Origin of the sequence: Bacillus sp. SN32 (genome assembly GCF_002837495.1) — a bacterium.
Taxonomy (GTDB): domain Bacteria; phylum Bacillota; class Bacilli; order Bacillales; family Bacillaceae; genus Bacillus; species Bacillus subtilis.
This window is the reverse complement of the sequence record NZ_PJCT01000005.1, coordinates 1-57,671: the sequence shown is the minus strand read 5'-3', so window position 1 is coordinate 57,671 and position 57,671 is coordinate 1. Positions and strand designations below refer to the sequence as shown.

45 protein-coding genes and 3 pseudogenes are annotated in these 57,671 nt (G+C 45.8%); 29 read left to right on the top strand and 19 right to left on the bottom strand.

Annotated features, from left to right (window positions below):
- Window positions 1-439: 439 nt before the first annotated feature.
- From CW370_RS21620 to CW370_RS17420, 4 genes and pseudogenes are all read left to right on the top strand, one after another.
- A pseudogene (locus CW370_RS21620) lies at window positions 440-520 on the top strand (DUF6773 family protein); the annotation flags it as partial.
- A gap of 148 nt (window positions 521-668) precedes the next feature.
- Window positions 669-2,648 carry an alpha-amylase gene (amyE, locus tag CW370_RS17430; protein ID WP_024572030.1) on the top strand — a complete coding sequence of 660 codons (1,980 nt, stop codon included), beginning with the start codon at window positions 669-671 and terminating at the stop codon, window positions 2,646-2,648.
- Window positions 2,649-2,824: 176 nt separating this feature from the next.
- The gene (locus CW370_RS17425; RefSeq protein ID WP_024572029.1) at window positions 2,825-3,790 is read left to right on the top strand and encodes an L-lactate dehydrogenase; all 966 of its coding nucleotides are present in this window, start codon (window positions 2,825-2,827) and stop codon (window positions 3,788-3,790) included.
- A 31-nt stretch (window positions 3,791-3,821) separates the two neighbouring features.
- On the top strand, window positions 3,822-5,447 hold the full coding sequence (locus CW370_RS17420; protein WP_003246465.1) for an L-lactate permease: 1,626 nt from the start codon (window positions 3,822-3,824) through the stop codon (window positions 5,445-5,447).
- A gap of 43 nt (window positions 5,448-5,490) precedes the next feature.
- Here the strand turns inward: CW370_RS17420 and bmr3 are convergent, their stop codons facing one another.
- Window positions 5,491-7,029, bottom strand: a complete 1,539-nt coding sequence (bmr3, locus tag CW370_RS17415; RefSeq protein WP_003234681.1) for a multidrug efflux MFS transporter Bmr3 — start codon at window positions 7,027-7,029, stop codon at window positions 5,491-5,493.
- Between the two features lie 112 nt (window positions 7,030-7,141).
- Between bmr3 and CW370_RS17410 the strand changes: the two genes are divergently transcribed.
- The 3 genes from CW370_RS17410 (at window position 7,142) to CW370_RS17400 (ending at window position 9,140) form a co-directional block, all read left to right on the top strand.
- Window positions 7,142-7,606, top strand: coding sequence for a MarR family transcriptional regulator (locus CW370_RS17410; RefSeq protein ID WP_003246360.1), 465 nt, complete (start codon window positions 7,142-7,144; stop codon window positions 7,604-7,606).
- Window positions 7,607-7,679: 73 nt separating this feature from the next.
- Window positions 7,680-8,309 (top strand): LysE family translocator, encoded by a 630-nt coding sequence (locus CW370_RS17405; protein WP_003246469.1) that lies wholly within the window; start codon window positions 7,680-7,682, stop codon window positions 8,307-8,309.
- Window positions 8,310-8,378: 69 nt separating this feature from the next.
- Window positions 8,379-9,140 (top strand): YqcI/YcgG family protein, encoded by a 762-nt coding sequence (locus tag CW370_RS17400; RefSeq protein ID WP_101169857.1) that lies wholly within the window; start codon window positions 8,379-8,381, stop codon window positions 9,138-9,140.
- A 4-nt stretch (window positions 9,141-9,144) separates the two neighbouring features.
- On the opposite strand, the gene CW370_RS17395 is transcribed toward CW370_RS17400, so the two are convergent.
- A complete protein-coding gene (locus CW370_RS17395; RefSeq protein ID WP_024572720.1) occupies window positions 9,145-10,485 on the bottom strand; it encodes an amino acid permease in 1,341 nt (446 codons plus the stop codon).
- Window positions 10,486-10,614: 129 nt separating this feature from the next.
- On the opposite strand from CW370_RS17395, the gene CW370_RS17390 reads away from it, so the two are divergent.
- Window positions 10,615-11,211: a DUF1989 domain-containing protein gene (locus CW370_RS17390; RefSeq protein WP_003246345.1), complete on the top strand. Its 597-nt coding sequence runs from the start codon at window positions 10,615-10,617 to the stop codon at window positions 11,209-11,211.
- 129 nt (window positions 11,212-11,340) lie between these two features.
- Window positions 11,341-12,159 (top strand): ammonia-dependent NAD(+) synthetase, encoded by an 819-nt coding sequence (gene nadE, locus CW370_RS17385; RefSeq protein ID WP_003246440.1) that lies wholly within the window; start codon window positions 11,341-11,343, stop codon window positions 12,157-12,159.
- Between the two features lie 49 nt (window positions 12,160-12,208).
- Here the strand turns inward: nadE and tmrB are convergent, their stop codons facing one another.
- On the bottom strand, window positions 12,209-12,802 hold the full coding sequence (gene tmrB / locus CW370_RS17380) for a tunicamycin resistance ATP-binding TmrB (protein WP_029317205.1): 594 nt from the start codon (window positions 12,800-12,802) through the stop codon (window positions 12,209-12,211).
- A gap of 277 nt (window positions 12,803-13,079) precedes the next feature.
- On the opposite strand from tmrB, the gene CW370_RS17375 reads away from it, so the two are divergent.
- On the top strand, window positions 13,080-13,640 hold the full coding sequence (locus CW370_RS17375; protein ID WP_019712415.1) for a shikimate kinase: 561 nt from the start codon (window positions 13,080-13,082) through the stop codon (window positions 13,638-13,640).
- A gap of 27 nt (window positions 13,641-13,667) precedes the next feature.
- Here CW370_RS17375 and CW370_RS17370 read toward each other — a convergent pair whose 3' ends face one another.
- On the bottom strand, window positions 13,668-14,429 hold the full coding sequence (locus tag CW370_RS17370) for a class I SAM-dependent methyltransferase (RefSeq protein WP_024572108.1): 762 nt from the start codon (window positions 14,427-14,429) through the stop codon (window positions 13,668-13,670).
- A 117-nt stretch (window positions 14,430-14,546) separates the two neighbouring features.
- Here CW370_RS17370 and CW370_RS17365 point away from each other — a divergent pair, with 117 nt between their 5' ends.
- The 7 genes from CW370_RS17365 to putR all read left to right on the top strand — a co-directional run bounded on the left by CW370_RS17365 (window position 14,547) and on the right by putR (window position 23,013).
- Complete coding sequence (locus tag CW370_RS17365) at window positions 14,547-15,521, top strand: LysR family transcriptional regulator (protein WP_024572107.1); 975 nt, start codon at window positions 14,547-14,549, stop codon at window positions 15,519-15,521.
- Between the two features lie 71 nt (window positions 15,522-15,592).
- On the top strand, window positions 15,593-16,549 hold the full coding sequence (cah, locus tag CW370_RS17360) for a cephalosporin C deacetylase (RefSeq protein WP_024572106.1): 957 nt from the start codon (window positions 15,593-15,595) through the stop codon (window positions 16,547-16,549).
- 83 nt (window positions 16,550-16,632) lie between these two features.
- Window positions 16,633-17,415, top strand: a complete 783-nt coding sequence (locus tag CW370_RS17355; RefSeq protein ID WP_101169856.1) for a nucleotidyltransferase domain-containing protein — start codon at window positions 16,633-16,635, stop codon at window positions 17,413-17,415.
- A 189-nt stretch (window positions 17,416-17,604) separates the two neighbouring features.
- Window positions 17,605-18,516 (top strand): proline dehydrogenase PutB, encoded by a 912-nt coding sequence (gene putB / locus CW370_RS17350; RefSeq protein WP_003246421.1) that lies wholly within the window; start codon window positions 17,605-17,607, stop codon window positions 18,514-18,516.
- 16 nt (window positions 18,517-18,532) lie between these two features.
- Entirely contained in the window at window positions 18,533-20,080 is a 1,548-nt protein-coding gene (pruA, locus tag CW370_RS17345; RefSeq protein WP_101169855.1) for an L-glutamate gamma-semialdehyde dehydrogenase, read from the top strand.
- Window positions 20,081-20,170: 90 nt separating this feature from the next.
- Complete coding sequence (putP, locus tag CW370_RS17340) at window positions 20,171-21,625, top strand: sodium/proline symporter PutP (RefSeq protein WP_072173908.1); 1,455 nt, start codon at window positions 20,171-20,173, stop codon at window positions 21,623-21,625.
- 152 nt (window positions 21,626-21,777) lie between these two features.
- Window positions 21,778-23,013, top strand: coding sequence for a proline utilization transcriptional regulator PutR (gene putR / locus CW370_RS17335; RefSeq protein ID WP_003234651.1), 1,236 nt, complete (start codon window positions 21,778-21,780; stop codon window positions 23,011-23,013).
- Between the two features lie 36 nt (window positions 23,014-23,049).
- On the opposite strand, the gene CW370_RS17330 is transcribed toward putR, so the two are convergent.
- The 3 genes from CW370_RS17330 to CW370_RS17320 all read right to left on the bottom strand — a co-directional run bounded on the left by CW370_RS17330 (window position 23,050) and on the right by CW370_RS17320 (window position 25,750).
- A complete protein-coding gene (locus CW370_RS17330; RefSeq protein ID WP_101169854.1) occupies window positions 23,050-23,907 on the bottom strand; it encodes a TIGR03943 family putative permease subunit in 858 nt (285 codons plus the stop codon).
- 4 nt (window positions 23,908-23,911) lie between these two features.
- Window positions 23,912-24,796, bottom strand: coding sequence for a permease (locus tag CW370_RS17325; protein WP_080262607.1), 885 nt, complete (start codon window positions 24,794-24,796; stop codon window positions 23,912-23,914).
- 99 nt (window positions 24,797-24,895) lie between these two features.
- Window positions 24,896-25,750: an alpha/beta fold hydrolase gene (locus CW370_RS17320; RefSeq protein WP_024572103.1), complete on the bottom strand. Its 855-nt coding sequence runs from the start codon at window positions 25,748-25,750 to the stop codon at window positions 24,896-24,898.
- A gap of 160 nt (window positions 25,751-25,910) precedes the next feature.
- Here CW370_RS17320 and ffoR point away from each other — a divergent pair, with 160 nt between their 5' ends.
- Window positions 25,911-26,921: a ferredoxin--NADP(+) reductase gene (gene ffoR / locus CW370_RS17315; protein ID WP_024572102.1), complete on the top strand. Its 1,011-nt coding sequence runs from the start codon at window positions 25,911-25,913 to the stop codon at window positions 26,919-26,921.
- Between the two features lie 31 nt (window positions 26,922-26,952).
- On the opposite strand, the gene cobA is transcribed toward ffoR, so the two are convergent.
- The 5 genes from cobA to nasB all read right to left on the bottom strand — a co-directional run bounded on the left by cobA (window position 26,953) and on the right by nasB (window position 35,809).
- On the bottom strand, window positions 26,953-28,404 hold the full coding sequence (cobA, locus tag CW370_RS17310) for a uroporphyrinogen-III C-methyltransferase (protein ID WP_101169853.1): 1,452 nt from the start codon (window positions 28,402-28,404) through the stop codon (window positions 26,953-26,955).
- 60 nt (window positions 28,405-28,464) lie between these two features.
- Window positions 28,465-28,785, bottom strand: a complete 321-nt coding sequence (gene nirD / locus CW370_RS17305) for a nitrite reductase small subunit NirD (RefSeq protein WP_014475751.1) — start codon at window positions 28,783-28,785, stop codon at window positions 28,465-28,467.
- Between the two features lie 31 nt (window positions 28,786-28,816).
- The gene (gene nasD, locus CW370_RS17300; RefSeq protein WP_029946275.1) at window positions 28,817-31,234 is read right to left on the bottom strand and encodes an NADPH-nitrite reductase; all 2,418 of its coding nucleotides are present in this window, start codon (window positions 31,232-31,234) and stop codon (window positions 28,817-28,819) included.
- A gap of 120 nt (window positions 31,235-31,354) precedes the next feature.
- Entirely contained in the window at window positions 31,355-33,487 is a 2,133-nt protein-coding gene (gene nasC / locus CW370_RS17295; RefSeq protein ID WP_024573544.1) for an assimilatory nitrate reductase catalytic subunit NasC, read from the bottom strand.
- Window positions 33,488-33,493: 6 nt separating this feature from the next.
- The gene (nasB, locus tag CW370_RS17290) at window positions 33,494-35,809 is read right to left on the bottom strand and encodes an assimilatory nitrate reductase electron transfer subunit NasB (RefSeq protein ID WP_101169852.1); all 2,316 of its coding nucleotides are present in this window, start codon (window positions 35,807-35,809) and stop codon (window positions 33,494-33,496) included.
- A gap of 178 nt (window positions 35,810-35,987) precedes the next feature.
- Here nasB and CW370_RS17285 point away from each other — a divergent pair, with 178 nt between their 5' ends.
- The 5 genes and pseudogenes from CW370_RS17285 to zinU all read left to right on the top strand — a co-directional run bounded on the left by CW370_RS17285 (window position 35,988) and on the right by zinU (window position 40,307).
- Window positions 35,988-37,193: an MFS transporter gene (locus CW370_RS17285; protein ID WP_024572172.1), complete on the top strand. Its 1,206-nt coding sequence runs from the start codon at window positions 35,988-35,990 to the stop codon at window positions 37,191-37,193.
- 116 nt (window positions 37,194-37,309) lie between these two features.
- Window positions 37,310-38,224, top strand: coding sequence for a GTP cyclohydrolase FolE2 (folE2, locus tag CW370_RS17280; protein ID WP_024572173.1), 915 nt, complete (start codon window positions 37,310-37,312; stop codon window positions 38,222-38,224).
- Window positions 38,221-38,805 carry a L,D-transpeptidase gene (locus CW370_RS17275; RefSeq protein WP_024572174.1) on the top strand — a complete coding sequence of 195 codons (585 nt, stop codon included), beginning with the start codon at window positions 38,221-38,223 and terminating at the stop codon, window positions 38,803-38,805. Before folE2 ends, CW370_RS17275 begins: the two co-directional genes overlap by 4 nt.
- Window positions 38,806-38,900: 95 nt before the next feature.
- A pseudogene (locus CW370_RS17270) lies at window positions 38,901-39,086 on the top strand (hypothetical protein).
- A gap of 27 nt (window positions 39,087-39,113) precedes the next feature.
- Window positions 39,114-40,307, top strand: a complete 1,194-nt coding sequence (zinU, locus tag CW370_RS17265; RefSeq protein ID WP_024572175.1) for a zinc metallochaperone ZinU — start codon at window positions 39,114-39,116, stop codon at window positions 40,305-40,307.
- Window positions 40,308-40,355: 48 nt separating this feature from the next.
- Here zinU and CW370_RS17260 read toward each other — a convergent pair whose 3' ends face one another.
- Window positions 40,356-41,036, bottom strand: a complete 681-nt coding sequence (locus tag CW370_RS17260) for an amino acid ABC transporter permease (protein ID WP_024572176.1) — start codon at window positions 41,034-41,036, stop codon at window positions 40,356-40,358.
- A 9-nt stretch (window positions 41,037-41,045) separates the two neighbouring features.
- Entirely contained in the window at window positions 41,046-41,909 is an 864-nt protein-coding gene (locus CW370_RS17255) for a transporter substrate-binding domain-containing protein (protein ID WP_024572177.1), read from the bottom strand.
- A gap of 160 nt (window positions 41,910-42,069) precedes the next feature.
- Here CW370_RS17255 and CW370_RS21345 point away from each other — a divergent pair.
- The 4 genes and pseudogenes from CW370_RS21345 to bglC all read left to right on the top strand — a co-directional run bounded on the left by CW370_RS21345 (window position 42,070) and on the right by bglC (window position 44,742).
- A pseudogene (locus CW370_RS21345) lies at window positions 42,070-42,267 on the top strand (hypothetical protein).
- A 19-nt stretch (window positions 42,268-42,286) separates the two neighbouring features.
- Window positions 42,287-42,742 (top strand): RDD family protein, encoded by a 456-nt coding sequence (locus CW370_RS17245; protein WP_024572178.1) that lies wholly within the window; start codon window positions 42,287-42,289, stop codon window positions 42,740-42,742.
- An 81-nt stretch (window positions 42,743-42,823) separates the two neighbouring features.
- Entirely contained in the window at window positions 42,824-43,156 is a 333-nt protein-coding gene (locus CW370_RS17240) for a YckD family protein (protein ID WP_015252849.1), read from the top strand.
- 152 nt (window positions 43,157-43,308) lie between these two features.
- Window positions 43,309-44,742, top strand: coding sequence for a 6-phospho-beta-glucosidase (bglC, locus tag CW370_RS17235; protein WP_024572179.1), 1,434 nt, complete (start codon window positions 43,309-43,311; stop codon window positions 44,740-44,742).
- Window positions 44,743-44,778: 36 nt separating this feature from the next.
- On the opposite strand, the gene nin is transcribed toward bglC, so the two are convergent.
- The 5 genes from nin to hxlA all read right to left on the bottom strand — a co-directional run bounded on the left by nin (window position 44,779) and on the right by hxlA (window position 48,848).
- Entirely contained in the window at window positions 44,779-45,177 is a 399-nt protein-coding gene (gene nin / locus CW370_RS17230) for a DNA-entry nuclease inhibitor (protein ID WP_015252845.1), read from the bottom strand.
- Between the two features lie 26 nt (window positions 45,178-45,203).
- The gene (nucA, locus tag CW370_RS17225; protein WP_024572180.1) at window positions 45,204-45,653 is read right to left on the bottom strand and encodes a DNA-entry nuclease; all 450 of its coding nucleotides are present in this window, start codon (window positions 45,651-45,653) and stop codon (window positions 45,204-45,206) included.
- Between the two features lie 167 nt (window positions 45,654-45,820).
- Entirely contained in the window at window positions 45,821-47,542 is a 1,722-nt protein-coding gene (gene tlpC / locus CW370_RS17220; protein ID WP_029946260.1) for a methyl-accepting chemotaxis protein TlpC, read from the bottom strand.
- 110 nt (window positions 47,543-47,652) lie between these two features.
- On the bottom strand, window positions 47,653-48,210 hold the full coding sequence (gene hxlB, locus CW370_RS17215; RefSeq protein ID WP_086343442.1) for a 6-phospho-3-hexuloisomerase: 558 nt from the start codon (window positions 48,208-48,210) through the stop codon (window positions 47,653-47,655).
- Between the two features lie 5 nt (window positions 48,211-48,215).
- On the bottom strand, window positions 48,216-48,848 hold the full coding sequence (gene hxlA / locus CW370_RS17210) for a 3-hexulose-6-phosphate synthase (protein ID WP_101169850.1): 633 nt from the start codon (window positions 48,846-48,848) through the stop codon (window positions 48,216-48,218).
- 231 nt (window positions 48,849-49,079) lie between these two features.
- On the opposite strand from hxlA, the gene hxlR reads away from it, so the two are divergent.
- Together hxlR and srfAA are read left to right on the top strand one after the other, a co-directional pair.
- On the top strand, window positions 49,080-49,442 hold the full coding sequence (gene hxlR, locus CW370_RS17205; RefSeq protein WP_003246265.1) for a transcriptional activator HxlR: 363 nt from the start codon (window positions 49,080-49,082) through the stop codon (window positions 49,440-49,442).
- A 575-nt stretch (window positions 49,443-50,017) separates the two neighbouring features.
- Window positions 50,018-57,671: surfactin non-ribosomal peptide synthetase SrfAA (gene srfAA, locus CW370_RS17200; protein WP_101169849.1), on the top strand; the 7,654-nt coding region annotated here is incomplete at its 3' end.

The window sequence follows — 57,671 nt, the reverse complement described above, 5'->3', positions numbered from 1 at the left end:
GCCAGCTCGCATGGTGGAATTTATGCTAAAGTCAGCGACATAAGTTTCATTCATTGAAAAAATTGAAGTCTGAACCTGGAGATTTTGTTTTTGTTGAACCTTTCTCGTCCAATGTTAAACATCTTTTTATGACTAAACGTAGGAAACTTGGATTTACCTTCATTCGTTTCTTTGAGAGAGTAACCTCTTCATTACAAAACCACTCCCTTACACTTGTTCAATAAAATTCCGCGAAAAATATAAATAGCTCACTAACACTGTTACAAAGTAAACCTGTTACATTGTGAACAATCACAGGAACATTTATATATCAAGGGTTCAACCTCCCCCTACTGAAATTTACAATGTCGCTGTGATGTCGCGGCCTCACCAGATTTTCGACTGCTAGCCTCTTCCCCTTCAGCTGTCCAACTACTCGTACAGCTGTACCTGCCACCCTAAGCGAGGGAAGCGTTCATAGTTTCGGGCAGCTTTTTTTATAGGAACATTGATTTGTATTCACTCTGCCAAGTTGTTTTGATAGAGTGATTGTGATAATTTAAAATGTAAGCGTTGACAAAATTCTCCAGTCTTCACATCGGTTTGAAAGGAGGAAGCGGAAGAATGAAGTAAGAGGGATTTTTGACTCCGAAGTAAGTCTTCAAAAAATCAAATAAGGAGTGTCAAGAATGTTTGCAAAACGATTCAAAACCTCTTTACTGCCGTTATTCGCTGGATTTTTATTGCTGTTTCATTTGGTTCTGGCAGGACCGGCGGCTGCGAGTGCTGAAACGGCGAACAAATCGAATGAGCTTACAGCACCGTCGATTAAAAGCGGAACCATTCTTCATGCATGGAATTGGTCGTTCAATACGTTAAAACACAATATGAAGGATATTCATGATGCAGGATATACAGCCATTCAGACATCTCCGATTAACCAAGTAAAGGAAGGGAATCAAGGAGATAAAAGCATGTCGAACTGGTACTGGCTGTATCAGCCGACATCGTATCAAATTGGCAACCGTTACTTAGGTACTGAACAAGAATTTAAAGAAATGTGTGCAGCCGCTGAAGAATATGGCATAAAGGTCATTGTTGACGCGGTCATCAATCATACCACCAGTGATTATGCCGCGATTTCCAATGAGGTTAAGAGTATTCCAAACTGGACACATGGAAACACACAAATTAAAAACTGGTCTGATCGATGGGATGTCACGCAGAATTCATTGCTCGGGCTGTATGACTGGAATACACAAAATACACAAGTACAGTCCTATCTGAAACGGTTCTTAGAAAGGGCATTGAATGACGGGGCAGACGGTTTTCGATTTGATGCCGCCAAACATATAGAGCTTCCGGATGATGGGAGTTACGGCAGTCAATTTTGGCCGAATATCACAAATACATCTGCAGAGTTCCAATACGGAGAAATCCTGCAGGACAGTGCCTCCAGAGATGCTGCATATGCGAATTATATGGATGTGACAGCGTCTAACTATGGGCATTCCATAAGGTCCGCTTTAAAGAATCGTAATCTGGGCGTGTCGAATATCTCCCACTATGCATCTGATGTGTCTGCGGACAAGCTAGTGACATGGGTAGAGTCGCATGATACGTATGCCAATGATGATGAAGAGTCGACATGGATGAGCGATGATGATATCCGTTTAGGCTGGGCGGTGATAGCTTCTCGTTCAGGCAGTACGCCTCTTTTCTTTTCCAGACCTGAGGGAGGCGGAAATGGTGTGAGATTCCCGGGGAAAAGCCAAATAGGCGATCGCGGGAGTGCTTTATTTGAAGATCAGGCTATCACTGCGGTCAATAGATTTCACAATGTGATGGCTGGACAGCCTGAGGAACTCTCGAACCCGAATGGAAACAACCAGATATTTATGAATCAGCGCGGCTCACATGGCGTTGTGCTGGCAAATGCAGGTTCATCCTCTGTTTCTATCAATACGCCAACAAAATTGCCTGATGGCAGGTATGACAATAAAGCTGGAGCGGGTTCATTTCAAGTGAACGATGGTAAACTGACAGGCACGATCAATGCCAGGTCTGTAGCTGTGCTTTATCCTGATGATATTGCAAAAGCGCCTCATGTTTTCCTTGAGAATTACAAAACAGGTGTAACACATTCTTTCAATGATCAACTGACGATTACCTTGCGTGCAGATGCGAATACAACAAAAGCCGTTTATCAAATCAATAATGGACCAGAGACGGCGTTTAAGGATGGAGATCAATTCACAATCGGAAAAGGAGATCCATTTGGCAAAACATACACCATCATGTTAAAAGGAACGAACAGTGATGGTGTAACGAGGACCGAGGAATACAGTTTTATTAAAAGAGATCCAGCTTCGGCCAAAACCATCGGCTATCAAAATCCGAATCATTGGAGCCAGGTAAATGCTTATATCTATAAACATGATGGGGGCCAGGCAATTGAATTGACCGGATCTTGGCCTGGAAAACCAATGACTAAAAATGCAGATGGAATTTACACGCTGACACTGCCTGCGGACACGGATACAACCAACGCCAAAGTGATTTTTAATAATGGCAGCGCCCAAGTGCCCGGCCAGAATCAGCCTGGCTTTGATTACGTGCAAAATGGTTTATATAATGACTCGGGCTTAAGCGGTTCTCTTCCCCATTGAGGACAAGGCTAGACGGGACTTACCGAAAGAAACCATCTATGATGGTTTCTTTTTTGTTCATAAATCAGACAAAACTTTTCCCTTGCAAAAGTTTGTGAAGTGTTGCACAATATAAATGTGAAATACTTCACAAACAAAAAGACATCAAAGAGAAACATACCCTGGAAGGATGATTAATGATGAACAAACATGTAAATAAAGTAGCTTTAATCGGAGCGGGTTTTGTTGGAAGCAGTTATGCATTTGCGTTAATTAACCAAGGGATCACAGATGAGCTTGTGGTCATTGATGTAAATAAAGAAAAAGCAATGGGCGATGTGATGGATTTAAACCACGGAAAGGCGTTTGCGCCACAACCGGTCAAAACATCTTACGGAACATATGAAGACTGCAAGGATGCTGATATTGTCTGCATTTGCGCCGGAGCAAACCAAAAACCTGGTGAGACACGTCTTGAATTAGTAGAAAAGAACTTGAAGATTTTCAAAGGCATCGTCAGTGAAGTCATGGCGAGCGGATTTGACGGCATTTTCTTAATCGCGACAAATCCGGTTGATATCCTGACTTACGCAACATGGAAATTCAGCGGCCTGCCAAGAGAGCGGGTGATTGGAAGCGGCACAACACTTGATTCTGCGAGATTCCGTTTCATGCTGAGCGAATACTTTGGCGCAGCGCCTCAAAACGTGCACGCGCATATTATCGGAGAGCACGGCGACACAGAGCTTCCTGTTTGGAGCCACGCGAATGTCGGCGGTGTGCCGGTCAGTGAACTCGTTGAGAAAAACGATGCGTACAAACAAGAGGAGCTGGACCAAATTGTAGATGATGTGAAAAACGCAGCTTACCATATCATTGAGAAAAAAGGCGCGACTTATTATGGAGTTGCGATGAGTCTTGCTCGCATTACAAAAGCCATTCTTCATAATGAAAACAGCATATTAACTGTCAGCACATATTTGGACGGGCAATACGGTGCAGATGACGTGTACATCGGTGTGCCGGCTGTCGTGAACCGCGGAGGGATCGCAGGTATCACTGAGCTGAACTTAAATGAGAAAGAAAAAGAACAGTTCCTTCACAGCGCCGGCGTCCTTAAAAACATTTTAAAACCTCATTTTGCAGAACAAAAAGTCAACTAACCGCAACTTTAGAGTAAAGGGCTGATTGTCAATGTGGGAGCAGTTGTATGATCCGTTTGGAAACGAGTATGTGAGCGCACTTGTGGCGCTCACTCCGATTCTCTTTTTTCTTTTGGCTTTAACTGTTTTGAAAATGAAAGGCATTCTTGCGGCATTTCTTACCCTAGCCGTCAGTTTCTTCGTCTCCGTTTGGGCATTTCATATGCCGGTTGAAAAAGCGATTTCTTCTGTTTTGTTAGGAATCGGGAGCGGGCTGTGGCCCATTGGCTACATCGTCCTGATGGCGGTGTGGCTGTATAAAATCGCAGTGAAAACCGGGAAATTTACCATTATTCGGTCCAGCATTGCCGGCATTTCGCCTGACCAACGATTACAGCTATTATTAATTGGTTTTTGTTTTAACGCGTTTTTAGAAGGCGCGGCCGGTTTTGGTGTTCCGATTGCGATTAGTGCGGCGCTGCTCGTCGAACTTGGTTTTAAACCGTTAAAAGCGGCAGCGCTCTGCTTGATTGCAAACGCCGCCTCCGGAGCCTTTGGGGCGATCGGGATTCCTGTCATCACAGGGGCGCAGATTGGTGATTTGTCTGCTCTTGAGCTGTCTCGGACATTAATGTGGACACTGCCGATGATCTCATTTTTAATACCATTCCTGCTTGTATTCTTATTAGACCGAATGAAAGGAATCAAACAGACATGGCCCGCTCTTCTGGTTGTGAGCGGTGGGTATACAGCGGTTCAGACACTGACAATGGCGGTGCTCGGGCCGGAATTAGCAAACATTTTGGCGGCCTTATTCAGCATGGGCGGGCTTGCCCTCTTCCTCCGCAAATGGCAGCCGAAAGAGATTTACCGCGAGGAAGGGGCCGGCGATGCTGGTGAGAAAAAGGCATACCGTGCCGCTGACATTGCGAAAGCGTGGTCTCCATTCTACATTTTAACTGCGGCGATCACCATCTGGAGCCTTCCTGCCTTCAAAGCGCTTTTCCAAGAAGGCGGGCTGTTATATCAATCAACGCTCCTGTTCAAAATGCCTTTTCTGCATCAGCAAATTATGAAAATGCCGCCGATTGCGCCATCTGCCATGCCGTTAGATGCAGTCTTTAAAGTTGATCTGCTGTCAGCGACTGGTACAGCGATTTTAGCGGCGGTCATCGTGACAGGGCTGTTCAGCAAAAAGTTCTCCTCTCGGGATGCCTTTGCTTCCCTGAAGGAGACAGGAAAAGAGCTGTGGGTGCCGATAATGACGATCTGCTTCGTGATGGGGTTTGCCAATCTGGCCAACTTCGCAGGGCTCAGCTCTTCAATTGGGTTAGCATTGGCGAAAACAGGAGACCTGTTCCCGTTTGTCAGTCCTGTTCTCGGCTGGATTGGCGTGTTCATCACCGGTTCTGTTGTCAGCAATAACGCTTTGTTCGGCCATTTGCAGGTTGTCACCGGAGCGCAGATCGGTGCGGGTTCTGACTTGCTGTTAGCCGCAAATACGGCGGGCGGTGTCATGGCGAAACTTGTTTCTCCTCAATCTATCGCCATCGCTGCCGCAGCGGTCGGCCAAACAGGCAAGGAATCTAAACTGTTTAAAAGGACAGTGGCGTACAGCCTGATTCTGTTATTGATCATTTGTATATGGACGTTTATTCTTGCAAGATTAGGAGTGTAATAGAAAAAAGCAGTACATGCCCAGCATGTACTGCTTTTTTATGTTAATTTGCTTTCTTTGTCATTTCGGCTGTTGTTTTTACTCTGGCTTTTCCCATAAACAAAATGGTAACCGCCGCGAGGACAATTGGAATCAAAGCGAGCAAAAACACATACGTAATACTTGATGACATCGCGTCAATAATGCGATTCAGGATCGCATCAGGAATCTGGGAACGTGTTCCCGCTTGGAATATCTCTTGCGGGTCGCCAATATTTTGCGCAGCACCTGATCCCGCTGAGCCTTTCATACCGCTGAAGGCGTCGCTCAGCTTGTTCGTGAATACGTTTGTTTGCACCGTTCCGAAAATGGTGACGCCTAAGGTCATGCCAAATGATCGCAAAAATGAATTTGTAGAGTTTGCCGTTCCCCGAAAGCGAGGTTCAAGATCATTCATCGATGCCGCCGGCAGCAGGGAGAAGTTAAAGCCTACACCAAAGCCTGAAATCATCATAAAGACTGTCAGCCATACCCGTGCTGTGTCAGGCGTCATATTGGAAAGAAGCAGCATGCCGATAAAGAAAGCTATAACAGATATCAGCATCAAATTGCGGAAGCTTGCCTTCGTTTGGAAGATCCCGCCGATCATGCTTCCGATGACTGATCCAATCATCATCGGCGTCAGAATGAAGCCCGCGCTTGTCGCCGAGCTGCCGTAGACCGCCTGAACGAAAATCGGAATAAATACCGCTAAAATAATAAATGTTCCGCCATACAGGAAAGCGAGAATCTGTGCTGTGGCAAACAAGCGGTTCTTAAACATCCAGAAAGAAATAATCGGCTCTTCTGCTTTTCTCTCCACAATAAAAAAGGCAATGAAGAAAACGGCGAATACAATAAACAGCCCGATGATCTGAATGGAATTCCAATCGTATGTTTTGCCGCCAAGCTCAAGGGCGAACATCAGGCATACAATGGATACGACTAAGGTAATCGCGCCGCCCCAGTCTATTTTCTGCTTTCTGTGCTCCAGAGATTCTTTGTAGTAGCGAATAATGAAAAACAATGACAATGCGCCGATCGGCACATTGATGTAAAACACCCAGTGCCAGCTGATCGAATCTGTAATGATCGCGCCTAAGAGCGGACCAAGAACACTGGATAATCCAAATACAGCACCGAACATGCCGGACATTTTTCCGCGTTTTTCCGGCGGAAACAAATCAAAGATAATGGTAAAGGCAATCGGCAGGAGCGCGCCGCCTCCGATCCCTTGAATGGCCCGGAAGATGATCAGCTGATTCATCGTCTGGGCAATCCCGCATAAAGCAGAACCGATTAAGAAAAAAATAAGTCCAAACAGGAAAAAACGTTTTCGGCCGTACATATCGGAAAGCTTGCCGTAAATCGGCATGCCAGCCATAACCGCCACCATATAGGATGCCGTCACCCAGGCAAATTTATCGAAGCTTCCAAGATCGGCTACGATATTGCCCATCGCGGTGGCAACAATCGTATTGTCCATTGCAGACATCAAGATGCCCAGCAGGAGACCGAGGACCACAAATTTGGTGGAAGCCTGTTTTGCTGTTGTTGTGTCCATTTGTTCTACCTCCTCTTACTTTTCTATGTAAGTTCTGATATCATGATAATAGTTTGATTGTTGAATATCTCGATTATCAAGATAAACTCGATTTTATAGGGAGGACTGTCAGTTGTCAACAAGAAATTCCAGAAGTGAGTTGGAAAAGACTGCTGTTCAGCTTTTTCGAAAACTGGGCACAAGAACGGTTCTGTTTCATCAGGCAGCCGCTCAAGCTCTCGGTCTGTTTCCCACCGATTTGAAATCAGCTGACATTTTAAATGAAGCAGGGCCGATGACGGCCGGAGAACTGGGGAAAAAAACCGGCCTCAGCACGGGGTCAGTCACGGCGCTTGTTGACCGGCTGGAAAAAGCGGGGTATGTGGCTCGTGAAAAGGACCCGAACGATCGCAGGAGAGTCGTAATCGTCCCTTTGACTGCTTCGAAAAAACATATAAAGGATTTGTTCCGTCCTCTGTCTGAGTCAACGATGGATTTGTGCCGCGAATATACGGAAGAGGAGCTGGAACTCATTTTCAGTTTTGTAGGCAAAGCCGCCGATATTATGGAGGAAGAGCTTGAACGTCTGAAACAGTAAGTGAATTTGTGCATAGCTTGGCCCGTTCCCGAATAAATTGTACAAGTTACATAAGAGAAGGGAGTACGGGCCGGTGAACATTTTTTTGAGCTATATTGTGCTGGGACTGTCCTTGTCTGCGCCTGTGGGGCCAGTGAATGCGGCGCAAATAGACAAAGGAATTAAAAACGGTTTTTGGCATGCATGGATTTTCGGTTTAGGCGCCATGACAGCGGATGGGCTGTACATGCTTTTTATCTATTTCGGGCTATCGCAGTTCTTGACCGCTCCATTTGTGAAAACGTTTTTGTGGCTGTTCGGCTTTTTTGTCCTGACCTATACCGGAATTGAAACGCTGAAAAATGTCAGAGAACCGATGGATGTGCGAAGCTCGCGGGGGAAACCGTCATACAGGAAAACATTCGCATCGGGTTTTCTCATTTCATTGTCAAACCCATTGAGCATCCTTTTTTGGCTTGGAATTTACGGAAGCATTCTTGCGAAAACAGCAGAGGCCTACAATATGAATCAGCTTCTAATCTATAGCTCCGGCATCATGATCGGCATTTTAATCTGGGATTTCTGCATGGCTATCACAGCCAGTACGTTCAGAAACCTGCTTCATGAAAAGCTATTGAGAGGATTGACCGGAATCGCCGGTGTATCCCTCCTTGTGTTTGGCTTTTACTTTGGTTATCAGGGCATCAAACAGTTATTGGGCTGATTCATGAAGGACAGTCACCTGCCGCTTCCAGTTTTAATATAGTATCCAGATGATACTGGAGGTGGATCAATGGTGAATGGGATTTACACCAAAAGTTTTCTGGAACGTATTCAGGAAGAGCTTCCTGAATGGCAAAGAATCGCTTTTGAACTGCTGGCAGAAACTCTGGCGGACGACGCGGATACGTTTCCATGCATTCCCGGACGCCAGGCGTTTCTGACTGATCAGCTTCGGATTGCTTTTGCCGGAGATCCGCGGGAAAACCGTACAGCGGAGGACCTGGCTCCGTTGCTTGCGGAGTACGGCAAGATATCGCGGGACACGGGAAAATACGCATCCCTCGTTGTGTTGTTTGATACACCGGAAGATTTGGCGGAGCATTATTCGATTGAAGCGTATGAAGAGCTGTTTTGGCGCTTTTTAAATAGACTGAGTCATCAAGACGAAAAAGAATGGCCGGAAGACATTCCGGCCAATCCTGAGCATTATAAATGGGAGTTTTGTTTTGACGGCGAGCCGTATTTCATTCTGTGCGCTACACCGGGGCACGAGGCAAGAAGAAGCCGGAGCTTTCCTTTTTTTATGGTCACGTTTCAGCCAAGGTGGGTGTTTGATGACCTAAATGGATCAACTGCATTTGGCCGTAACATGAGCAGGCTGATCCGATCTCGTTTAGAGGCCTATGATCAGGCTCCGATTCACCCGCAATTAGGCTGGTACGGAGGAAAGGATAATCGTGAATGGAAGCAGTATTTCCTCCGTGATGACGAAAAACAGGTATCGAAGTGCCCGTTTTCTTATTTAAAGAACATGTTCAACAAAATGAAATAAATAATCAAGGACTGGCAGGGCGATCTTTATGACCCTGCTTTTTTTGATAGATCATGGTCACGATGGCGATGATCACGAGAAAACCTATGCTGACGAAAAAACCGGGCCGGCTTGATTTTTCAAACAATGTACCGGACACAGCTGCAGCAATCAGAACCATCGCTAAATAAATTTGCGTTTTTCCCATGCCCTCGGGATCAGTCAGCTTTTTGCTGGAGAACAGGATAAACAGCCAAGTGTATAAAAGCATAAGCCCCGCAGCTGTTGTCATATGCTCATAAATGTTTTTAGGCAGCACTAACGACAGAATAATGGAGAGGACAAGCCCCGCAAACGTCAGCCCAAGTGCCGGCCAGCATATTTTTTTGCCTTCCTTTAGAGTAAAGCATTTCGGCGCGTCGCCGTCATCAGCCATTGTACAAAGCAATGTCGTAACGGCAAAAAGCGAAGCGACAAGGGTCGAGAACCCGGCGATGATGAAAATCCCGTTAAATATATCAAGGATGATCTCAAGGTTATATCCTTTTAATGACGTAATGAACGGACTGTCCTGTTCAGTAAAGGCGTGTAACGGAACCAAAAGCAGAGCCAGCCCGATTGAAATGATATAAATAATTGCCAGCGTCGCCAGCATCAGTTTCCCTGATTTAGACGCTTCCTCAGGTTTTTTTAAGTGAACCGCCATCAGCCCCATGACCTCAATTCCGCCAAAAGCGTAAAACGCGTAGATTAAACCTGTCCATAGCCCCATGGCGCCGTATGGGAAAAACTCACTCGTCTTATTTGGAACATGTATGCCATGATTTCCGCCGGACAGGATACCGCATAAAGCCAGGATGGCAATGACAATAAACATAAAAATAGCAGCTGTTTTAATGACTGCCAGCACGTTTTCTGTTTTTTCAAAGACGGACAGGCCGGTGAAAATAATAAGGAGCCCCAGTACCGCGTAGATTGAGGCAAACACCCATAGCGGCACTTGAGGAAACCAATGCTTCGTAAATAGCGAAATGGCTGTCAGCTGGCTTCCGGTAATCAGCATTTCTGATGTCCAGTACACCCAGCCGTTGCTGAAGCCTGCCCATTTGCCGAATGCTTTTCGGGCATACGCACAAAACGAACCTTTTTCCGGCTGCTTCGCCGATAGCTTGGCGAGCTGTTCAAAGACAAAATACGTACCGATCCCTGCGATCAGAAATGAAAGGAGAACGGAAAAACCGCTTTTTACAATTGCGATGCTGGAACCGAGAAAGAAGCCTGTTCCAATCGTGCAGCCGACTCCGATCAGTGACAGCTGCCACCAAGCCAGATTCCCTTTTGGCTGGTCTTTTTTTGTTTGGCTCATTATTTATTCAACCCCTTTTATCTAAGGTTAGATTGTGATCTGTCCGAAGCTTATATACATCGGATTTTTGCCTCTTTTTACATGGAGAAGGAAGCGGACGCTCATACTAATGAAAAAAGGAGCAAACCAATGACACAGCAATATATTGTGGAGCCGAAAAAAGGGCTGGGGCTGAAGCTGAAAAAGGGTCAGATTTTAAAGGTGGTTGATGTAGAAGGGCAGCAGGTGGCTGATTTTGTCGCATACCATGCCAAGGATTTTTATGAACACCTTGATCAGGGAGCGACGATAGACGCCAATCACTCCATTCATGTGAAGGTCAACGACCATCTCTACTCCAACCTGTATAAGCCGATGTTAACCCTGATTGAAGATACGGTCGGCAAGCATGATCTGCTGCTGCCGGCCTGCCGTCCTGATATGAACAGGCTCTTATATGGGAAGCAAAAGGATGAGTTTCAGGATACGTGCTATGACAATATGAACCGTGCGCTTGAGCAGTTTGGCGTACCGAAGCCTCACATGCATTACCCATTTGCGATTTTTATGAATACTGTCCTTGATGAGAAAGGGAATCTGTCTGTGGAAACACCGCTTTCGAATGCCGGAGATTATGTAAGGCTCAGGGCGGAGATGGATTTAATTGTCGCGTTTTCTTCCTGCCCGATTGAAAAAGGGAAATGCAATGGCGACAGTGTGACATCCATACGGGTTGAAGTCAGCTGATCTCTCTTGTTCACTGTGAATGAAGACCTGTGCTATATTTAATAGGGATACATAACAGGCATGATTCATTTTCATTGATTTGGGGAAATGATCAGTAACAAGGGAAAATGTACAGGAGGAATGATTGGGATGAGCATGCAGGAAAAGATTATGCGTGAGTTACATGTGAAGCCCTCAATTGATCCAAAGCAAGAAATTGAGGACCGAGTCAATTTTTTAAAACAATATGTAAAGAAAACCGGTGCTAAAGGCTTTGTATTGGGAATCAGCGGGGGCCAGGATTCAACACTTGCGGGAAGACTCGCTCAGCTTGCGGTGGAGAGCATTCGCGAAGAGGGCGGAGACGCTCAATTTATCGCGGTCCGTCTTCCGCATGGCACACAGCAGGATGAAGACGATGCCCAGCTTGCTTTGAAGTTTATTAAGCCGGATAAATCATGGAAGTTTGATATTAAATCGACAGTCAGCGCTTTTTCTGATCAGTATCAGCAGGAAACAGGCGATCAGCTGACTGACTTTAATAAAGGAAACGTAAAAGCAAGAACAAGAATGATCGCGCAATACGCGATCGGCGGCCAGGAAGGCCTGCTTGTGTTAGGAACAGACCATGCTGCTGAAGCAGTGACTGGTTTCTTTACGAAGTACGGTGACGGCGGAGCAGACCTCCTGCCGCTGACAGGCTTGACGAAGCGCCAGGGAAGAACCCTGCTGAAAGAGCTGGGTGCACCGGAACGCTTATACTTAAAAGAACCGACTGCCGATCTGCTCGACGAAAAACCGCAGCAGTCGGATGAAACAGAGCTTGGCATTTCCTACGACGAGATTGACGATTATCTCGAAGGAAAAGAAGTATCAGCGAAAGTATCAGAAGCGCTGGAAAAACGCTACAGCATGACTGAACATAAACGCCAGGTTCCGGCGTCTATGTTTGATGACTGGTGGAAATAAGTTAAAGAAAGCCCGCTCTCGGAGCGGGCTTTTGTCGTGTACAGAAGCTTTATTTGATGCGGATATGATTCAGCTTTACCATTAATCTGTCGGTGAACCTTCGGAGGCTGCCTCTCGTATCAGGATCTAATGGAAGTTCGGCTCTCGCGGCAATGTTCTCTGCCACATCCTGAATCGACAGGTTGTCTGTTTGAATGTGGTCCTCAAAAATAGGTGATGATAAACCTTCAACGCAGCGGTCAATTTGTTTGGCGGCCCAGGAGTTTTTTCCTTCTGCTCTGGTGCGCAGCCTTTTTAACAAGGTTTCCTTTGAAGCCATTAATGTAAAGTGGTGAACGATCCTCCCTTCATGTCTGAGCCTGCCGATGATCTCATTGAAGTATTCAGGATGTACAATCGTCATGGGCACAATAATGATGCCGCGGTATGTATCTGTCAGAGAAGCTAGCAAACTGTAATTGAACGCCCGCCATAAAGGATAGCTTTGAAAATCGTCCTTTGCGATCTCCTGCGGCACCATGGAGCGCAGCGCAAAACCCATTTTCTCGGGATCATACACGTAAGATGGTTTCAGCCTTCTGTGCAGTTCGAAAGCTGTTTGTGTTTTTCCGGAACCGAATGCCCCGTTTATCCAAATGATCATCGCCATTTCTCCCTTCCTATTTATCATACAGAAAAAGACCCTTCCATCGAAGAGTCAGCTGGAAAAACAATAAAGGCGGAAGGTTTTAATGCTTTTTTGCGTCGAAGTATTAAAATACCTGCAGAAATGTTGTACAATGAATGTCATTCAGGCAAAAATGGCTAAACAACAAAGCGCACTATAAGCTTGACCGGTAAAGCCGGTATCTATATAAATATTCGCTAAATAAGCATATAATGAATATAAAATTTCATTCCTTAGGAGGATTTCGCCGAAGATGAACGCTAAACGAGCCATCCCAGTAAGAGAAAGAAATATCGTCCTGATCGGATTCATGGGTGTAGGAAAAACAACAATCGGCCAATTGGTCGCTAAAAAATTATATAGAGATTTTATTGATATTGACCAAGAGATCGAAAAGGATTTCAATATGACAATTCCTGAGATATTTGAGAAAAAGGGAGAAGACTTTTTCCGGAAAACGGAGAAGGAATATATTTTAGACATCTGCCATCATAAACGATTCAAAATCGTATCTCTGGGCGGGGGATCTTTTAAACAAGAAGAAATCAGAAATTGCTGTCTGGAAAACTGTCTCGTGCTTCATCTGGACCTGTCATGGGAGAACTGGAAGCAGCGCGCGGATTTATTGATCGAAAGCCGCCCTGTACTGCATAACCGTTCAATGGATGAAATGGAACAGCTGTTTAACGAAAGAAAAGTCATTTATGACAAGCACAATTCAAAAGTGGCAACAGACAACCTTTCCCCGGAAGAGGTTGCCGATTACATTGTTGAGACATTAAAAATTGGCTGGGATCTTTATCAGCCGATGTAAAAAGCCGTGCGCAGCGCACGGCTTTTTTTATCGTTTTATCCCTTGTATCAAAATCGCTTTTAAACAAAAGGAGATGGGCTGTCCGTTTTGGTTCAATGTAATACAGAACGTGTCGCGTGCTTCGTCTGATGCGTGATTCAAGTGGGTAATGATTTGTTTTTCCCGGTCAGCGGGAGTTCCGCCTCGTTTGATCCAGCTATCGTATTGAATCGGCAAATTCCACTTTTGGATGTCTTGATAGGCCAGTTGATTGGCGCTGAACATCGCCTGCCATTCTGATAATGAGCTTTCTCGAACATGGGAAGGGTCTCGAAGCCGGTTCAAATGATTGACAAACTCATCAAGAATGGGATCTTCAGGCGCGTAATGATCAACTAAGAGAAAACGTCCGTCCTGTTTCAGTACGCGTGCAATCTCGCTGACAGCTTTGCGGACATCTGAAAAATGGTGGGCTGCGTATCGGCAGGTGATGATGTCAAATGAATCGTCGGGGAAGGGGAGTGACTCTGCCGTTCCTTGCTGAAAGCGTACGTTTTCAGCTCCTTTTTCTTGCGCGAAGGAGGACGCAACCTCAACCATCTCTTTCGTCGCATCAACACCGATGCACTCCTGTACATAAGGAGAAAATGCCAGGGCCGTATGGCCGGCGCCCGCTCCTATATCCAGCACTCGATGCTCTGCCCGGCATTCCGCTGTTTTGATCATCAACCCCAAATCTTCCCCCTCGGCAAATACCTTTTCATCCCGATACATCTCGGCGTTTTTAGAAAACGGTGTTTCATTAGTCATTTGAACCAGCTCCTTCTTTTCGTAAATGATGATATGGATTATGTTAGCAATTTCTGTTATGATTCGTCCAAGATATAAAAATGATGAAAACGATAGGTTCAACCTATGGAGGCTGAAATGGATATTAAAGTGATGGAATATGCAGCTGAAATTGCCCGGCACCAAAGCTTTACAAAGGCGGCGGAACATCTTCATATCGCACAGCCGTCTCTCAGCCAGCAAATCAAAAAGCTTGAGGCTGAGCTGGGGCTTACCCTTTTTCACAGATCCCATAGCTCTGTTACACTGACACCTCACGGCAGGCGTTTCATTGAAAAAGCCGAGGACATCATTCGTTCCAGAGATGATTTGCTTCGGGAAATGCAGGAGCGATCACAGGGAATCGGTCATAAATTATCCATCGGGATTCCTGCTGTAACAGGGAGATATCTCTTTCCCCCGCTGCTGAAGCAGTTTTTGGCGCGCTATCCTCATGTGGAGGTTCAGCTTGTTGAAAAAGATCCGGTTTCATTAGAGGAGATGACGGCAAAGGGAGAAGTTGACCTTTCTGTTTTATCCTTGCCGATCGAGGATGAACGGCTCTCCATTACACCCTTGCTCACGGAACCGGTTGTTCTCGCGGTGCCGAAGGAAAAACAAAGGTGGATGCCGCCGGAATTGGTCGCGCTGATTGAGAAAGCGCTGGAAGAAGATGAGGGACGCCAGCCGTGTGTGCCGATTGACATGGTAAGGAACGTGCCCTTTATTCTGTTAAAAGAAGGCTTCGGCTTTCGCAGGACAGTTCTCGATCTCTGTGCGGAAAGCGGCTTTAAGCCGAATGCTGCCTTTAAGACGAGCCATATTGAAACCGCCCAATCTCTTGTGGCTAATGGATTAGGTGTGACTATGGCACCGAATATGGTCAGAAGGGATAAAGATCCGGGTGTGATCTATTTATCGATTCAATCCGCGCCATCACGAACCCTCGTCTTTGTCTTTTTAAAGAACCGCTATGTCAGTCTGACGGCCCAGGCCTTTATGGAACTAAGCCGGGAAAGTCTTAAACAAACGTTTGATGAAGGCTGTCTGGGAAACAAAGATGAAAATATTTAGAAAACAAAGACGAAACGTGGTAGTATAGGAATACAAACTAAATCTTATAAAACAAAGGGGAATAATCGGAAATGCAACTATTCGATCTGCCGCTCGACCAATTGCAAACATATAAGCCTGAAAAAACAGCACCGAAAGATTTTTCTGAGTTTTGGAAATTGTCTTTGGAGGAACTTGCAAAAGTCCAAGCAGAACCTGATTTACAGCCGGTTGACTATCCTGCTGACGGAGTAAAAGTGTACCGTCTCACATATAAAAGCTTCGAAAACGCCCGGATTACCGGATGGTACGCGGTGCCTGACAAGCAAGGCCCGCATCCGGCGATCGTGAAATATCATGGCTACAATGCAAGCTATGATGGTGAGATTCATGAAATGGTAAACTGGGCACTCCATGGCTACGCCACATTCGGCATGCTTGTCCGCGGCCAGCAGAGCAGCGAGGATACGAGTATTTCACCGCACGGTCACGCTTTGGGCTGGATGACGAAAGGAATTCTTGATAAAGATACATACTATTACCGCGGTGTTTATTTGGACGCCGTCCGCGCGCTTGAGGTCATCAGCAGCTTCGACGAGGTTGACGAAACAAGGATCGGTGTGACAGGAGGAAGCCAAGGCGGAGGTTTAACCATTGCCGCAGCGGCGCTGTCAGACATTCCAAAAGCCGCGGTTGCCGATTATCCTTATTTAAGCAACTTCGAACGGGCCATTGATGTGGCGCTTGAACAGCCGTACCTTGAAATCAATTCCTTCTTCAGAAGAAATGGCAGCCCGGAAACAGAAGTGCAGGCGATGAAGACACTTTCATATTTCGATATTATGAATCTCGCTGACCGAGTGAAGGTGCCTGTCCTGATGTCAATCGGCCTGATTGACAAGGTCACGCCGCCGTCCACCGTGTTTGCCGCCTACAATCATTTGGAAACAGAGAAAGAGCTGAAGGTGTACCGCTACTTCGGACATGAGTATATCCCTGCTTTTCAAACGGAAAAACTTGCTTTCTTTAAGCAGCATCTTAAAGGCTGATAAATGTGAAAAGCCGCCGCATATCATCAGGCGGTTTTTTTCTGCAAACTGCCGGAATGAGAACAGACTGGAGACGAATAGATATGAAACAAAGAATCATTGATGAATTAAAACGGATCGAGCAGTCATACGGAGTCAAAATCGTGTATGCCGTCGAGTCAGGAAGCCGCGCATGGGGATTTCCCTCGCAGGATAGTGATTACGACGTCCGCTTTATTTATGTGCCGAAAAAGGAGTGGTATTTTTCAATTGAGCAGGAGCGTGATGTCATTGAGGAACCGATTCACGATTTGCTGGATATCAGCGGCTGGGAGCTGAGAAAAACGCTTCGGCTTTTCAAAAAGTCAAACCCTCCGCTCCTCGAATGGCTGTCCTCAGACATTGTGTATTATGAAGCATTTACGACCGCAGAGCAGTTAAGAAAACTGCGCACGGAGGCATTTAAGCCTGAAGCAAGCGTGTATCACTATATCAATATGGCGAGAAGGAACGTCAAGGATTATCTACAAGGACAAGAGGTCAAAATTAAAAAGTACTTCTACGTTCTTCGGCCTATTTTGGCCTGCCAATGGATTGAAAGGCACGGAACCATACCGCCAATGGACTTTACTGTTTTGATGAATGAACTTGTTGCTGAACCCGAGCTGAAGGCTGAAATGGAAACCTTGCTTGAACGGAAAAGAAGAGGAGAAGAGCTTGACCTCGAAGCAAGAATCAATGTTATTCACCAATTCATTGAAACGGAAATCGAAAGAATCATGGAAGCGGCAAAAGAACTGAAGGCAGAGAAAAAAGATATGACACCTGAGTTGAACCGTTTGCTTTTGAATACGGTTGAAGAAGTGTGGAAGGATGGAGGAAGCTGATGTTTTTTGTCGCTTCCTTTTCTCCTTTATTCGACAGAATCCCCCCCGACTTTCTAACTATCTGATTGTGGCAAACCCACAAAAATAATCAGAATCTTTGTATTTTGAGAATATTGTGAACGTCGGTTTTGTCCATTTACAATAAACTCATACAAATACTTCTTAGATTGCGGGGTGTTGAGGTTGGAAGTGATCACAAGAGATTTTTTCTTATTTTTATCCAAAAGCGGCTTTCTCAATAAAATGGCGAGGAACTGGGGAAGCCGGGTAGCAGCGGGTAAAATTATCGGCGGGAATGACTTTAACAGTTCAATCCCGACCATTCGACAGCTTAACAGCCAAGGCTTGTCAGTTACTGTCGATCATTTAGGCGAGTTTGTGAACAGCGCCGAGGTCGCACGGGAGCGTACGGAAGAGTGCATTCAAACCATTGCGACCATCGCGGATCAGGAGCTGAACTCACACGTTTCTTTAAAAATGACGTCTTTAGGTTTGGATATAGATATGGATTTGGTGTATGAAAATATGACAAAAATCCTTCAGACGGCCGAGAAACATAAAATCATGGTCACCATTGACATGGAGGACGAAGTCAGATGCCAGAAAACGCTTGATATTTTCAAAGATTTCAGAAAGAAATACGAGCATGTGAGCACAGTGCTGCAAGCCTATCTGTACCGGACGGAAAAAGACATTGACGATTTGGATTCTTTAAACCCGTTCCTTCGCCTTGTAAAAGGAGCTTATAAAGAATCAGAAAAAGTAGCTTTCCCGGAGAAAAGCGATGTCGATGAAAATTACAAAAAAATCATCCGAAAGCAGCTCTTAAACGGTCACTATACAGCGATTGCCACACATGACGACAAAATGATCGACTTTACAAAGCAGCTTGCCAAGGAACATGGCATTGCCAATGACAAGTTTGAATTTCAGATGCTGTACGGCATGCGGTCGCAAACCCAGCTCAGCCTCGTAAAAGAAGGTTATAACATGAGAGTCTACCTGCCATACGGCGAGGATTGGTACGGCTATTTTATGAGACGCCTTGCAGAACGTCCGTCAAACATTGCATTTGCTTTCAAAGGAATGACAAAGAAGTAAAAAAGGAGAGATTATCATGACAACACCTTACAAACACGAGCCATTCACAAATTTCCAAGATCAAAACAACGTGGAAGCGTTTAAAAAAGCACTTGCGACAGTAAGCGAATATTTAGGAAAAGACTATCCGCTTGTCATTAACGGCGAGAGAGTGGAAACGGAAGCGAAAATCGTTTCAATCAACCCGGCTGATAAAGAAGAAGTCGTCGGCCGAGTGTCAAAAGCGTCTCAAGAGCACGCTGAGCAAGCGATTCAAGCGGCTGCAAAAGCATTTGAAGAGTGGAGATACACGTCTCCTGAAGAGAGAGCGGCTGTCCTGTTCCGCGCTGCTGCCAAAGTCCGCAGAAGAAAACATGAATTCTCAGCTTTGCTTGTGAAAGAAGCAGGAAAGCCTTGGAACGAGGCGGATGCCGATACGGCTGAAGCGATTGACTTCATGGAGTATTATGCACGCCAAATGATCGAACTGGCAAAAGGCAAACCGGTCAACAGCCGTGAAGGCGAGAAAAACCAATATGTATACACGCCGACTGGAGTGACAGTCGTTATCCCGCCTTGGAACTTCTTGTTTGCGATCATGGCAGGCACAACAGTGGCGCCGATCGTTACTGGAAACACAGTGGTTCTGAAACCTGCGAGTGCTACACCTGTTATTGCAGCAAAATTTGTTGAGGTGCTTGAAGAGTCCGGATTGCCAAAAGGCGTAGTCAACTTTGTTCCGGGAAGCGGAGCGGAAGTAGGCGACTATCTTGTTGACCATCCGAAAACAAGCCTTATCACATTTACGGGATCAAGAGAAGTTGGTACGAGAATTTTCGAACGCGCGGCGAAGGTTCAGCCGGGCCAGCAGCATTTAAAGCGTGTCATCGCTGAAATGGGCGGTAAAGATACGGTTGTTGTTGATGAGGATGCGGACATTGAATTAGCGGCTCAATCGATCTTTACTTCAGCATTCGGCTTTGCGGGACAAAAATGCTCTGCAGGTTCACGTGCAGTTGTTCATGAAAAAGTGTATGATCAAGTATTAGAGCGTGTCATTGAAATTACGGAATCAAAAGTAACAGCTAAACCTGACAGTGCAGATGTTTATATGGGACCTGTCATTGACCGAGGTTCTTATGATAAAATTATGAGCTATATTGAGATTGGAAAACAGGAAGGGCGTTTAGTAAGCGGCGGTACTGGTGATGATTCGAAAGGATACTTCATCAAACCGACGATCTTCGCTGACCTTGATCCGAAAGCAAGACTCATGCAGGAAGAAATTTTCGGACCTGTCGTTGCATTTTGTAAAGTGTCAGACTTTGATGAAGCTTTAGAAGTGGCAAACAATACTGAATATGGTTTGACAGGCGCGGTTATCACAAACAACCGCAAGCACATCGAGCGTGCGAAACAGGAATTCCATGTCGGAAACCTATACTTCAACCGCAACTGTACAGGTGCTATCGTCGGCTACCATCCGTTTGGCGGCTTCAAAATGTCGGGAACGGATTCAAAAGCAGGCGGGCCGGATTACTTGGCTCTGCATATGCAAGCAAAAACAATCAGTGAAATGTTCTAAGCGGGACTAAATGGGCATCCTCCCTGCGGGGGTGTCCATTTCATCCATATACTATAAAAAAGAGGAGGAAGTGCCATAGAAAACACACAGCTGATTATTTCGATTTGTATTTATATGGCGGGAATGCTGCTAATCGGCTACTTTGCTTACAAGCGTACGTCGAATCTGACGGATTACATGCTGGGAGGACGCTCTTTAGGTCCGGCAGTAACCGCTCTCAGTGCCGGCGCTGCCGATATGAGCGGCTGGCTGCTGATGGGGCTTCCGGGCGCCATGTTTTCTACTGGTCTGAGCGGAGTTTGGATTGTGTTCGGACTTTGTCTTGGAGCGTGGGCGAACTGGCTTTACGTCGCACCGCGGCTGAGAACCTATACTGAAAAAGCGGGGAATTCCATTACAATTCCCGGATTCCTGGAAAATCGCTTCGGAGATCAAACAAAGCTTCTCAGACTGTTTTCGGGAATTGTCATTTTAGTCTTTTTCACGTTTTATGTATCGTCCGGCATGGTGTCCGGCGGCGTTTTATTCAACAGCATCTTGGGGATGGATTATCACACCGGCCTGTGGATTGTGACAGGTGTTGTTGTGGCATATACCCTGTTTGGCGGCTTTTTGGCAGTCAGCTGGACAGATTTTGTTCAGGGGATCATTATGTTTGCCGCACTCATTCTTGTGCCGATCGTTACGTTTTTCCACACGGGAGGAGCAGGTGATACAGTTGCTGAAATCCGCTCTGTAGATCCTGATATGTTTAATATTTTCAAAGGAACGAGCGTCCTTGGCATTATTTCTTTGTTTGCCTGGGGGCTGGGATACTTTGGCCAGCCGCATATTATTGTGCGTTTTATGGCGATCACGTCTGTCAAAGAGATCAAAAGAGCGCGCAGAATCGGGATGGGCTGGATGATTTTGTCTGCAGTAGGCGCAGTGCTGACCGGTTTGGGCGGAATCGCTTATTACCATCAGCGGGGCATGACACTGAAGGACCCTGAGACGATTTTTATTCAGTTAGGGAATATCTTGTTCCATCCGATTATCACGGGTTTTCTGATTTCAGCGATTTTGGCCGCGATTATGAGTACAATTTCTTCCCAGCTGCTTGTGACATCAAGCTCTCTGGTAGAAGATTTGTATAAGTCGATGTTCAGACGCTCAGCTTCAGATAAAGAACTGGTGTTTTTAGGCCGTCTGGCTGTTCTGGCTGTTTCAATTGTCGCGTTGGTTCTGGCTTGGGAGAAAAATAACACCATCCTTGGATTGGTCAGCTACGCGTGGGCGGGCTTCGGTGCATCATTCGGGCCGGTTGTACTGCTCAGTCTGTTTTGGAAACGAATGACCAAATGGGGGGCACTCGCCGGCATGATTGTGGGAGCAGCGACTGTAATCATTTGGGCGAATGCCGGTCTTTCGGACTTTCTGTATGAAATGATACCTGGTTTTGCTGCGAGTCTATTATCTGTCTTTTTTGTCAGCATATTGACGCAGGCTCCGTCACAAGCTGTCACAGACCAGTTCAACGACTACCAAGATACAATGTCGCAATAAAGATCGAAAGGAGGAGGAAGGGGCTGTCCCTTTTTCCTCTTTTCTCCTTTTAAGCGGCCATTTTTTTCTTTTGGAAACAAACGTATTTTTTTCTATACAAAAAGACCCCGTATGGATATGATTAAAGTAAAAAAAGTATAGGAGAAAAAGGTATGGAAGAGCTTTTAGAGAGAGTTTTTTCATTTTCAGATGTTGATAAGCTAATTGATTTTATTAGCTATGAACTGCAAAAGCCAGTGATACTGGAAAGCGCGGATTTCTTTTTGTTAGCCTATAATTCTTACTATATTAACCATTTTGATTCTGCCAACCAGCAGACTATTTTTTCGAAAAAGTGTCCGGTCCAGATTTTTGAGAGGTTTCTGAAGGACGGAATTATTGAAAAATTGAAAACAGAGCCTGAGCCTTTTCGCGTCAATAAAATTGAAAGCATCGGGTTAAACCAGAGGGTGGTCGTGAGTGCAAAGCACAAAGGGGAAGTCATGGGCTACATCTGGATTCAGGAGCTGGACCAAAATCTGACGGATGAAGAGCTCGACTTTTTGTACGAGACCTCCTTCCATGTCGGGAAAATCATTTATAAAACGAATAAATTGAAACAGGAAAAGGAAGAAAAAGCAGAGGATCTCATCAAACGGGCGATCTATCAGCAATTTACCTCTGAGAAGGAACTCAGACGGGAAGCTGAAAGGATCAACACCGTGCTGCCTTCCATGTTTTCAGTTGTTATCCTGCACGCCGCAAATGGGGATGGGGAAGCGGTTGAGGATCTAAAGGAAAATATCAGGTCGTACCTGAATTTACGGGATAAGGTCAGTCATGTCTTAACGATCGAATCAAACATTGTCATCGTCGTAGCGAGTTTTTCCCAAAAAAGCTCCGTCTCCTCAGCAGCTTCTGAGTTTATTAACAAGCTGTTAACACATTTTCACTTTCAAAAAATACCTACCCCTATTTATATCGGTATCGGAAACGAATATAATCACCTATTAAAACTTGGCAAGAGCTACACAGAAGCACTTGAAGTCATCAAAGCCGCAGAAATCACCGGCAATCAGGAAAACATTCCATATGAATATGCCAAACTCGGCATTTACCGTTATTTAGAAAGCATCGAACAGAAAAATGAATTTTTAGAATACGAGAATAAAGATTTAGCTTTATTAAAAGCGAAAGACGAAGAAAGCAGCACTGAGCTGCTCAAAACCTTGGAAATCTATCTCCTCAACAACTGCAAAACAAAACCAGCGGCAGAACAGCTGTTTATTCACCAAAATACATTGAATTACCGCATCAAACAGATTACTGAGATGACGTCGATCGATTTAAGCGATTTCAGAACGCGGTGCCAGCTCTATCTCGATTTGATGCTGATGAAAAAGAAATAAAAAAGAAACCAGTACTTGTACTGGTTTCGTCTTCACTTAAAATCCTCTGTAAACATACGGATCATCAGGTTTTTTAATGGTATTCCAGTCAGTTACTTTGACGACAGGGAGAGTTGACTTGAATGGCTGGTAATATTCTGAGGCCAGAGTGCCCTTAATGTGAATCCATTCATCATCCTTGATGTCCATGTCCTTCGGAAATTCCACAAGCATCCCGTACACGCCGGAATCAGCGATACAGTGAATGATGCCAAACCTTAATACGAACAGCTGATTTTTGTTAATAGCGTTTCCTTTGTAAGCAAATCCATGAAATTCTATCGTCCGTCCGAGAAATTCACCCGGATAGTTATAGATGGTTTCCATTCCTTTTAGGAAATCGTCATCGGTCAGAGAAATCTCTTTTTTGCTGGAATACTTATTAAACAGCTGTTTCATTTGTTTGTCATAGCTGTCTTGCGCGTAATAAAGGCTGGCATCAGGCCGCAAATACTGTGTTTGGGAGTAGTGATCTCCGCTCTCCATCGCCTTAAACGAGAACCCTTTTGTTTTGACAATGGATGAGTCAAGCGTTGCAATCGGGAAGAAGATGCCTGACACCAAAGGAAAAAGAAAAACAATATAAATCAAATAACGCTGATAAAATGGCTTGTTTTGTTCATGGTCATGCTCGTGATCATGGCCGCACCCGCAATCATGGTCATGGTGATGCCCGCTTTTTTCAGGCGACTTGATAAATAGGTACGCTTGAACGGCGGTCAGAATAGCCAGCAGGAAGATCGCAATAAAGGACAGATAGGAATATTTCATATTGATATATTTTGTTAGATTTCCTGAGGCATGCAGATGATAAAAGAAAAACGTAAATCCCATCAGCACCAATAGACGAAACACCCAATCACCCCTTTACCAGTAGTGATCCCGCTAAAACAATCACGACAATGTATGTAATCAGCAGGAAAACAAATCGTTTTTTGAAGGCCGCAAGCATCATCAATAGATTCTTAATATCCACCATTGCGCCAAAGACGAGAAAGGCGATTAACGATCCTAATGAAAATGTGCTGCTGAAGGAAGACGCGATGAACGCATCAACTTCTGAACAAAGCGACAGGACAAACGCCAGACCCATCATCACGAGGGAAGAGGATACATCATTCTGCCCGATCGCAAGCAGAGTGGATGTTTTGACATACGTCTGCATAGCGGCTGCGATAAAGGCGCCGATGATTAAATATTTTCCCACGGAGAAAAATTCATCAATGGCATGCCGCAAGGTCCCGCCCAGTTTTTGGAGCAAGGTGCCGTGATGATGATGGTGGTGCCCGGGTTCATCAGGCTTTAAAAGCTGGTTATCCTTAAATTGATAGGATAAGATGACCCCGATGATCAGCGAAACGGCGAGAGCCAGTCCGCCTCTGTAAAAGACAACGCTCCATCTATTCCCGAACGCAATATAAGTAGAAAATAAAACGATAGGATTAATGATAGGCGCGGTCAGCATGAAAGCAACGCCCGCATGCAGAGGAACTCCCTTTAACAGAAGCCGCCTCGTAATCGGGATGATGCCGCATTCGCAGGCGGGAAATAAAACGCCGGCCAGCGCACCGAATAAAACGGCGAGAAAACGGTTTTTCGGTATGATTCTTGCAATCATTTCTTCAGAAACAAACATTTGAATGATTCCGGAAAGTATGACGCCAATCAGAATAAACGGAATGGCTTCTATTAAAATGCTGATAAAAATAGAATTCAGCTGAAGAAAAGATGATTGTGCTGTCACAATAAAACCTCCGCTCATGTTAAGCTGCCTTTCTTATGATACCAGAAAAAAAGGCACTGCTTGTTTGACGGAGGAGGGGAAAGGATCGTTTCACTTTGGTTAGGATTCCAAAAAGCCGAGTAGGATACTGTCTGTTTCTGCAGCTTCTTTTCCGAGCCAAATCAGGTGTCCCCATGAGTGAAGCAAACAGAGAGCAGCGCCACGAATGTGCTCTTTTGCATGATGTGCATGTGACAAGTCAACCAATCCATCATAAACACTTTGCATAATCAGCACGGGACATATGATGGCTTGCAGGTCTTTTAAAGAGACAGCGGCGGTTTGTGACAAGTCAATCAGAAATCCTTCACCCGAGCGCTGCCGGCTGTTCATTTTCCGAAATGCTTCTATGTCTTTTTCATTCATCAAGGACTTGATTCGCTGAAACGGAATCGTGCTGAATTGGGGGCTCATAGCTCGAAACATCAAACGCGGGAAAGCGTTATTCAAAGAAGAAATCAGCTTCCATATCCACTTTTCCACCGGCGGGCGGAAGAGAATTCTCCCCAATTTATATTCAGTGTCTTTTGGGGTGAGCCACTCTTTGGTGACCGCGGATTGCAGAGTCAATGTATTTACTCTTTCTGGATAATGTGAGGCAAAGCATATGCCGCTCGGCCCTCCTGCTGAGATGGCGATCACATGGACACTGTCGATTTGTAAATGATCTAATAATTTCACATAGAAACGGCAGGCGTTGGCAAGACTTTTTCCAATTTCTTTTGACGTTCGTCCATAGCCAGGCCTTGAAGGCGTAATGATGGAATACCCTTGCTCAATCAACGCTGTGTATCCGAATTCCTCGTAACAATTTGAATGCCCGCCATGCATGACAAGGATCGGGGTTCCCTTGCCTGTCACAGAATATTCTAGTGTACTGCCATCGAAGGTGATCGTTTCGACTCGTCTTTTCATCTGTTTCACCCATTTGTTTTTTGCCTATTATAGAGTTTTCAGCAATTGACCACAAGGAGAAGAAATGAATAAACAAAGGCCCTTGAAATATGATATACTTTGTATTGATATTCATTCTCAATTAAAACTTTGATATAGATGTGAACGGGAGGCAGGACGGATGGCTGAGAATCAAGAGGTATATGACGTTACGATTATAGGCGGGGGGCCGATTGGGCTGTTTACTGCTTTTTACTGCGGGATGCGGGAGCTGAAAACAAAGGTAATCGAATTTTTGCCGAAGCTCGGAGGGAAGGTGTCTTTATTCTTTCCTGAGAAAATCATTCGCGATATCGGCGGCATACCGGGGATTGCGGGAAAGCAGCTGATCGAGCAGCTGAAGGAGCAAGCGGCAACGTTTGATCCTGATATCGTAATGAATCAGCGTGTGACCGGGTTTGAACGCCTGGATGACGGCATTATTGTACTGACGGGTTCTGAAGGGGAAAAGCACTATACAAGAACTGTGATTTTGGCTTGCGGCATGGGTACGCTTGAGGTCAATGAGTTTGACAGCGAGGATGCGGCCCGATATGCGGGCAAAAATCTTCATTATGGAGTGGAGAAGCTCGATGCGTTTAAAGGGAAGCACGTGGTGATATCAGGCGGCGGAGATACTGCGGTCGATTGGGCTAATGAGCTGGAACCGATTGCGGCGTCTGTGACTGTCGTTCATCGCCGCCAGGAATTCGGAGGAATGGAAAGCAGCGTGACGAAAATGAAGCAATCATCGGTGCGGGTGCTTACTCCTTATTGTCTGGAGCGGCTGAGCGGCGATGAAGAGCGCATCAAAAGCGTGACGATTTGTCATACTGAATCAGGCCAAAGGGAAGATATAGAGGTTGATGAGCTGATCATTAATCATGGCTTCAAAATTGATCTCGGGCCGATGATGGAGTGGGGGCTGGAGATTGAAGAAGGCAGGGTGAAAGCTGACAGACATATGCGAACGAATCTTCCGGGCGTGTTTGTGGCGGGCGACGCGGCTTTTTATGAAAGCAAGCTGAGATTAATTGCCGGCGGCTTTACCGAAGGCCCGACAGCAGTCAACAGTGCTAAGGCTTATTTGGATCCTAAGGCTGAGAATATGGCGATGTATTCAACCCATCATAAAAAATTGGTACATAAATAAAACAGCCCTTGGGGGAAAGGGCTGCCAGCCATCAGCTGTGAAGGAGCTTTTTCTGCGTCTGTTGATTCTGAATGAAAGCTAGCAATTCATCCTGTTCTTGTACGGCTGTGAATCCATAAGCCCCGGCAGCTGAGTCATCGCCTATACAGACGATAGGAGGCCGGCTTGCTGACAATTCCGGCGAAATGCCAATTTGTTCGCCACCATTGATCAATTGCTGAATGGACAGCTTGTTCGGGCAAATGACCATGTGCAGCGGGGATTCACTGATGGTACGCTGAATCATGTGGGTGAACCGGTCATCTATGACGTTTTCATGAGTGATATAAAACGAACAGGATGCATGCTTTTGCATGTTTTCCACTGCATGGCGGCTCCCGACAACAAGACGTTTTTCTGAATCAGGCTGAATGGCGGTGACAAGAAACCCCCGTTTTTCCAGCTCCGTCTTTGCTTGCTCAGACGCTGCACTCAGTTGGGCTGTCAGCTGGCGGATGTCGATTTTCTGAGAAGCCAGTGCTCTGAAAAATTCACAAACCGCCCGGCGCGATGTGAAAAAAATGTCTTCAAAGGTGCCGATCTTTCGAAGAATTTCTTCATTGACAGGCATGTTTTCTGTCCGCCATTTCGGCCATTCAATGACATCAGCGCCGGAATCGCGCAGCTTGTCTGCAAGCGGGTCTTCATCTTCGCCATGAGTCACAACCATCAAATGCCGTCCGATGAGCGGTTTGCTTTCAAACCAGCTGTGTGTTTGAAAGTTGACGATGTCTCCGATGACAATAATTGCAGGGTTTGTAATCTGGTATTCCTGCACTTTTTGCTGAATGTTCTCAAGTGTTCCTTTCACACTCCGCTGGCGGCCCCACGTTCCCCATTGGATGACAATGACAGGGACAGAAGGCGATTTCCCGTATGAAATAAGCTGCTGGCAAATATAAGACAAGTTCTTGACACCCATGTAAAAAACAAGGGTTTGAACGCTTCGGGCCAGCCCTTCCCAGTCAAGGTTCGGCGTGCCTTTTAATGATTTATCATGCGCTGTAATCATGGCAAAAGACGATGCAAAATCCCGATGCGTGACGGGGATGCCCGCATATAGCGGCGCTGCAATTCCAGAGGTGATTCCCGGCACCATTTCATAGCGAATGCCGTGCTCATGAAGAGCATCTGCTTCCTCGCCGACTCTGCCGAATACGCTCGGATCTCCGCCCTTCAAGCGAACGACGGTTAACCCATTTAATGCTTTTTCAACCAGCAGGGCGTTAATTTCTTTTTGTTTCATAAAATGGCGGTCTGGCAGTTTTCCGCAATAAATAAACTGGCAGTCCGGTGATGCAAATTCGAGCAGCTTCGGGTTGGCGAGCCGGTCATATAAAATCACATCTGCTTCCTCGAGCGCCTGTTTTCCTTTGATGGTGAGCAGGCCTGGGTCGCCGGGTCCGGCTCCCACGAAATATACGATTCCGTTCTTCATGATCATGTCATCCTTCCGTCACTGTAAAAAATGAAGGACCACTAGAAAAGTGATCCGGTCTTTTGATCAATATACGAGATAAACATGTTCTCCTTCGATCAGCGTTTCATATGTTTTGACACATCCGTGGTCAGGTTCTTGGACGATTCCGTCTTCTAAGGAAATTTTCCAGTCATGCATCGGGCAGAAAACATATTCACCGCTGACGATGCCTTCTGCCAGGACGCCGCCCTTATGCGGACAGCGGTTTTCGATGGCGCGGATGCTTCCGTCTGAAAGCTTGAAAACCGCGAGCTCCTTATCTTCAATATACACTGTTTTGCCTAATTGTTCAGGCAATTCTTCAATTTTTCCGATACATACTTTTGTTACGTCTTTGTTTACCATGTCCATTCCTCCTCAATGATTGTTTCTGTCATTATGATGTGGTCACGACATTTTCAAATAATTCTTTAGAGGTTTGTTTATCCTCTAAAAAGTCTTTCCACGGATCCTTGTGGACAGAGAGTGTTTCATTCATTCGGCCGTTCAGCTCCTGCCGCTTTTCCGGATCGTTTAACACGGATTGGACATGGGATAAACCGACGCGCTCAAGCCATGCGGACGTACGCTCCAGATAGTTTGCGGTTTCCCTGTAATATTGCAGGTAAGCGCCCGCGTATTCTAAGACTTCTTCATTTGTTTTCACCTTCATCAGCAAATCGCCGGCACGCAAATGGGTTCCGCCGTTTCCGCCGACATAAAGCTCCCAGCCTCCGTCGATGCCGACAACGCCAAGGTCCTTAATGCCGGATTCCGCACAGTTTCGCGGGCAGGCAGACACGGCCATTTTGACTTTGTGAGGCGTGTTCAGCCCTTCGAATTTTTTCTCAAGCGCAATGCCCAGTGCCATGGAGTCTTGTGTGCCGAAGCGGCAGAATTGCTCGCCTACACATGTTTTCACTGTGCGGAGCGTTTTTCCGTACGCGTAGCCCGATGGCATATCAAGATCTTCCCATACCTTCGGAAGGTCTTCTTTTTTCACGCCGATAAGATCAATTCGCTGGCCGCCTGTCATTTTCACGAGCGGGATCTCATATTTGTCAACGACATCGGCGATCTTGCGCAAATCTGTGGAGTTGGTCACGCCGCCGTACATCCGAGGAACGACTGAGTATGTTCCGTCTTTTTGAATATTGGCGTGCATTCGTTCATTAACAAAGCGGGATGTCCGGTCATCCTCGTATTTGGTTGGATTGATCATGCCTAAGTAGTAGTTCAGAGCGGGCCGGCATTTAGAACAGCCTTCTGGCGTTTTCCAGCCGAGCACATTCATGACTTCTCTTGTATGTGACAGCCCTTTGGCTTTGATTTCTTCTACGACTTCATCTCTCGACAATGTGGTGCAGCCGCAAATGGCTTCTTTTTGCGCTGACGCATCAAAGTCTGATCCGAGCGTATGCTGGAGGATTTCTTCTACGAGCGGCTTACAGCCTCCGCATGAGCGGGATGCACCGGTGCATGCTTTGATTTCGTCCGTTGACGAGCAGCCCTTTTCCTGTATGGCTTGAATAATCGCACCTTTTGACACGCCGTTGCAGCCGCAGATGATTTCATCGTCGCTCATCGCTGCGGTTATGCTTGTGCCTGCTTCTTGATTGAGAGGCTGTAAGATTGATATTTTAGAGGTTTCAGAGATATCGGCTTCTTTTTGAATCATAGAAAACAGGCGATTGCCTTCGCTGCTGTCGCCGAATAAAACAGCACCGACAATTTGATTGCCTCTCAGGACGATTTTTTTATAGATGCCGTCCTGCTCATCGAAGACTTTAATCGCTTTTTTCTCCTCTGATTCGTTAAAGTCACCGGCAGAGAAGACCTCGACGCCTGATACCTTTAACTGTGTGGAGAGAACGGAGCCCTCATACGGTTTTGTTTCGATGCCGCAAATATGCTTCGCCAGCACTTTTGCCTGTTCATAGAGCGGTGCCACAAGCCCGTAGGCGATTCCTCGGTGCTCGGCACATTCGCCGACCGCGTAAATGTGCGGGATTTCAGTCTGCATATAATCGTTGACGATGATGCCGCGGTTAACCGGAATGCCGCTCTCGGCGCCGAGTGTTGTATTCGGGCGGATGCCGACAGCCATGACGACTAAATCAGCTTCAATGCTTGTGCCATCTTTGAAGCGAAGGCCTTCGACACGGTCATCACCGACAATTTCTTCTGTTTGCTTTTCAAGTAAAAAGGTCATACCTTGTTTTTCTAACTCGTTTTGCAGCAGGCGTCCTGCCGTTGCATCAAGCTGGCGCTCCATCAGGAATGGGGCAAGGTGGATGACGGACACATCCATGCCAAGATTCAGCAGTCCGCGAGCTGCTTCCAAACCAAGAAGTCCTCCGCCGATGACGGCAGCTTTTTTATATTGTTTTGACGCGGCGAGCATTGTGTCTGTATCTTTTATGTCCCGGAAAGCTGTGACGCCTTTTTTGTCTGCGCCCGGAATCGGAAGGATAAAAGGGACCGAGCCTGTCGCCAGGATCAATTCATCGTAAGGCTGGATTCTGTCTGCATCTGTGATGACTGTTTTGTTTTCCGTGTCCACTTTGATGACTGTTTCATTTGTATACAATTGAATGTTGTTTTCTTCGTACCAGTCCCAATCGTTTAACGTAATATCTTTAATATCTGTATCGCCTTGAAGCACTTTTGACAAAAGGATTCGGTTGTAATTGGGATGCGGTTCGGCACCGAAAATTGTGATCTGAAACTCGTCTTTAGCAACACTCAGTATCTCTTCAATGGCCCTTACCCCGGCCATTCCATTACCAACAAGAACTAGCTGTTTTTTTCCCATCAGATGATCCGCTCCTTATCAATGTTTTTTCCAGCGTAGCACAGCAAAAAGGAATATTTAAGATACATGTTATAAAATGTAACAAAATATACGAAAAGTTCTAAAAATTTTATGAAAAATTTAAATAGGTCTGATTCGGACAGCGCATACCTTAAAACCGGGCATTTTACAGGCTGGATCTAAGGCTTCTCCGATTAAATCATTCACATTTTGAGCGTCTGCCCAATGGATGGGAACAAAAACAGTATCTTTTCTGATTTGTTCTGATAATTTGCTGCGGACGGTGATGCTTCCCCGCGGCGATTCTATTTTTACCAGTACACGGTCCTCGATATTGTAGGTCGCTGCTGTTTGCGGATGGATTTCCATAAACGATTCAAAATGTCTCGCGGCAAGGGCGGCGCTTTTTCTTGTTTGGACGCCTGTTAAGTAGTGAGACATGACTCTGCCTGTCGTTAAATAAAGCGGATAATCGGCTGTCGGCTTCTCTTTTGGAACAGGTGGTTCGTTTGGAATCACACTTAATGCCGCTTTTTGATCCGGATGAGCAAATGATTCTGTAAACAAGCGCCCAGTTCCGGGATGATCAGATTCCGGACACGGCCAATGAATGCCGCCTTCACGTCTGAGCCTGCCGTATGAGATGCCTGAATAATCGGCAATCCCGCCTCGGCTCGCTTCTCTCAATTCATTAAAAATATCCTCCGCTGACGTATAAGAAAAGTAGCGGCCCTTGCCGAGAGCGGATGCGAGATCACAAATGATCTGCCAATCATGCTTTGCTTCGCCGGGACATGGCCGGCTTGCTTCTCTTAATGTCACGCGTCCTTCTACATTTGTCATGGTGCCTTCATCTTCTAAGTAAGAGGAGGCGGGTAAAATCACATCTGCGTATTTCGCAGTCTCAGAAATAAACAAATCGATTGCAACAAAGAATGTCAGTTTACGTAAAGCCTTTTTTACGAGATTCGCATTTGGACTGGAGACAGCAGGATTGGAGCACATGAGGAACAATCCCTTGATGTCGCCGTCATTGATTTTTTCCATCATTTCATAGGCTGAGACACCTTTTCGCGGCAGATCATCCTGATGGATTCCCCACACTTTCGCAACATGTGCCCGGTGTTGTTCGTTTTCAATAGATCGATAGCCCGGAAGCTGATCGGCTTTTTGGCCATGCTCTCTTGCACCTTGCCCGTTGCCTTGTCCGGTGATCGCCCCGTAACCTGAGTAAGGCTTGCCGATTTTTCCTGTGATCAGCACCATGTTTAAGAAGCCTTTCACAGCCGCTGTTCCATCGGTTTGCTGTTCAATCCCGCGGGCTGTAAACAGCATGCCGGACGTTTCCTTGGCAAACTTTACAGCAGCTTTTCTTATATCCGCCAGCGGGACACTGGTCTGTTCGGCGATGTCATTCAGGTCCAACGAGTCAGTATGCTGCTTCAGCTCTTCGAATCCATTTGTTCGTGATTGAATGAAATCCTCGTTTATAAGCTGTTCGTCAATGATGATTTTGACGAGGCCGTTGGCAAGGGCGGCGTCTGTGCCGGGTTTGATTTTCAGATGAAGATCGGCGATTTTTGTTGTTGCTGTTTCACGCGGATCAATGGCAATGATGTAAGCTCCGTTTTCTTTCGCTTTTTCAAAATACGGCATAATCGTAGGCTGGCATTCCGCGATATTGGTGCCGGCCAGAATGATCACACGGGTGTGGGGAATGTCTGATAAGGGATTCGTTAAGCCTCTGTCGGCTCCGAATGTTTGGTTGGCTGCGGTTGCTGCGGCGGACATACAAAGCCTCCCGTTGTAGTCGATGTATTTTGTCTGTAAGCCCACCCGTGCGAATTTCCCTAACAAATACGCCTCTTCATTTGTAATCGAGGCGCTTCCGTATACCGCCATGGCGTCATGGCCGTGTTCTGCTTGGATCATTGTCACTTGGTCTTTAATGTAATTCAATGCTTCTTCCCAGGAAACAGGGATAAACTCGCCGTTTTTCTTCAGCAGAGGGCGGGTGATGCGAGAGGAGTTCAAGGCATGCTGGTGAGCATTCATGCCCTTCATGCATAGCCGCCCCTGTGTTGTAGGATTATTAATCCCGATCGCAGTGTACTTTTTGCGCGTGACGATGGTTTGTTCCACGAGCTGCATTTTGCACTGCATGCTGCAAAACGGGCATTGAGTGTCATATGTTTTTTCTGATTGGACGTCTTGCTGTTTATCACGGAAATATCTAAGCAGTCGTTCAGTCAAAATGCCTCATCCTTTCTTATATGCGCCCGTCTCTACAGTCGGGTTTTGAATCAGTGACAGATCTGTTTGGAGGCTTTCCAGCAGCTGTGCCCTTAGGTCTTCTTCGAATAGCACTTCTCTGATATGAACGATCCCGAGACGGTCTATCCACTGATGAACACCTTCTAAGTAATGAGCCGTTTCCCGATAATACTGGATCAGTCCTTTGATCATGGCGGCAGTGCTGTCTTCGTTCACAGTCACGCAAAACAGAGCTCCTGAACGGGCATGAGTTCCCCGGACGCCGCCGATGTGAATGTCCCAGCCAGCTTGTGTCCGAATTGCGCCGACATCTTGCAGGGCGGCATCGGTGCAGTCAGTTTCACATGATAAGCTGATAGAAATGGGAGCGGGTAAGGGAAGCGTCTCAAGTTGTCTTTCGATTTGGGCTGCCAGCTGCTGAATCGATCGATTTTGCCCGCATGTACATGCTTTGACGCTTTGCAGCGTGTGTCGGTGTTCATTAGTGTAAACGGGCATTTTTAGGTCTTTTTTCATGTTCGGGAGATCCGCAGGCTTGATCCCGGAAAGCTTCAGCCTTTGGCCGTGAGTGATGGATACGTCGGAAATGCTGTATGCCTCAATGATGTTAGCGATGGTTCTTAGCTGATCCGCGTTTGTCCGCCCGCCGTACATTTGCGGAATCAGGATGCATGTCTCTTCAGTGGCTGGCTCAGGCTGTACAAACCCGGGGTACAGCATTTCCAGATAGTATTGAATCGCAGGAACACAAGTACTGCATCCTTTTTTTGTTTTCCAGCCAAGCTGGTTTATCACTTCTGCCGGATTAGTGAATGGCCTGCGCTGAAGCTCAGCAATGATGTCGTCTTCTGTAAAATCAGTACAGCTGCAAAACGAAAGTGTGCCGGCGGGCTTCGTATATTCGCTGTTGGTCATGTACCTCAAAAGGTCTTCAACGAGCGGTTTGCATCCTCCGCAGGACCCAGAGGCTTTGGTGCAGTGCTTGACTTCCTCAACAGTTGTTAAGCTTTTCGTGTTCACCGCATCTTCAATCGCGCCTTTCGTCACTGTGTTGCATTGGCAAATCGTTTCACTGGAAGGCATGGATTCAAATAAAGTGCCGCTTGTCTCCGGTTCGATGATCTGCTTTTTGACAATGGAGATGTCTCGTTGTTTAAGCAGGCTGTCGAGAAGCCGCTGCTTGTCACGGGTGTCTCCGAATAAAATAACGCCGGCCAGTTTGTCATCTACAAAAAGTGCTTTTTTATAAACGCCTGCTTGTTCGTCGTAGATTTTGATGCTCGTCGTGCGTTCATCCTCTTGGATCTTTCCTGCTGACCACACATCGATTCCAGCTATTTTTAACGCCGCAGATGGTGCTGAGCCTTGATATTCCTCACATGGAACGCCGCAAATATGACTGGCGAGAACTTTTCCCTGCTCATAAAGCGGAGCGACCAATCCGTACACCGTTCCGTTATGCTCAGCGCATTCACCAACGGCGTAGATATTCGGTTCGCTTGTCTGCATGAAGTCATTCACGATGATCCCGCGGTTCACTTGGATTCCAGCGGATACAGCCAATTCAATATTCGGTCTGACGCCGGCCGCCATCACAATCAAGTCTGCTTTTAATGAAGAGCCATCTTTAAAATGGATTCGGTCTGCCTTCGTGGTGCCGGAAATGGAGACGGTGTCTTTCTCCAAAAGAAAGGTTAGGCCTTTTTGTTCCAGCTCTGTTTGCAGCAGCCGCGCCGCTGTTTGATCGAGCTGTTTTTGCATAATGCCGGCGGAGTGGTGAATGACGCTGACATCCATACCGAGATGCTGTAAACCGACTGCAGCTTCCAGTCCTAATAAGCCGGCTCCGATTACCGCAGCCTTTTGAAAGTGCTGGGCCATGTTCATCAGCGCTTGGCAGTCTTCTATTGTCCGAAATCCATAGACACCTTTTTTGTCTGCCCCGGGGATAGGGAGAATATGAGGGGAGGAGCCTGTTGCCACAATGAATTTGTCATAAGACAGGATGCGCTTGCGATCCGTTATGACCTGCTGCTGATCTGTATCAATTTGAATAACCGTTTCGCCTGTGTAAAGCGTGATCCCGTGCTTGTCGTACCAATCCTTGCTGTTCAGTGTAATATCATCGAGTGACGCTTCACCCTGCAATACAGAGGATAAGAGAATGCGATTGTAATTGGGATGCGGCTCGCTTCCGAAAATGACAATCTCAAACATGTGGCGATTCAGCTTTAATACTTCTTCAATACAGCGGATTCCGGCCATGCCGTTTCCCGCTAACACCAATCTTTGTTTCTTCATGTATCAGACCTCCTTTGCGAAGCTCGTAAGTTTTCTCCTATTAAAAATTATGTCACAATGCACTGTTAACGCATTAAACGTGTCACAAAAACTTACACATGTCTTTTCCAGAAAATAATGGTCCTATATCCTTGATTCAGAAAATGTAAAATAATGAGGGTCTAGAAAGGGGAATCTTATGAAGCTGTCGGAACTGAAAACTAGCGGTCATCCACTCACTTTGCTCTGTTCCTTTTTATACTTTGATGTCAGTTTTATGATATGGGTTATGCTTGGGGCGCTGGGTGTTTATATTTCTCAGGATTTTGGCCTGTCTCCTTTTGAGAAAGGGCTTGTCGTAGCTGTGCCGATTTTATCTGGATCAGTGTTTCGTATCATTCTTGGTATTTTAACGGACAGAATCGGACCGAAAAAAACGGCAGTGATCGGGATGCTGGTGACGATGATTCCGCTGCTTTGGGGGACATTCGGCGGCCGTTCCCTGACTGAGCTGTATGCCATCGGGATTCTGCTTGGCGTGGCGGGGGCAAGCTTTGCTGTAGCGCTGCCTATGGCCAGCCGATGGTATCCGCCTCATTTGCAGGGGCTTGCGATGGGGATTGCCGGAGCGGGGAACAGCGGCACGTTGTTTGCAACCCTGTTTGGCCCTCGTCTGGCAGAGCAGTTCGGCTGGCACATTGTCATGGGACTTGCGCTTATTCCATTATTGATCGTCTTTATTCTTTTTGTATCCATGGCAAAGGATTCTCCTGCACAGCCGTCTCCCCAGCCGCTCAAAAGCTATCTGCATGTGTTCGGGCAAAAGGAAACATGGTTTTTCTGCCTGCTGTACAGCGTCACATTTGGCGGATTTGTCGGGCTCTCAAGCTTTTTATCTATTTTCTTTGTTGATCAATACCAGCTGTCAAAAATTCATGCGGGGGACTTCGTTACATTATGTGTGGCGGCGGGGAGCTTTTTCCGGCCTGTCGGGGGCTTGATTTCGGATCGTGTCGGCGGCACGAAAGTTCTTTCTGTATTGTTTGTCATCGTGGCACTGTGTATGGCCGGAGTCAGCAGCCTGCCATCTCTCTCAATGGTTATTGTTCTATTGTTTGTCGGAATGATGGGGCTCGGAATGGGAAACGGCGCAGTATTCCAGCTCGTGCCGCAGCGTTTTCGCAAAGAAATTGGCATGGTGACGGGAATTGTCGGTGCGGCCGGAGGAATCGGTGGGTTTTTCCTGCCGAACATCTTAGGATCTCTCAAACAGATGACAGGCACATATGCTATCGGTTTTATCACGTTTTCCTGTATCGCGCTGCTGGCGTTTGCACTTGTGCTTGCCGCAGGCTATTACTGGCGGAAAAGCTGGAGCGCGGAAAGCAGCCCGGCGGATGTGTAGGTTTTTGACGGACACGCGTTTGTGCGTGTCTTTTTTATTTTCTCTTGATTTTCAACAGTGAACCGATCAAAATAAATAGTAATTATTACGATTTGTTAGTGAGAGGAGTTTTCTGAATGAATCAACATACGCTGCTCCCGAAAAAAACGGAGCGTCTTCAATACTTTGGATCGGTCAGTCCGATCAAAGGCGAGAAACCAGTGGAAAAAGAGAAAATGAAGGACCTGCAAAATATCAGGAAGGATTATTTTTTTGATATTCAGCATGTAGGTGTCGCTAATGTGTCCCATCCAGTCACAATCACTTCTGCCATGATGCCTGCCGAGCAAACAACGGCTGCGAACTTTACAATGACTTGTAATTTGCCGAGAAATCAGAAGGGGATTAACATGAGCCGGTTAACAGAGCTGCTGCAAGTCTATCATCAAAATGGCTGGGTTCTCTCATTTTCCTCTCTTCAGCAATTTACGAAAGAGCTTGCAGAAAACATGGACATATCATCTGCCACAGTTGAAGTGAGGTTTCCGTGGTTTTTCGAACGGAAAAGCCCGAAGCTTGAGAAAGCGGGTTTGATGCATGCTGATATATTCATGTCTGTCACCTATCGCATAGATCAGCCGTTTAAACAGCGTGCCGGCATCTCAGCAAAAGTAACGACTCTGTGCCCTTGCTCCAAGGAAATCAGCGAATACAGTGCCCATAATCAGAGGGGAACGGTCAGCATTTGGGCTGATATTCATCCGGCCGCATCGCTGCCAAGTGATGTTAAAGCTGATTTGCTTCACGCCGCAGAATCAAATGCTTCTGCGAGACTGCATCCGGTATTGAAGCGGCCTGATGAAAAAGCCGTGACAGAAACGGCCTATGAAAACCCGAGATTTGTTGAGGATCTCGTCCGGCTGATTGCTGCGGATTTGTTTGAGCTTGAATGGGTGTCAGCCTTTGAGATTGAATGCCGAAATGAAGAATCGATCCATCTCCACGATGCCTATGCGAAGCTGTGTTTTTCGAAGGAAGTGGATAGAATATGAAACTCTCATTATTCATTGTTGCAGTTCTTATGCCAGCCAGCCTGCTGTCAGCCTGCTCCGATCACACAGAAGAACACGCAAGTATCAATACAAAGAAAACGGTCGAAAACATAACGGACGTTCGAAAAACAGCAAAAACAAGCATTGATTGGATGAAGCCTTCGGGCGGAGAATACCCGGATATTAAACAGAAGCATGTCTGGATTGATGTGAATGTGAAGGAGCAGAAGGCTTACATCAAGGAAGGAAGCAACACCATCTATACAATGATGATCTCTTCTGGTCTTGATCAAACAAAAGATGATGCTACGCCAAAGGGCACCTTTTATGTAGAGCCTGAACGGGGAGAATGGTTTTTCTCCGAAGGATACCGGGAAGGCGCAGAATACTGGGTATCATGGAAAAATCACGGTGAATTTCTATTTCATAGTGTGCCAATGACTAAGGATCAAAAAGTCATCAAAACGGAAGCAGAAAAACTAGGAACGAAAGCATCTCACGGTTGTATCAGGCTGACCATTCCAGATGCGAAATGGATATATGAAAATATCCCTGAACATACAAAAGTGGTGATCAGCTGAATTGAAAACCGTTGACAAAAAGGAAAAAAGGCCATACAATTTAAATCGTAACAATTACGTTTTGTGATAAATGGCTTATCATTGTCTGTGCATCTGTGAAAAGCGGAAAGGCATCGATTAAGGATCTTGCTGTCGGCAAGGGCAGGGATTTGCGATGGGGAAAAGGATTAAACGCGGTTGGAGCCTTTACTGATTTATAAATCGGGTGGCAGCGAGAAATAAGCGCGAATAGCTGCTCTACACCATTGTACATACGGCGAAGTATTCAATTTAAATCGTAATCATTCTATTTTAATGGAGGCATTATTATGAAAAAAATTCCGGTTACCGTACTGAGCGGTTATCTAGGTGCGGGAAAAACAACATTGCTGAACAGCATTCTGCAAAATCGCGAAGGCTTGAAAATAGCGGTTATCGTAAACGATATGAGCGAGGTGAACATTGACGCGGGCTTGGTTAAGCAGGAAGGGGGCCTTTCCAGAACAGATGAAAAGCTTGTGGAAATGTCAAACGGCTGCATTTGCTGCACGCTTCGCGAAGACTTATTAATTGAAGTTGAGAAGCTGGCAAAAGACGGACGGTTTGATTATATCGTCATCGAATCGACAGGAATCAGTGAACCGATCCCGGTGGCCCAGACTTTCTCTTATATCGATGAAGAGATGGGAATCGATCTTACAAAATTCTGTCAGCTGGATACGATGGTGACAGTGGTTGATGCCAACCGTTTTTGGCATGATTATCAGTCAGGCGAAAGCCTTCTGGACCGCAAAGAAGCATTGGGGGAAGAGGATGAAAGAGAAATCGCCGATCTCTTGATCGATCAAATTGAGTTTTGCGATGTACTGATCTTAAATAAATGTGATTTGGTCAGCGAGCAAGAGCTCGAACAGCTTGAAAAAGTTCTTCGTAAACTGCAGCCAAGAGCCAAGTTCATTCGTTCCGTCAAAGGAAATGTAAAACCGCAGGAGATTTTGCATACAGGGTTATTTAACTTCGAGGAAGCGAGCGGATCGGCGGGCTGGATTCAAGAGCTGACGGCAGGCCATGCGGAACACACCCCGGAAACAGAAGAATACGGTATCTCTTCATTTGTATATAAGAGACGTTTGCCGTTTCATTCTACACGGTTTTATCAATGGATAGATCAAATGCCAAAGAACGTGGTTCGTGCCAAAGGAATCGTCTGGTGCGCATCTCATAACAACCTCGCTTTGCTGATGTCGCAAGCAGGTCCGTCGGTTACGATTGAGCCTGTATCTTATTGGGTGGCGGCGCTGCCGAAGCTTGAGCAGGAGCAAGTCAAACAGCAGGAGCCGGAAATCCTGGAGGAGTGGGACCCGGAGTTCGGCGACCGCCTAACGCAGCTAGTTTTTATCGGAACTGACCTGGATGAAGAAACGATCACGAAAGAGCTTGATCAATGCCTGTTGACTGAGTATGAATTTGATTCCGACTGGTCGCTGTTTGAGGACCCGTTTAAATGGAAGCTGAATCAATAGAAAAAAAGCCGTCCCATGGGGAACGGCTTTTTTTAATGAAACGTTTGTTTAAACATAATGAGCGTATTTTTTCTCAAGGATATTCTGAAAGACCGCGGCAATGGAGCAGATGGCCCAATAAATGAGAGCGGTCAGAATATACATGGTCATATAATCAAACTCTCTGCCCCCGATGATTTTCGCATGCTGGAGCAATTCCGGCACTGTAATCATCGCAGCGAGAGATGACGCCTTGATTAAGTCGAGCAATACATTGGCAAGCGGAGGCAGCGCAATACGTATCGATTGCGGCAAAATGATGCCCCTCATCGTCTGCCAATATGAAAGACCCAGCGAGGATGCGGCTTCCCACTGTCCTTTTTCGACGGATGAAATGGCTGAACGGTTAATTTCCGCAATGTAGGCGGCGCTGTTAAGGCTAAAGCCGATTAAAGCAGCCGTGACAGCGGAAAATTGAATGCCGATATAAGGAAACCCGAAATAAAGGATAAACAAAATCACTAAAATCGGAACGCCCCGCATAAATGAGATATAGAGCTTCGCCGGCCATCTTAACAAAGCAAGCTTAGACATTCTGGCGAGTGATATGAACAGGCCGATCACAGTTCCCGCAAACATGCTTACAAAAGAGATGAGCAGTGTATACCCAATGCCTTTTATGACATAAGGGAACGATTCAATAGCCAGCTTCGTGTTGAAAATATATTCCCATTGAATGCTATTGATCATGGCGTCCGATTATAAATCAACGTCCTGAACGTCGGCATCAATTTTTTTTGATACATCTGCTTTATTGAAGAATTGTTTCGACAGTTTAGTCAAAGAGCCATCCTTGCTCATCTCTTTCAATGCTTCGTTCATCTTTTTCTGAAGTGCCTCATTGCTTTTTTTCATGACAAGGGCCTGTTTGTTCGGCATGTACTTGATGTCAGGATGAATTGTAATGTTGAGATCCGGGAATGCCGCGAGCGCAAGTGTCTGCAGGTAATAGTCGTTTAAAATGACGTCAGTGCGTCCGTTGGCAACATCTTTTAAATATTGCTCATTCGTCGCATTATCATAAATCACTTCTTTGGCGCCGTATTTTCTCGCGACCTCCATGTAGACGGTTGTAGCCGCGCCAGCCGCTTTCTTCCCTTTTAAATCATTAAGCGTTTTAATCCCTGATAAATCGTCTTTTCGGACAATTGCCGTACCGTATGAATATTTATATGGAGTAGAAAATGCGAACTTCTTCTCGCGGTCCTTCGTCACATCGATGTCATTCGCGGCTGCGTCAACCTGTCCGCTGTTCACCGCTGTCAGCATCCCGTCAATGCCCATCTCCTTGAACTCAACCTTCAGTCCCAGGCGTTTTGCCGCTTCACGAACGACTTCAACCTCGTAGCCCGTCAGCTTATCGGAGCCAGAGTCGGTATCATGATAAGAAGTGGGATAAAGCGTACCTGATGTAGCGACTACGATTTTCCCTTTGTCCTTGATTTGCTCCCAGCCTGTATCCTTGGAATCGGCTTCATTTTTGCCGGAACAGGCTGCCAATATAAGAAAGAAAGCCATTGTGAAACTGAATATAACGGCTTTGGAATGCATGAATGATTTCACCTATAGTTCCCCCAATCTGTTAATCAACTAAAAAGATAGCATTGAACATAAGGGGTTGCAATATGTTGATCGCGTTTTCAAAAAGTTCGAATTGTGTATACAAAAGGCATAGTGGGTGTTTAATAGCGGCTATGAAGGGAATTGGTGATGAACAAAGGAGTTGTCCAAGGATGAATGCCCGACGTACCAAGGAAACACATGTGGACGTGAAGGATGCAGCAGACCCGTCACTCATCTATGCCAATACCGGAAGAAATGGTCAAGAAGCATGAAATCGATCTTCAGAATAAATTAAAGTCTTGCTGATGCCCCTAAGGCATATGATATATTCGATGAGAAAGAAAACGGAAACATTTAAACCATAATGGGGGAGTCAAATGAATATTTACAAACCAGCCGGATTTTGGATCAGACTTGGAGCTGCATTGTTAGACTATATTATAGTCTCCGTGCCGCTTTTGCTGATCTATTGGCTGATTACAGGAAAAGACCCAAACGACAGCATGTTCATCAGTTTGGTTGTTCTGCTGTATTCTATTTTGCTGCCGGTGTTTTGGCGCGGTTATCTTATCGGAAAAAGGATCTGCGGAATCAGAATCGTAAAAAAAGACGGATCACAGGTCAGTCTGTTAACAATGTTTTTACGGGTTATTGTAGCCGGCCTGGTTTACTGTATAACCTTCGGACTCGGCTTGATCGCCAGCCTGATTCTGATTGCAGTACGAGAAGACAAACGGACCCTGCATGATTTAATCGCGGGAACATATGTCACTTATGCGACACCAGGTGAAGAAGAACTTAATGCTGACGAAGAGATTAGAAAGAGCGAATAATGGTTCGCTCTTTTTATTTTTATGCATAAAAAATACAAGGCAGCAAAACATATGAAAAATAGGATTGGAGGAATAAACTGGATGAAACGAATAACCATCAACATCATCACAATGTTCATTGCAGCGGCTGTCATTTCTCTGACCGGTACAGCTGAGGCCGCTGAAAAACAGCAGCAGCCTCCCGCAAATGTTACACTGACAGATCAGCAAAAGAAAGAGATTGAACAACTGGAAGCAGAGATTCTTAAAAAGCGCAAAGACGTGATCTCAAAGTATGTACAATACGGTATCCTGCCTAAAGAAAGAGGAGAACACATCAAAAATCACTTGGACAAACACTTTGAAATGATGAAACAAAACGGCTTTGTTCCGAAGCACCATCCTCATCCGCATAAATTTGAAAAAAGACATTAAAATGGTAAGCATCCAATGGGAATTGGGTGCTTTTGCGTTATTTACAGGTAGGCAATATTAGCTGAGCTGTTCCGCGACTAACATCGAGTTGATATGAAACGCGTTTCATAGCCTATGATAGGTTTATCAATAATTCAGGAGTGATAAACACTATGATCCACCAGCATCCAGAATCTTTTCCGAAACATTTTTTGTGGGGCTCTGCTTCTGCAGCGTACCAGATTGAAGGCGCTTGGAATGAAGATGGCAAAGGCCCTTCTGTTTGGGATGTGTTTACGAAAATACCGGGCAAAACGTTTAAAGGAACCAATGGCGACATTGCGGTTGACCATTATCACCGATTTAAAGAAGATGTCGCTCTGATGGCTGAGATGGGGTTAAAAGCGTATCGATTTTCCGTCAGCTGGCCACGGGTTTTTCCAAAAGGAAAAGGAGAGATCAATGAAGCAGGTCTAGCGTTTTACGATAGACTGATTGATGAATTGCTTTCTCATCACATCGAGCCGGTTCTGACTTTATATCACTGGGATTTGCCTCAAGCGCTTATGGACGAATACGGCGGGTTTGAATCCAGAAACATCATAGAGGATTTTAATCACTACTGTATTACTCTTTATAAACGTTTTGGAGACAGGGTGAAATATTGGGTTACGTTAAACGAACAGAACTACAATTTTAATCACGGATTTATTACAGCCATGCATCCGCCTGGAGTGAAAGACAGAAAACGATTTTACGAAGCAAACCATATTGCGTTTCTGGCTAATGCAAAAGCCATCGAATCATTTAGAGAATATGTGCCTGAAGGCAAAATAGGTCCTAGCTTTGCTTATTCTCCGGCCTACCCTTTATCAAGCCATCCAGAGGATATACTGGCATTTGAAAACGCCGAAGAATTTACGAACAATTGGTGGCTTGACATGTATTGCTGGGGAACCTACCCGCAAATTCCATTCCGCTACTTGGAAAAACAGGGATGGGCGCCGACAATCGAAGCAGGAGATATGGAGCTGCTTGCCAAAGGGAAGCCTGATTTTATAGGTGTCAATTATTATCAGACGATCACCTATGAACGAAATCCGCTTGATGGTGTGTCAGAAGGGAAAATGAATACGACAGGCCAAAAGGGAACCAATCAGGAGACGGGGATACCCGGAGTGTTCAAAACGAAAAAAAATCCGCATCTGACAACGAGCAACTGGGATTGGACAATTGACCCAATTGGGCTGCGTATCGGTCTTCGCCGAATTACAAGCCGCTATCAGCTTCCAGTGTTTATAACAGAGAACGGTTTGGGTGAATTTGATAAAGTTGAGAACGGCACTGTACAGGATGATTATCGAATTGATTATTTGCGTTCGCATCTTGAGCAATGCAGACAATCCATCAGTGACGGTGTCGATTTAATCGGCTATTGCAGCTGGTCGTTTACTGATCTGTTAAGCTGGCTGAACGGCTACCAAAAAAGATACGGATTTGTATATGTCAATCGTGATGAAGAAAGCACATACGATTTAAAACGCTTGAAGAAAAAAAGCTTTTATTGGTATCAAGATGTCATCAAGACAAACGGAGAAAGTTTATAAAGAGTCCCTGAGAGTTATTCTCTCAGGGGTTTTTCATTACACAGAAACAGCATCAATAATATAAGTGTCGGCGTGCAAATCTGACATTTCAGCCGGCACAGTCCAGCATGTCAATTGATAGTCTCCTTTAGGCAGATCAAAGGACAGTCTTTTAGACATGATGCTTTCAATATGAATTCCGTTTTCTGTGACATGAAAAGGAACAGTCACTTTTGTTTCGTAGGAGTTTACTGTTTCTGAACTGTTCAGGCGCAAAAGAATAAAGGCCTTTGTATTTCGCTGTGCCTCAAAGGAAATGGCTCCGTCTGCCGCAGCATATCCTTTTTCAATCGCTTCGTCAGTCCAATCCATTACAGGAGGTGTAGAATCCTTTTGAAATACAGTAAATTGATGATATGAAATCGAAAGTTCTTGCGGCTTCCATGATTTGATCAATGTGCTGTTCCTCCTCTATGTACTGTTTACTGAATTGTGAATAAAACCTTTGTGCCGTCTGGGTAATCGGTAAGCTGATGTCCGACCCAAGAGCCTGCTCCGCGGTTGTCAGCGGGAGAAATGTATTCTACAGAAGCTCCCTCACCGCCTTCTTTGCACATGGCCATTGGCCATTCATCTCTGTCATACCCCTTTTTGGAAGGTACGTCCTTTAATGATTGCTCGCGGCGTTCCTCAGCTCCGTCTCTGTCGATAGTGCACACCTCTGAGTGCCCTTCATTTATCGCATCCTTAATATGCTTGGCCGTTTCGGGATAACGGTCAGAAGGGAAGGAGATTGTTTCATCATATTCTTTCGTTTGAGACGTTTTTTGATCAGCTGAGAAAAAGTCTCCTTTTATCAGGCCGGCAGCTGCAGCTGCTATTATGACGATGACGAGAAGTATTGTTTTTATGATGTCCGTCGTGATGTTCACCTCCCGCTTTTAAAACTGACACAAGAGTAATCCAGAAAGCATTTGGTGTAAAGGTTTAAATTTTATGTTTTACGCTCAGTTTATTGCAAAAATCGTAATTTTAGCAGGTCGAAATATTTGTTTTCAGCAAAATACGATTGCCAATTTACAATAATGATAGTAAGTCATCAGCCGTTTTCGGCTTGATTAATCATTTTAAATTGGCTTATGATACCGGTAAGCTCCTCAGCTAATTGAGAAAGTGTTTCAGAAGCTGCGGTAATCTCCTCCATTGCAGCAAATTGCTCCTCTGTTAATGCAGCCGCTTGCCGGGTATTTTTAGTAGATTCTTTAATGTCGGCCGTATTGGCTGCAAAGGAATCATTTATATGATGTGCACTGGCTGAAATGTTTGTTACAGATGCTGATAAATCACTAATCTCGGCGCTGATTTCACCTGTTGCAGCTGCAATTTCCTTAAATGCATCTCTGGTGCGCTGGATCATGGTGACCCCTTCTGCAGCTTCTGTTTTCACATGCTCAACAGATCTTGCAGACCGGTTCATATCCTTTTGTATTTCTATGATCAGTTTTGAAATCTGCCCCGCAGACTGTTGAGACTCTTCTGCTAATTTCCGTACTTCATCAGCAACAACAGCAAAGCCTTTTCCTTGTTCACCGGCTCTGGCAGCTTCAATCGCTGCATTCAGCGCAAGCAGGTTTGTCTGATCGGCAATTTGGGTGATGACCGATAAAATTTGCTCAATTTGTTTAGAGCGGCCGTCTAACTGGTGTATGATTTCTCCGCTTTTCTGAATTGACTGGTGAATCGCATCCATTTGCGCCTGTACATTTGCAATTTCCTTTTGCCCAATGTCTGCTTTTGATTGCGCGAGCTGCCCTTTGTCAGCGATAGCGGCAGTATTTGCAGAAATATCCCGGATGTCTGCTGAAGCTTGTTTTAATGAGCTTTCACTGTTTTCAATTCGGGTGATCTGATCTTGGGCTCCATTTGCAATCTGCTGTACAGCTTCTGTGATCTTTTCTGAAGCTTGATTTGTTTCCTCTGCTCCGGCTGAGAGCTGCTGAGAGGCTGACGCAAGCTGAAGGGCTGATTGTTGTACGGTTTGTATGGTATCGTTCAGCTTCATTCTCATCTTATTATAATAGACGCTTAGTTCTGATAGCTCGTCACCGGTTTTGTCTGACACCTCTATTGTCATATCTCCGTTTCCGGCACTTTCAAAGGCGCTTTTTAAAGCGTTCAGCCGCTTGTTGATTTTTCTGGTGAAAACCAAGACAAGGATGACTGATACCATAATCACGATAACAAGAACGATAGCGAATTGAGTGAAAAGTGATTGTGTAAGTGATGTTAAAATGCTTTGATTAGCTCCGGTATACAGCATGCCGATGATGTTCCCATTTTGATCTTTTAACGGCATGTATGCAGTCTGATAAGAAGAACCTGCTACATCTGCTTGTCCGTAAAAACGCTTTCCTTTCTTTAAAACAGCGGCAATAACTTCAGAAGAAGCCTGGGTGCCGACAGCTCTTTCGCCATTTTTCATGACATTGGTTGCAACACGAGTATCGCCTTGGAAAATGGTAATGGTATCACCTGTTTTTTCGCCAAGCAGATCAACAATATCTTCATTTCCATTGATTTGTGTTTGCCCTTTATAGAGCTTATTGTTTTTCACCTGCCAGTCGCCTGACATGACATCATCAATATAAGTGCTGCTTAAAGCAAGATCACCTTTCGCTTTTTCAGTTGCCATTTGTTTCATGCTTTCTGTAATTTCCTTAAGCATCACAGTGCCAACTGATGCCGAAAACAAAAGAATCACCACGAAAACGAGGCAAAGAATTTTAGTTCCTAGCTTCATCTCAAGTCGTTTTATCAACATAATTCCTCCCTTTATGATTTGTAGGTCATATTACTTATCGGGTTTTTGGGTTTAAAGTTTTATTTTAGAAAAAATAAAACCGGCCTGAGCTTCAGGCCGGTTGTGTGATGCTATTCAAGGTTTGCGTGGTGAGTGAACATAGTTTCAGAATCGAGTCCTTTTTTCTCCATGAGTTTTAAAATCACTGCATCATAGAATAGCAGCAAAGTTTGTTCAAATAATGATCCCATTGGCTGAATGGTTTTATAGCTTCCGTTTGACTGGTCTTTAGGAGAACCAGGCATTCTGATGATGAGGTCCGCTTGTTTTCCGATGCTTGATTCCGGATTGATGGTTAAAGCGGCAACAATTCCGTGTAAGCTTTTTGCTTTTGCTGCGGTATGAATCAAGCTTTTTGTCTCGCCTGATCCTGAGCCGATAATAACTAGATCTCCTTTGGCGAGCGGCGGAGTGAGAATCTCACCTACAATATGGGCGTTGAAGCCCATGTGCATCAGTCTCATCGCGAAGGATTTTGCCATCAGGCCAGACCGCCCCGCACCCGCGGTGAAAATTTGGTGGGATGAAAGAATGTGATCGGCAAGCTGGTCAGCTTCTTCATTAGAAATATAAGCTACTGAATTGTGTAACTCATTGAGAATTTCCGCTACGTATTCAGTCGTTTTCATAGGAGTTATCCTTGGACAATCAGCTGCTTCATTTTTGAAGCTGTTTCAGCCTTATCAGCTGCGCTTGTAATTCCGCCCCCAACAATGACAAGGTCAGGGTTTTGCTTGATCACTTCTGGCAGTGTATCAAGTTTGATGCCGCCCGCGATTGCGGTTTTTGCGTTTTTTACGGTATTTTTGATTGTCGTTAATTCTTCGAAAGAGTTTTTGCCCTCTGCTTGAAGATCATAGCCAGTGTGGACGCAGATGTAGTCAACGCCTAGTGCGTCAATTTCTTTCGCACGGGATTCGATATCTTTCACGTTAATCATGTCCACTAAGATTTTCTTCTTTTGTTTTTTGGCTTCTTCTGCTGCGCCTTTAATCGTTGCATCGTCTGTAGCCCCTAAAACGGTGATGATGTCAGCGCCTGCTTCCGACGCTTTCATAATTTCGTAGCCTCCGGCATCCATGATTTTCAGGTCTGCAAGAACCTTCAATTGAGGAAATGCTTCTTTTATTTCTTTAACGGCTCTTAGGCCTTCATTAATGACGACCGGTGTTCCGATTTCAACTACGTCGATGTATTGTTCTACCTCTTTGACGAGCTCAATGGCTTCCGGGATGTTGACGAGGTCTAATGCAAGCTGTAATTCCATTGTTGATCCACTCCCTTTTTCGAATTATTTTTCATTCTATAGGTTCTCTTATTTGATGAGAAGTAGGCACTTTGAAGTCAACAAGTTACTTGGAGGATACTGTGAGGAGAGACAATCAGATTTCTTTCGCTTGATTTTATGAGTGAGTATAATGAAAAAAGAGTCTGCAAAAAAGTAAGTAAGTGATGATACGTATCTAACATACAAAAAGGTTACTAAGGGGGGATTCTATTGAGCCGGATGGACGACAAAAGGTTTAATTGTGAGAAGGAATTAACGCTTGCAGTGATTGGCGGTAAATGGAAGATGCTCATTTTATGGCATTTAGGAAAAGAAGGCACAAAACGGTTCAATGAATTAAAAACATTGATTCCTGATATTACGCAGAAGATCCTCGTGAATCAGCTGAGAGAGCTTGAGCAGGATATGATTGTTCACAGGGAAGTGTATCCGGTTGTCCCGCCGAAGGTTGAGTATTCTCTGACCCCGCATGGAGAAAGCCTCATGCCTATTCTTGAAGCCATGTATGAGTGGGGGAAAGGCTATATGGAATTGATTGATATCGACAAAAATGTCATGAAAGAATCGTTGTAAGACGCTCTTCGCAAGGGTGTCTTTTTTTTGCCTTTTTTTCGGTTTTTGCGCGGTACACATAGTCATGTAAAGATTGTAAATTGCATTCAGCAATAAAAAAAGATTGAACGCAGCAGTTTGGTTTAAAAATTTTTATTTTTCTGTAAATAATGTTTAGTGGAAATGATTGCGGCATCCCGCAAAAATATCCCTGTAAATAAACTGGAATCTTTCGGCATCCCGCATGAAACTTTTCACCCATTTTTCGGTGATAAAAACATTTTTTTCATTTAAAGTGAACGGTAGTAAGATAAAAAATATTGAAAACAATGAATAAATAGCCAAAATTGTTTCCTATTAGGATAGGGGATCTTGCGGTCTTTATCCACTTATGTTAAACGCCGCAATGCTGACTGACGGCTGCCCGTTTTAATAGCGGCAATCTGTTTTTTTGTTTGGAAGCTCTGCTTTTTAAGTGTAGTACTTTGGGCTATTTCGGCTGTTAGTTCATAAGAATTAAAAGCTGATATGGATAAGAAAGAGAAAATGCGTTGCACATGTTCACTGCTTATAAAGATTAGGGGAGGTATGACAATATGGAAATAACTTTTTACCCTTTAACGGATGCACAAAAACGAATTTGGTATACAGAAAAATTTTATCCTCACACGAGCATTTCAAATCTTGCGGGGATTGGTAAGCTGGTTTCAGCTGATGCGATTGATTATGTACTTGTTGAGCAGGCGATTCAAGAGTTTATTCGCAGAAATGAAGCCATGCGCCTTCGGTTGCGGCTAGATGAAAACGGGGAGCCTGTTCAATATATTAGCGAGTATCGGCCTGTTGATATAAAACATACTGACACTACTGAAGATCCGAATGCGATAGAGTTTATTTCACAATGGAGCCGGGAGGAAACGAAGAAACCGTTGCCGCTGTACGATTGTGATTTATTTCGTTTTTCCTTGTTCACCATAAAGGAAAATGAAGTGTGGTTTTACGCAAATGTTCATCACGTGATTTCTGATGGTATCTCCATGAATATTCTCGGGAATGCGATCATGCACATTTATTTAGAATTAGCCAGCGGCTCAGAGACAAAAGAAGGAATCTCGCATTCATTTATCGATCATGTTTTATCTGAACAGGACTATGCTCAATCGAAGCGGTTTGAAAAGGACAAGGCGTTTTGGAACAAACAATTTGAATCGGTGCCTGAACTTGTTTCCCTGAAACGGAATGCTTCCGCAGGAGGAAGTTTAGATGCTGAGAGGTTCTCTAAAGATGTGCCTGAAGCGCTTCATCAGCAGATTCTGTCATTTTGTGAGGCGAATAAAGTCAGTGTTCTTTCGGTATTTCAATCGTTGCTCGCCGCCTACTTGTACAGGGTCAGCGGCCAGAATGATGTTGTGACGGGAACCTTTATGGGCAACCGGACAAATGCTAAAGAGAAGCAGATGCTTGGCATGTTTGTTTCTACGGTTCCGCTTCGGACAAACATTGACGGCGGGCAGGCGTTTTTAGAATTTGTCAAAGACCGGATGAAGGATCTCATGAAGACACTCCGCCACCAAAAGTACCCGTATAATCTCCTGATCAACGATTTGCGTGAAACAAAGAGCTCTCTGACCAAGCTGTTTACTGTTTCTCTTGAATATCAGGTGATGCAGTGGCAGAAAGAAGAGGATCTTGCCTTTTTGACTGAGCCGATTTTCAGCGGAAGCGGATTAAATGATGTCTCGATCCATGTGAAGGATCGATGGGATACTGGGAAACTCACCATAGATTTTGATTACCGCACTGATTTATTTTCACGTGAAGAAATCAACATTATTTGTGAGCGCATGATTACAATGCTGGAGAACGCGTTAACGCATCCAGAACATACAATTGATGAATTAACGATGATTTCTGATGCGGAGAAAGAGAAGCTACTTGCGAGGGCGGGCGGTAAATCTGTGAGCTACCGTAAGGACATGACGATCCCGGAACTGTTCCAAGAAAAGGCTGAGCAGCTTTCAGATCATCCGGCGGTTGTATTTGAAGATCGTACATTGTCCTATCGAACGTTACATGAACAATCGGCACGCATCGCCAATGTGCTGAAACAGAAAGGGGTTGGCCCGGACAGTCCTGTCGCGGTTTTGATTGAACGCTCTGAACGGATGATTACAGCTATCATGGGGATTTTAAAAGCCGGCGGAGCCTATGTGCCGATTGATCCGGGTTTTCCTGCTGAGCGCATTCAATATATTTTGGAGGACTGCGGGGCGGACTTCATCCTGACTGAATCGAAGGTTGCGGCGCCTGAAGCCGATGCTGAGCTGGTTGACTTAGATCAGGCGATTGCGGAAGGTGCAGAAGAAAGCCTGAATGCAGATGTGAACGCACGGAACCTTGCCTACATTATTTACACATCGGGAACAACCGGACGCCCGAAAGGCGTTATGATCGAGCATCGCCAGGTTCATCATTTGGTTGAATCTCTGCAGCAGACGATTTATCAAAGCGGCAGCCAAACCCTGCGGATGGCATTGCTTGCGCCGTTCCACTTCGATGCGTCAGTGAAGCAGATCTTCGCGTCGCTTCTTTTGGGACAAACCCTTTATATCGTACCGAAGAAAACAGTGACGAACGGGGCCGCTCTTGCTGCATATTATCGGAGAAACAGCATTGAGGCGACGGATGGAACACCGGCTCATTTGCAAATGCTGGTAGCAGCGGGCGATTTTGAAGGCCTAAAACTGAAGCACATGCTGATCGGAGGAGAAGGCCTGTCATCTGTTGTTGCGGACAAGCTGCTGAAGCTGTTTAAAGAAGCCGGCACAGCGCCGCGTTTGACCAATGTGTACGGGCCGACTGAAACGTGCGTTGACGCGTCTGTTCATCTGGTTATCCCTGAGAATGCAGTTCAATCAGCGTATGTGCCGATCGGGAAAGCGCTGGGGAATAACCGCTTATATATTTTGGATCAAAAAGGCCGGCTGCAGCCTGAAGGCGTGGCGGGCGAGCTTTATATCGCGGGAGACGGTGTGGGCCGAGGCTATTTACATTTGCCTGAATTAACGGAAGAGAAGTTTTTACAAGATCCATTCGTGCCGGGCGATCGCATGTACCGGACCGGGGATGTGGTACGCTGGCTTCCAGATGGAACAATCGAATATTTAGGCAGAGAGGATGACCAGGTCAAAGTCCGCGGATACCGGATTGAGCTTGGGGAAATTGAAGCCGTGATTCAGCAGGCGCCAGACGTTGCAAAAGCCGTTGTTTTGGCACGCCCTGACGAACAGGGAAATCTTGAGGTTTGCGCATATGTTGTGCAGAAGCCTGAAAGCGAATTTGCGCCAGCCGGCTTGAGGGCGCATGCGGCCAGACAGCTTCCTGACTATATGGTGCCGGCTTACTTTACAGAAGTGACAGAAATTCCGCTTACGCCAAGCGGCAAAGTCGACCGCCGCAAGCTGTTTGCACTAGAGGTGAAGGCTGTCAGCGGCACTGCCTATACAGCGCCGCGAAATGAGACTGAAAAAGCAATCGCAGCCATTTGGCAGGACGTACTGAATGTTGAGAAGGCGGGGATCTTTGACAATTTCTTTGAAACTGGCGGGCATTCATTGAAAGCCATGACCCTTTTAACAAAGATTCATAAGCAAACAGGCGTCGAGATTCCGCTTCAATATTTGTTTGAGCATCCGACGATTGCGGCTCTTGCAGAGGAGGCTGATCACAGAGAAAGCCGGGCATTTTCGGTGATTGAACCTGCTGAAAAACAGGAGCATTACCCGCTTTCCCTGGCACAGCAGCGAACATATATCGTCAGCCAGTTCGAGGATGCGGGAGTCGGCTACAACATGCCGGCAGCAGCAATATTAGAAGGGCCTTTAGATATTCAAAAGCTGGAGCGCGCATTTCAGGGGTTAATCCGACGCCACGAGTCATTGAGAACATCATTTGTTCTTGAAAACAGCACGCCGAGACAGAACATTCACGATAGCGTTGATTTCAACATCGAAATGATTGAAAGAGGCGGCCGCTCAGATGAGGCAATTATGGCTTCATTCGTTCGGAAATTTGATTTAGCGAAAGCTCCGCTGTTCAGAATCGGTTTGCTGGGGCTTGAAGAGAACCGTCATATGCTGCTGTTTGACATGCACCATTTGATTTCTGATGGTGTATCCATTGGCATTATGCTGGAGGAGTTAGCACGCATTTATAAAGGCGAACAGCTTCCTGAACTTCGTCTCCAGTATAAGGACTACGCTGTATGGCAAAGCAGGCAGGCTGCTGAAGGGTACAAGAAGGACCAGGCTTATTGGAAGGAAGTCTTTGCAGGCGAGCTCCCGGTGCTTCAACTTCTGTCCGATTACCCAAGACCGCCTGTTCAAAGCTTTGAAGGGGATCGGGTGTCAATCAAGCTGGATGCGGGGGTAAAGGATCGCCTCAATCGTTTGGCTGAACAAAACGGCGCCACTTTATATATGGTGATGCTGTCCGCTTACTATACGCTTTTGTCAAAGTATACGGGACAGGATGACATCATTGTCGGGACACCGTCAGCGGGCAGAAATCACTCCGATACAGAGGGCATTATCGGGATGTTTGTCAATACGCTTGCGATTCGCAGTGAGGTGAAGCAGGATGAGACGTTTACCCAATTGATCTCGCGTGTCCGCAAACGGGTGCTGAATGCCTTTTCTCATCAGGACTATCCGTTTGAGTGGCTTGTTGAAGATTTGAACATCCCGCGTGATGTTAGCAGGCATCCGCTGTTTGACACGATGTTCAGCCTTCAAAACGCGACAGAGGGCATTCCGGCTGTCGGCGATCTGTCCTTGTCTGTTCATGAGACCAATTTCAAGATTGCCAAATTTGATTTGACGGTGCAGGCGAGAGAAATCGATGAAGGCATTGAGCTTGATTTGGATTATAGCACGAAGCTGTTTAAACAAAGCACGGCAAACAGGCTGCTTACGTATTTTGCGCGTTTGCTTGAAGATGCTGCGGCTGATCCGGAGAAGCCGATTTCTGAGTATAAGCTTCTTTCTGAAAAGGCGGCTGCTTCGCAAATTCAGCAGTTTAACCCGGGCAGAACACCTTATCCGAAAGACAAAACAATTGTTCAGCTGTTTGAGGAGCAAGCGGCGAATACGCCAGATCACACTGCGCTTCAATATGAAGGCGAATCACTCACTTATCGTGAGCTGAATGAACGGGCCAATCGTTTAGCCCGCGGCATTCTTTCTCTTGGGGCTGGCGAAGGCAGGACAGCGGCTGTCTTATGCGAGCGGTCAATGGATATGATTGTGTCGATCTTGGCAGTATTAAAATCAGGTTCGGCTTATGTTCCGATTGATCCGGAACATCCGAGTCAGCGGATGCAGCATTTCTTCCGTGACAGCGGAGCAAAGGTGCTTCTCACTCAGAGGAAATTAAAGGCTTTAGCGGAAGAAGCGGAATTTAAGGGCGTTATCGTGCTAGCCGATGAGGAAGAGAGCTATCATGCCGATGCGCGCAATCTCACACTGCCTCTTGATTCTGAAGCAATGGCCAACCTGACGTATACCTCTGGAACGACTGGAACACCTAAGGGGAATATCGTGACACATGCCAATATTCTCCGCACGGTGAAGGAAACGAATTATCTCAGCATTACAGAACAGGATACGATTCTCGGTCTTTCCAATTACGTGTTTGACGCGTTTATGTTCGATATGTTCGGATCTTTGTTAAACGGAGCCAAGCTGGTGCTGATACCGAAGGAAACCGTTTTGGACATGGCTCGCCTGTCCCGTGTCATTGAACGGGAGAACATCAGCATTCTCATGATTACAACCGCTTTGTTCCACTTGCTTGTGGACTTGAATCCGGCGTGCTTGTCAACGCTTCGCAAGATTATGTTTGGCGGGGAACGGGCTTCGGTTGAGCATGTCAGAAAAGCTTTGCAAACGGTTGGAAAGGGCAAGCTCCTTCACATGTATGGACCGTCTGAAAGCACGGTTTTCGCGACGTATCATCCGGTTGATGCATTGGAGGAGCACACGCTGTCCGTTCCGATTGGAAAACCGGTCAGCAATACGGAAGTATACATTCTTGACAGTACGGGACACGTGCAGCCTGCCGGGATTGCCGGAGAGCTTTGCGTCAGTGGCGAAGGACTCGTGAAAGGCTATTACAACCGTCCAGAACTGACTGAGGAGAAATTTGTTCCCCATCCGTTTACATCCGGCGAACGCATGTATAAAACGGGAGACCTTGCGAGATGGCTGCCGAATGGCGACATCGAATTTATCGGGCGAATCGACCATCAGGTGAAGATTCGCGGACAGCGCATCGAGCTTGGAGAAATCGAACATCAGCTGCAAACCCATGATCGTGTTCAGGAAAGTGTTGTGCTTGCCGTTGATCAAGGAGCGGGAGATAAACTGCTTTGCGCTTACTATGTCGGAGATGGAGACATCTCATCACAAGAGATGAGAGAGCATGCTGCGAAGGACTTGCCGGCATATATGGTTCCTGCGGTGTTTATCCAAATGGACGAGCTGCCGCTGACAGGGAACGGAAAAATTGACCGGAGAGCGCTGCCGATTCCTGATGCCAACGTTTCAAGAGGTGTTTCATATGTTGCGCCACGCAATGAAACGGAACAAAAAGTCGCAGACATTTGGGCACAGGTGCTTCAGGCTGAACAAGTCGGCGCTTATGACCACTTCTTTGACATTGGCGGACATTCATTAGCAGGCATGAAGATGCTTGCCTTGGTTCATCAGGAACTGGGCGTTGAGCTGTCACTCAAGGATCTCTTCCAGTCACCGACGGTTGAGGGCTTAGCACAGGTGATTGCCTCTGCTGAAAAAGGGACAGCCGCAAGTATCAGCCCGGCAGAGAAACAAGATACGTATCCTGTTTCTTCACCGCAAAAACGGATGTACGTGCTTCAGCAGCTTGAGGATGCGCAAACGAGCTATAACATGCCGGCGGTTCTGCGCCTGACAGGTGAGCTTGATGTTGAAAGGCTTAGCAGCGTCATGCAGCAGTTAATGCAGCGTCATGAAGCCTTGAGAACCACGTTTGAAATAAAAGATGGAGAAACGGTGCAGCGGATCTGGGAAGAGGCTGAGTGTGAGATAGCCTATTTCGAAGCCCCGGAAGAAGAGACAGAGCGGATCGTTTCTGAGTTTATTAAGCCTTTCAAAATCGACCAACTTCCACTGTTCAGAATAGGGCTTATCAAGCATTCAGACACTGAGCATGTGTTGCTGTTCGATATGCATCATATTATTTCTGACGGTGCATCTGTCGGTGTGCTGATTGAGGAGCTTTCAAAGCTGTACGACGGAGAAACCCTTGAGCCGCTCCGTATTCAATATAAGGATTATGCCGTGTGGCAGCAGCAGTTCATTCAGTCTGAGCTTTACAAGAAGCAAGAAGAGCATTGGCTGAAGGAGCTGGACGGAGAGCTGCCGGTGCTGACGCTTCCGACTGATTACAGTCGGCCTGCCGTTCAAACATTTGAGGGAAACCGCATTGCATTTTCATTAGAAGCAGGCAAAGCTGATGCTCTGCGCAGGCTTGCAAAAGAAACGGATTCCACGCTTTACATGGTGCTTCTGGCTTCATACAGTGCATTTTTATCAAAACTTAGCGGGCAAGACGATATCATCGTCGGTTCACCTGTGGCCGGACGATCTCAAGCGGACGTCAGCCGCGTCATCGGAATGTTCGTCAATACATTGGCGCTGCGCACGTATCCGAAGGGTGAAAAGACGTTTGCCAACTATCTTAACGAAGTGAAAGAAACGGCACTCAGCGCTTTTGATGCGCAGGATTACCCACTTGAGGATTTGATCGGAAATGTTCAGGTTCAGCGTGACACAAGCAGAAATCCGTTATTCGATGCAGTTTTTTCAATGCAAAATGCGAATATAAAGGATTTAACAATGAAAGGGATTCAGCTTGAGCCGCATCCGTTTGAACGGAAAACAGCCAAGTTTGACCTCACGCTGACGGCTGACGAAACCGACGGAGGGCTTACATTCGTACTCGAATACAATACAGCTCTGTTTAAGCAGGAAACGATTGAACGATGGAAGCAATATTGGATGGAGCTTTTAGATGCTGTTACTGATAACCCGAACCAGCCGCTTTCCAGCCTGTCACTGGTCACCGAGACAGAAAAGCAAGCGCTTCTTGAGGCATGGAAGGGCAAAGCGCTGCCTGTGCCGACAGACAAAACGGTTCATCAGCTATTCG

Excerpts from the sequence above, each read along its gene's own strand:
- amyE (WP_024572030.1), top strand. The coding sequence starts at position 669 with ATGTTTGCAAAACGATTCAAAACCTCTTTACTGCCGTTATTCGCTGGA.
- CW370_RS17425 (WP_024572029.1), top strand. The coding sequence starts at position 2,825 with ATGATGAACAAACATGTAAATAAAGTAGCTTTAATCGGAGCGGGTTTT.
- CW370_RS17420 (WP_003246465.1), top strand. The coding sequence starts at position 3,822 with ATGTGGGAGCAGTTGTATGATCCGTTTGGAAACGAGTATGTGAGCGCA.
- bmr3 (WP_003234681.1), bottom strand. The coding sequence starts at position 7,029 with ATGGACACAACAACAGCAAAACAGGCTTCCACCAAATTTGTGGTCCTC.
- CW370_RS17400 (WP_101169857.1), top strand. The coding sequence starts at position 8,379 with ATGGTGAATGGGATTTACACCAAAAGTTTTCTGGAACGTATTCAGGAA.
- CW370_RS17395 (WP_024572720.1), bottom strand. The coding sequence starts at position 10,485 with ATGAGCCAAACAAAAAAAGACCAGCCAAAAGGGAATCTGGCTTGGTGG.
- CW370_RS17390 (WP_003246345.1), top strand. The coding sequence starts at position 10,615 with ATGACACAGCAATATATTGTGGAGCCGAAAAAAGGGCTGGGGCTGAAG.
- nadE (WP_003246440.1), top strand. The coding sequence starts at position 11,341 with ATGAGCATGCAGGAAAAGATTATGCGTGAGTTACATGTGAAGCCCTCA.
- tmrB (WP_029317205.1), bottom strand. The coding sequence starts at position 12,802 with ATGATCATTTGGATAAACGGGGCATTCGGTTCCGGAAAAACACAAACA.
- CW370_RS17375 (WP_019712415.1), top strand. The coding sequence starts at position 13,080 with ATGAACGCTAAACGAGCCATCCCAGTAAGAGAAAGAAATATCGTCCTG.
- CW370_RS17370 (WP_024572108.1), bottom strand. The coding sequence starts at position 14,429 with ATGACTAATGAAACACCGTTTTCTAAAAACGCCGAGATGTATCGGGAT.
- CW370_RS17365 (WP_024572107.1), top strand. The coding sequence starts at position 14,547 with ATGGATATTAAAGTGATGGAATATGCAGCTGAAATTGCCCGGCACCAA.
- cah (WP_024572106.1), top strand. The coding sequence starts at position 15,593 with ATGCAACTATTCGATCTGCCGCTCGACCAATTGCAAACATATAAGCCT.
- CW370_RS17355 (WP_101169856.1), top strand. The coding sequence starts at position 16,633 with ATGAAACAAAGAATCATTGATGAATTAAAACGGATCGAGCAGTCATAC.
- pruA (WP_101169855.1), top strand. The coding sequence starts at position 18,533 with ATGACAACACCTTACAAACACGAGCCATTCACAAATTTCCAAGATCAA.
- putR (WP_003234651.1), top strand. The coding sequence starts at position 21,778 with ATGGAAGAGCTTTTAGAGAGAGTTTTTTCATTTTCAGATGTTGATAAG.
- CW370_RS17320 (WP_024572103.1), bottom strand. The coding sequence starts at position 25,750 with ATGAAAAGACGAGTCGAAACGATCACCTTCGATGGCAGTACACTAGAA.
- ffoR (WP_024572102.1), top strand. The coding sequence starts at position 25,911 with ATGGCTGAGAATCAAGAGGTATATGACGTTACGATTATAGGCGGGGGG.
- cobA (WP_101169853.1), bottom strand. The coding sequence starts at position 28,404 with ATGATCATGAAGAACGGAATCGTATATTTCGTGGGAGCCGGACCCGGC.
- nirD (WP_014475751.1), bottom strand. The coding sequence starts at position 28,785 with ATGGTAAACAAAGACGTAACAAAAGTATGTATCGGAAAAATTGAAGAA.
- nasD (WP_029946275.1), bottom strand. The coding sequence starts at position 31,234 with ATGGGAAAAAAACAGCTAGTTCTTGTTGGTAATGGAATGGCCGGGGTA.
- nasB (WP_101169852.1), bottom strand. The coding sequence starts at position 35,809 with ATGAAGAAACAAAGATTGGTGTTAGCGGGAAACGGCATGGCCGGAATC.
- CW370_RS17285 (WP_024572172.1), top strand. The coding sequence starts at position 35,988 with ATGAAGCTGTCGGAACTGAAAACTAGCGGTCATCCACTCACTTTGCTC.
- folE2 (WP_024572173.1), top strand. The coding sequence starts at position 37,310 with ATGAATCAACATACGCTGCTCCCGAAAAAAACGGAGCGTCTTCAATAC.
- CW370_RS17275 (WP_024572174.1), top strand. The coding sequence starts at position 38,221 with ATGAAACTCTCATTATTCATTGTTGCAGTTCTTATGCCAGCCAGCCTG.
- zinU (WP_024572175.1), top strand. The coding sequence starts at position 39,114 with ATGAAAAAAATTCCGGTTACCGTACTGAGCGGTTATCTAGGTGCGGGA.
- CW370_RS17260 (WP_024572176.1), bottom strand. The coding sequence starts at position 41,036 with ATGATCAATAGCATTCAATGGGAATATATTTTCAACACGAAGCTGGCT.
- CW370_RS17245 (WP_024572178.1), top strand. The coding sequence starts at position 42,287 with ATGAATATTTACAAACCAGCCGGATTTTGGATCAGACTTGGAGCTGCA.
- CW370_RS17240 (WP_015252849.1), top strand. The coding sequence starts at position 42,824 with ATGAAACGAATAACCATCAACATCATCACAATGTTCATTGCAGCGGCT.
- bglC (WP_024572179.1), top strand. The coding sequence starts at position 43,309 with ATGATCCACCAGCATCCAGAATCTTTTCCGAAACATTTTTTGTGGGGC.
- tlpC (WP_029946260.1), bottom strand. The coding sequence starts at position 47,542 with ATGTTGATAAAACGACTTGAGATGAAGCTAGGAACTAAAATTCTTTGC.
- hxlB (WP_086343442.1), bottom strand. The coding sequence starts at position 48,210 with ATGAAAACGACTGAATACGTAGCGGAAATTCTCAATGAGTTACACAAT.
- hxlA (WP_101169850.1), bottom strand. The coding sequence starts at position 48,848 with ATGGAATTACAGCTTGCATTAGACCTCGTCAACATCCCGGAAGCCATT.